Origin of the sequence: Salinivibrio sp. HTSP (assembly GCF_003390965.1) — a bacterium.
GTDB classification, from domain to species: domain Bacteria; phylum Pseudomonadota; class Gammaproteobacteria; order Enterobacterales; family Vibrionaceae; genus Salinivibrio; species Salinivibrio kushneri.
Window position 1 is genome coordinate 1 of the sequence record NZ_PXUD01000060.1, and the last position, 50,175, is coordinate 50,175.

Consider the following 50,175-nt stretch of genomic DNA (forward strand, 5'->3'; position numbering starts at 1 on the left):
AAAGCCCGTGTCTTATGGATATGTGGGGTTTATTAACCGCTTACACCCCTAACGCATCCACAATCGCCATCAGTGTCTTGAGGGATTGCCTTTTTGGCTGAGTGTGCGGTAGAGCGTTTCTCGTGAAAGACCGGTTTGCTTGGCGATATCTGCCATTCCCATGACGCGTGCGATCACATCGAGTGCATCGGCGATAAATGCAGGATCGCCCGTTTGCACCGCTTCGTCTAAGTAAGCTTGAAGTGCTTCTTGATTGTCCAAGAACTCCGCTGGATCAAAAGCGTGTAATGGAGGTTTGGGCGTTGTTGTCATAACGGTCTGTCTCCATGCGAATAAGTCAATCGGGTTGCTGATGACAGTGTAGCTTGGGCCTAGATAATCTTCTGCTCGGAAATGCTTTGGCTACGTTCACGCCTTGATTCTTTAAAAAGCAGAGTAAAAACTATCACGTTTATTACGAAGTCATAAGAAAATGTTGACATTAAGTCGCTTGGGTTTTGCTCTGAGTATTTAAAATACGGGTATAAATAAGACGCTAGGGTGATCAATACTGAGAAAACGGCGAGAAAAAGCAATTGCTTTCGAGTGAATAACGAACCCCCTTTGTAAATAGAAAACAAAGCAATTAACACAAAATAGCTAATGAACGTACCCGCAGAGTTTACCCCCTTTTCAATGAAGTCACCAATATACTGATAGCCACTTGAAATTGATAGCGCTAAGATAAGCACATAAAAAGTGATGATTGAAAGGTACTTATCTGATTTCACAATACGTCCTCATTAACTTGATTGCCGATAGAATACACGATTAATACACTGCCAGTGTAGAGAAAGAATAGGAACGCCACTCGATTCTAACCGAATGGCGTTACAGGTCGAAGTTTTATCAGTGTTTTAGCGATAGCTCATCCATGATGAACCTATATATCTAATGCTTCAGCAGGTGATCGTTTCGGCTCTTTACGCAAGAGTCCGAATACCATTAAACTAACCAGTAAGGCGATTGATCCGAGTACAACATTTGTGGCTGTAAACGCATAGTTATAGGTGAGAATCACTTCTTTTAATAGAAACTCTTGATTGACTCCAGAGGTTGCTTCAACCATCGAAACAAAGTTCCCGGATGTAATGCTATTCACCCATTCGCCGATGTTTGGTAATTCAAGTGCACGTAAGTTAACTGGAACAATCTCAGACAAAGTTGAACTGAGTAATGACCCATACAAGGCGACTGCAATGGCTTCACTTCCTAGTCTAAAGGTATTCAATAATCCTGCTGCCATACCTATTTCATTTGAATCAACACAACTTAGCGCTTCTCCATCTACAAGCCCGGCGGACATTCCCATCCCCATCCCGATTAATAATAAAGAGATAGACAAAACTGTGAGGTTAAGAGCAATATCAATGGATGATAACAGTAGTGACGTTCCTATCAACATGCTTAAAATACTTATATACATTAGAAGCTTAGAATTCACTCCTCTTGATGCCAATTTCCCGGCAATCAGAGGGAATATTAAAACCGGTGACGTTAGAAAGAGCATCATTAGTCCAGCTTTTGAGGCTGGTAGTTGCATAGGGCCTGTCAGATAGGTCGGGAAATAGGTTAACAAGGTGACGAAAGTGAAACTCGCGACGACCGGAACTAAAATAAACCCTAAAAATTTACGGTTTTTAAGTAGAATTAAATTAAGTACAGGGTTTTTGGCTAATTGAGCGCGGATAAGAAATAGAATGAACAGGATAGTACCGCTGGCTAATGTTAGCAGGCTTTCTGAGCTTTCCCATCCCCAGTCATAACCTTTTGACAGAGCAAGCATCAGCAAGAACATACTTGAAATGAAAAGTAGTGAACCCAAGAAATCTACTTGTGAAAGGCGTGCATCCTCTGCTTCATCTGAAGGTACTTTAGTACTAACCAGCAGTACAGAAAAAAGCGCGACTGCATGCATAGCGAAAATTGCTTGCCAGCTCCACATTTCTAACAATAGTCCTGAAATAGTAGGACCTAGTGTGATGCCTAACCCTGCTGTCGTCCCAAATAATGCGAATGCTTTGGTACGTTGATTTCCTTCGAATACATGTACAAAAATGGCACTACCACATGAGAAAATAGCGGCTCCTCCTACACCGGCTAAAGCTCGGAAGATATCGAGCCACAGCGCATTGCTGGCCAAAAAAGAACCAACTGATGCTAATGTATAAATCAATGCACCAGCAATAAAAGAGCGCTTTCGACCAAAAATATCAGAGAGTTTCCCCCAAATCAGTGTAAAACAAGCGAACGTCAGGTTGAAAGCATTCACCACCCATTGAAGACTTGCAAGGTCAGATTGCATATCTGCACTAATATAAGGCAGTGCAATCGCGGTACCTGAAATAGAGCTTGGTACAACAAATACAGCTAATAGTACGGAAAATAAGATAAATAAATTTGTATTTTTATTAAGTGTAGTCATAGATTATAAACCCTATAGACTTGTCATTATTGGTAGGTTGTCTGGGCGTCTTAAAATAATACCCTCCGACCATGATATAGAGCCGCCTTCCACTGAGCTGCGCTGCAGTTGATTTAACTTCGAACAAATTGTTGAACCTTTAAGGTCCATCTATACCTCTTACCTCTCTGTGCGTTACTAAAGATGTCGTAACGCTTTTACGTATTCATTTCAAAGTTTGAAAAAATGCATTCATATGAGAACATACAGTTGTTCGGGTATCATCGTACGTTCGATAATTTTCGAACCTTACATATGTATGAAAAGCATGTCAATGTGTTTGTATTTTTGAGCAGGTAGGAATGTCATGGCAAAAGTTGAAACAGGAACGCAGAACAGCGGAGATGAGCTGCTGGAGATCTTGAAGGCGCTTGCACACCCCATTAGGTTGAAAATCATTGTTGACTTAATCAATGATGAGGTTGATGCAGAAAGGCATTGCACCTCTTTTGGCCTCACGGTTACGAAAGCAACGCGGTCACATCATTTTAAAATTCTGAAAGATTCAGGCCTTATTACTCATGTTGATCGTGGCAACCGGTCGTTCGCTAAACTTCGCAGGGAGGAGTTAGAAGCGGCTTATCCGGGGTTGTTAAATATGCTAAAAAGCAGCTACTGACTGTGCATGCATGTTTTAGTAAACAATCGCTAATAATATGGACACTGCCACTCACCTACAGATAACAGTTGGTGAGCTATACGAGGAAGACGTCATCGTACCCTCAGAGATAGCTTTAGCTAAACCATTCACACCACCAGAAAGCCTGCGCTATTCAGTGCGGGCCTGGTCATTTCAGTGTGTTGAGCCTACTGGATGACCACTCCACCGCTACTTCACCGTCAAATATTCTCATCGCTGCGTTGTAAACCGTGTCGTTTTCTTGAACGAACTCCTCTTCTCACTATGTCTCTTTTTGCTGTTTTTATGTCGCCTAGTGTCAAGTTATGACTCTGTATTCCCGACACACTGTGGCCAGTTTAATCAAGCGACAAGAGGCCGAACATGAATCGCAGCGTCATTCTTACCTGCGCCGTTACCGGTGCGGGCGATACAACGGGTAAAAACCCCAATGTGCCAGTCACGCCAAAACAGATTGCTGACAACTGTATTGAGGCGGCGCGTGCTGGTGCCAGTGTCGCTCATATTCACGTGCGTGATCCTGAAACGGGCGGCATTAGCCACAATATTGATCACTTCCGTGAGGTGATGGAGCGCGTTCGCGAATCAGACGTCGATATTGTTATGAACATCACCGGCGGTGGCGGCGGTGATTGGATGCCGGACGCTCAAGATCCAAGCCGTGGTGGCCCGGGCACCGATATGCAAACCCCAGCCGAGCGTCATGCGCCAGTGGGCGAGCTATTGCCTGAGCTGTGCACCTTAGATTGCGGCAGCCTGAATTTTGGCGACATGGTGTACATTAACACCGCCGACTGGCTACGTGAGCAAGCCCGAATGGTGCAGGCCGCGGGCGTGAAAGCCGAGCTGGAGTGCTTTGACTTAGGCCATGTTTGGTTTGCCCGCCAGCTACAAAAAGAAGGTTTGCTCGAGGGCGATCCGCTGTTTCAGCTTTGCTTAGGGATTCCATGGGGCGCGGAAGCGGATACCGAAACCATGTTGGCCATGCGCAATAAGCTGCCTGAAAACGCCAACTGGGCGGCGTTTGGAATTGGTCGCCATCAGATGCCGATGGTGGCGCAAGCCATGTTGCTGGGTGGCCATGCCCGCGTGGGCTTGGAAGATAACCTCTACTTAGAAAAAGGGGTAATGGCGACCAACGGCGGCTTGGTAGAAAAGGCGAGCACCATCATTGAAAACCTTGGCGGTCGTATTATGACGCCCGCACAAACGCGCGCTGCGCTGAAACTGGTTGATCCTAAGACGGGTAAGCCGGTTGAAGGAGGTGACCAATGAGCAAGCAGTTAGCGGTCATCGGCACTGGTGTGATTGGTAATGGTTGGATTGCGCGTGCCTTGGCGCAGGGCTGGGACGTGATTGCCTATGACCCTGACCCACAAGCGCCCACTCGCACCCGTGCCTTTGTGACCAATGCCTGGCCATCGTTAGAAAAACTGGGCCTTGCCGAAGGCGCGGATCCTGCTCGGTTAACCTTTGTTGATAGCCTTGAGCAGGCGGTGAAAGAGGCCGACCTGATCCAAGAGAACGTGCCGGAGCGCATTGATATTAAGCGCGAGACCTTGGCGGCAATTGATGCTGCTGCGGCGCCAAGCGCGATTATTGGCTCATCGACCTCTGGCTTTAAACCCACCGAGCTGCAGACGGATTGCCATAACCACCCAGGGCGGGTGATGGTAGCGCATCCTTTTAATCCGGTGTATTTGTTGCCGCTGGTTGAATTAGTGGGCGGCGAGGCTACTCAATCGGATCATATTGACTGCGCCCATGCACTTTACCAAGCGCTGGCAATGCGTCCCTTGGTGGTTAAGCGCGAAATCGAGGGGCATATTGCAGACCGCTTGATGGAAGCGCTATGGCGTGAAGCCTTGCACCTGGTTAACGACGGGGTGGCCACTACTGAAGAGATTGATGCGGCAGTGGTTTATGGCTGTGGCCTGCGCTGGTCACTGATGGGCACCTTCTTAACTTTCCATCTGGCCGGTGGTGAGCAGGGCATGCGCCATATGCTAGAGCAGTTCGGTCCGGCGCTAAAACTGCCGTGGACCAAGCTGGAAGCGCCTGAGCTGACCGATGATCTGATTGATAAAGTGGTCGAAGGCTGTGAACACCAAGCCGCGGGTCGTCCTGTTTCTGAGCTAGACCGTCGCCGTGATGCGTTTTTGGTCGAGCTTTTAGACTTGGCGCAGAAGTATTGGCCCGAGGCTGAAGGTTTGGAAGGGCGCATCTAATGGCACTGTTAACGATAGACGTCGCCCCCGACTGGGTCGATTATAACGGACACATGAACGATGCCGAGTATGCGCGCGTGTTCTCGCTGGGTGTCGATGCACTAATGGCTACCATTGGCTTGGATGACGCAGGCCGCACCCAGCATGGCTATACCATTTATACCCTAGAAACCCATTTGTGTTACCGACGTGAGGCGCATCAAGGCCAGACCTTGGTGGTCGACGTGACCGTGTTAGCGCGTGATCAAAAGCGTCTGCATGTGTTTATGCAAATGCGTGATAGCCAAGGTGAGGTGCTGGCCACCAGCGAGCAGATGCTGATGGGCATCGATACGCAAACCGGTCGCCCCGCACCGTTTCCGGATGCTGTCTCCAGCCTGATTGAGCGGCTGCCTACCGCATCCGACAATGAGTGGCCCCAGCTTGCTGGGCGTCGCATCGGCCTACCCAGTAGGCAGTGAGCGCGTCGTCACCAAGATGGTGAGCCATCATGAGGTCCCGCCCAGCAGAGCCTGGGCGGATTACGGGATCGCCGGCCCGACTTCCGGCTCAAGGAGGAATCATTATCGCTACTTCAACACCCCCAAACTCACCCCAACGTGGTGACAGCCAGCAGGCTGCTACCTCGACCGATTATATGGTCACCGAGCTTGCGCAAGGTGGCTTCTTCCAAGGCATGCACCGCGGCATGACCATTTGTTCAGCCGTATTGGTACTGGCGTTTGTGCTGTTCACCGGCTTTCAATCCGAGACGGCCAGTGTCTTGTTTGGCACTACGCGCACCTGGATTGAAAGTACCTTTAGTGGCTACTACCTGGTCACCGTGATGCTGTTATTGACCGTGTGCGGTTTTATCGTTTTCAGCAAGTACGGCAACGTGCGGCTCGGCCCTGACGACAGTCGTCCAGAGTTTAGTAACTTCTCTTGGTTCTCGATGTTGTTTTCTGCCGGCATTGGTATCGGCATCCTGTTTTTTGGGGTGGCCGAACCCATCTTTTATCTCGATAACACCGGTGGATTTGGTTATCCCAACAATCCCCACGCCGACATGGCGGGCGCGGCGGCCATTGGCTATGAGCGCGCGATCGATGCGCTGCGGGTCACCGTGTTCCACTGGGGGCTGCATGGCTGGGCCATCTATGTGATTGTCGGTATGTCGCTGGCGTATTTTGCCTACCGTAAGCAACTCCCTTTGGCCCTGCGCTCGGCGCTTTACCCTTTTATCGGCGATCGTATTTTCGGCGCCTGGGGCCATCTGTTTGACATCCTTGGGGTGCTAGGTTGCGTGTTTGGTGTGGCGACGTCGCTCGGGCTTGGCGTGAGTCAAATGGCCGTGGGGCTGGAGCGCTTGATGGGTATCGCCTCTGGCTTATCGACCCAACTGGTGTTGATTGCGGTGATTTCGTTTATCTCGATTGTCTCGGCGGTCTCTGGTGTGCGCCGCGGGATCCGTATTATCTCGCAGATGAATATTTGGGTGTCGGTGTTTGTGGTTGGCGTCTTTTTAATTGGCGGCCCCACACTGTGGCTGTTCGGCGCGTTTGGTGAAACCTTACTCGACTATGCGATTAACTTTATCCCGATGGGGCTGTGGTTTGCTGATGAGCCGGGTACGGTAGATTGGCAGCAGGCTTGGACTATTTTCTATTGGGGCTGGTGGCTTGCCTGGGCACCCTTTGTTGGGTTGTTTATTGCGCGTATTTCCAAAGGGCGCACCTTGCGTGAGTTCGTGTTGGGCGTGTTATTTGTGCCCACCTTGTTGATCTTTGTCTGGTTGGTGATTTTTGGCGGCAATGCTATCTATCAAGAGCTGTATGCCAGTGGTGGTGTGGGCAGTGCCGGCATTATCGACTTGGTTAATGCCTGGGAGCTGCCAGCGGCCTTATTTGCGGCGGCCGATGGCATTGTTGGCACCGGCACGTTCGGCTGGATACTCTCGGCTCTGATGGTGTTCTTGCTGATGAGCTGGTTTGTGACCTCGTCGGACTCGGGCACCTTGGTGCTGACAACCATCTTATCTCTGGGTGACGAAGAGCCACCGCGACGTTTCCGTGTTATTTGGGGCGTGGTGATTGGCTTGGTGGCGGCAACGCTGCTGATGGCCGGAGGCCTTAAAGCGCTACAGACGGCATTGATCGCCGCCGCCTTGCCATTGAGCGTGGTGATCCTGGTAATGACCGCCGGGGTGTTAATCTCACTATTTGGTGAATCCCGCCGCTCGTTAGTGGCGGCTAAAAAAAGCTAGCCGCCAAAAATAGCGGTTTAAGGCGTCGCACCAAGACGCGCTAAACGCGAGACAAGCTGCTCATTCCGTTGCCGATTAAGGTGGCGGGGTGAGCGGCTTTTTTATCTATCTTGCCTTTCTTCTTTTACTGGCTTTGGGCTTTGCGCATCTGGCGCGGTGACACGCCGTAATGGCTGCGAAACGCGCGGGAAAAACTCGAGCTTGAGCTAAAGCCACACGCCAACCCCACGGACAACACATCGAGATCGGTTTCTTTTAGCAAGTAATGGGCACGCTCTAGCCGCAATCCCAAATACCAGCTTCGTGGTGACTGGTTCAGCTCGCTATCAAAAAGCCGTTGCAGATGGCGAAGCGAGATACCACTGCGCTGAGCCACCTCGGCCAAAGACAGGGGGGATTCTATATGGCGTTCCATCACATCCACCGCGTCGACCAGGCGGCGTCGATGGGTGCCTAAACGGCGGGCGAGTGTCATTCGCTGTTGATCGCGTCGGGTACGAATGCGCTCGTGCACTAGCTGTTCAGAGACGTCGATCGCTAACTGGGTGCCGTGGCGACGCGCAATCACATCCAGCGCCATGTCCATCGCCGCTGCGCCCCCTGCGCATGAAAAACGCCGCCGTCCCAGTTCAAACAGCTCATCTGAGGTGCTTACCTCCGGAAAGCGTTCTTGAAACGAGGGCAGGCTTTCCCAATGTAAGGTGACCCGCTCTCCCTTGAGCAAGTCGGCAGCGGCCAGCAAAAAGCAGCCGGTGTCGAGCCCGCCCAGCGCGCACCCCGCCGCATCAAGGCGGTGCAGCCAGCGCATTAAGGGGCGACTTAAATAGGCTTCAGGATCAAAGCCGCTACACACGGCCAGCGAGGGCAGGTCATGCACGGCATCAATCGCTTTATCCGCCAGCAGTGACATACCGTTAGACGCCTTCACTGGTTTGCCATCTTCACTGATCATTTGCCAATCAAATAGCTGCTTGCCACTGATCTGGTTGGCAATACGCAGTGGCTCGACGGCAGAGAAAAAGGCCATCATCGAGAAGCGGGGCAGTAAAAGAAAGCCGATGCATTCTGGCATCGGGCCTGTGTATTCAAGACGCATGACCGCAAACGAACAAAGAATGGTAGAAATAATGATGAGGGGCAGCCACTAGCCGGGTCAAGATAAGGTGAGCATTTGATTGATAAAAGTATTAAATCGTTTGGCTGCCAAACGCGTGACGGTGAGGTGTACAAAAATTAACTAGACTGTATCGATATCACCAGAATATACTCCGATTCCTCTTTCTACATAAGGCATATTTTGTGGATCCAACACGCGTCGATTGTCACTCCCCTTCACTGGTACGTTGTCACCAACAAAGGATGCAGTCATGATTGAACCTATGATTACCCTCCTGCTCGGTCTTTTCTTTATCTTGTTAATTATTGCCGCCAATGGCTACTTTGTGGCGCAAGAGTTTGCCTATATGGCGGTCGATCGCGCAAAGCTTGCGACCTTGGCCGCGACGGGCGATGCATCGGCAAAACGGGCGCTGGCGGTGACAAAACGGACGAGCTTTATGCTGTCTGGCGCGCAGCTTGGTATCACGGTCACCGGCTTGGTGTTGGGCTTTGTTGCCGAGCCGTTGGTCGGCGAGTCGATGGGCGTTTTATTGCAACAATTAGGCTTGTCGCTGGAAGCGGGGATCGCGATTGGTACCATGGCGACGCTTGCGGTGGCGATGATTGTGCAAATGATTTTGGGTGAGCTTTACCCGAAAAACTTAGCCATTGCCAATGCTGAACCCATGGCGCGTATGATGTCGCGTTCGACACTGATTTATATGTCGGTGTTTGGCTGGATCATCAGTTTCTTTGATAAATCCGCCAACCTGGTGCTGCGGATGGTGGGGATTCAACCGGTACATGATCTTGATATGAGTGCCTCAGAAGACGACTTACACCATATTATCGCCGACTCGCGAGAGAGCGGGGATTTGCCGGTGGAGTTGTCACTGATGATGGATCGGATCCTGGATTTTCCTGCGCGCGATGTTGAGCATGCGATGGTGCCGCGTTCGCAAGTTGATTGGGTGTCGCCAGAAACCAAGCTGTCCGAATTGTTGTCGCTGATGGCGCAAGCCCATACTCGTTATCCTGTGCTTGATGATAATGATGCGCCTGTGGGCGTAGTTCACCTGTCAGATGTCCTCGCGAAAACAGAGGCGGATTCAAATGATACCGTGGCGTCAGTGATGCGTCCTGCCAGTGTTCTCCCCACATTAATGCCGTTGCCAAATGCGCTAGATCAGTTGGTGCGCACGACCAATCAACTGGCGTGTGTGATTGATGAATATGGCGGCTTTGCTGGCGTATTAACTATTGAAGACTTGGCCATGGAGATCGTAGGGGAAATTACCGACGAGCATGATAGTGATCATGCCGAGGCGGTTGTCCCTGAAAGCGACAATGTCTGGTTGATGGACGGTGATGTGCACATCGACGAGGTGGAGCGTGCGATTGGCTATGATCTGCCGCGGGGTGATGTCGAAACCATTGCTGGCGTGTTGATTGCGGCGTGTGGTGCATTGCCAGCCGTAGGGGATACGGTGACCATTGCGCTGCCGATTGACCCATCCGAACTGGCGGAGAGTCAACCAATTATGCGCCATCTTGAAGTGGATGTATTAAGCATTGAACGGCACATTCCCACGTCGGTGCGGGTCACGCTTATTGAGCAGCCCATTGTGGAGGATAATCAATGACCGATCCGTTAGTGGTCAGTGTGATCACGCTGGCTTTGATTGTGTTAAGTGGCTTTTTTGTCATTATCGAGTTTGCCTTGATGGGCGCGCGCCGACATCGTTTGGAAGAAATGGCGGTAGAGAGTGGGTCGGCGCGGGCAGCGCTGCGTGGCATGAATGATTTGACCTTGATGCTGGCAGGGGCGCAATTAGGGATCACTTTTTGTACCTTTGCTCTCGGGGCGGTCACCAAACCAGCGGTGGATGTCTGGGTAGGGCCTGTCTTTCTCGCGGTTGGCTTACCCGCTTGGGCGGCTGATGCGGCGGCCTTCGGGTTTGCGCTGTTTGTGGTGACATTTTTGCACCTCGTCGTGGGTGAGATGGCACCGAAGTCTTGGTCGATTGCTCATCCAGAAAAGTCAGCCTTGGCAATCGGTGTTGTCTCGCGCGCTTATGTGTGGCCGTTACGTCCGTTACTTCGCTGGATCAATCGTATTGCCAATCGCTTGGTGAAAGCCTCAGGGGTTGAGCCTGTAGAAAGCGCCGCGGTCGGGGGACAAGATATTCAGACTATTCGTCAATTGGTTGAGCATTCTGGGCAAGTGGGAACCTTGCAACCAGCGATTCAACGGCAATTGTCGGGGTTGATCGATCTGAGTTCGATTGCAATCGAAACCTTGGTCACCCAGGGGCAGGTGATGGCACATGTTGATAAACATGCAACGGTGGCAGAGGTGCGTGCTGTCGCCGTGGCGTCAGGGCATCTGCGTATTTTAATGACTGGCAACGAGGGACTTAAGCCGTTGGTGGTGCACGTGCGGGATACGCTACTCGAACCGGCAGACCGACTCGCACGCGATGTCGCTCGCAATGCGTATGTGTTAGATGCCAACACCCCCATCTACGAAGCGCTAGCGCGCATGCGTGAAGCCAGCGTTCAGCTTGCGGTGGTCAGTAAAGAGGGGGAAATGATTGGCGTGGTGACGCTGGCGGATATTTTAAAACGCGTGCTTCCGGTCACGGCAGCAAGTTAACCCGCTATTTGCCAAGGTTAAAAAACGCCACAGTCACTTCACCAGTCACTGTGGCATTTTGTTTAGCTATCGATACTCGTTAGCGTCGCTGCGTTCGTCTGAGCGAACATATTGTGACGCTAGCTTACCAGCCTTTTACCACCGCGCCGTCAAAGACTTCCATTGCGGCGTTATAAACCGCGTCAGTTTGGTAGGCTTTAACAAAGGTTTTCACGTTTTCAGCGTCTACGTTGTCTTTGCGCGCCACAATCAGGTTCACGTAGGGTGATTCTTTGTCTTCAACAAAGATACCGTCTTTGCTTGGCGTTAGGCCCACGCCGGCGGCAAAGGTGTTGTTGATGATAGCCAAGTCTACGTCTTCCAATGAGCGAGGCAGTTGTGGGGTTTCTAGCTCGATAATTTCTACGTTTTTCGGGTTCTCAACGATATCCAGCTTAGTGGCGTTGATGCCTGCGCCTTCTTTAAGCTTGATGATGCCTTGTTGCTCAAGCAATACCAGTGAACGGCCTAGGTTCGATGGGTTGTTTGGCACGGCAATTTTACCGCCTTCTGGTAGATCCTCGACGCTATCTAGCTTGTAAGAGTAGGCCGCAATCGGATACACAAAGGTGTTGCCAGCAATCGCGAACTCATAGCCACGGTCTTTGATTTGTGCATCCAAGTAAGGTTTGTGTTGGAAAGCATTCACGTCGACTGAACCATCGTCCAGTGCCGCGTTTGGCGAGACGTAATCGGTAAAGGTGATTAGCTCTACATCAAGGCCGAGCTTTTTCGCTTCTTTCACCGCGTGTTCAGCCACTTGTGCTTCTTCACCGGCCATCACGCCCACGGTGATGCTGTTGGTATCGGTCGCGGCTTGTTCTTTCTCGCCGCAGCCAGTCAGCACCAAGGTAGAGGCAAGGCCAAGGGTGGCAAGTAGTGTTTTGATCGTGGTTTTCATTGTCTGTCTCCCTGTTTGCAACATATTCGTCATTATTGTGTTTGATTTAGCGGTGATCGGCGCGTCGCACCAAGTAATCACCAAAAGATTGAATCGCTTGCACTAAGACTACCAGCATTACAACGGTGATCAGCATGACGGTGGTGTCAAAGCGCTGATAGCCATAGCGGATGCCCACATCCCCAAGGCCGCCGCCACCGACGGCACCGGCCATGGCCGAGTAGCTCACCAAGGTGACCAAGGTAATGGTGGCGCCATTGATGATGCCTGGCAGTGCCTCTGGTATCAGCACTTTATAAATAATCTGGAACGGGTTCGCGCCCATCGCTTTGGCCGCTTCTTCTAGCCCTGCTGGTAGTTCCAGTAACGCCCCCTCAACCAAGCGGGCAATAAATGGAATCGCGCCGACGGTCAGTGGCACAATCGCCGCCGCGGTACCGATCGAGGTGCCAACCACCATGCGGGTAAAGGGAATAATCGCCACCAGCAAGATAATAAAGGGGATGGAGCGGCCAATGTTCACGACTGCGCCAAGCACCTGGTTAACTTGTGGTTGACCCAGCAAACCACCGGGTTTGGTCACATGCAGTAACACGCCTAGTGGGATGCCAATCACAAACCCCATGATGCCGGAGGCAAACACCATATACAGGGTTTGGCCGGTAGCCTCGAGGAGCAAGTTGATAAGGGCGCTGTTTTCATTAACCCATTGGGTGAGTTGATCAATCAACATAGCCAAGTACCTCCGTGTTGACATGGTGCTTGTTGAGGTAAGTAATGGCGTTTTCAACCGCCTCTTTGGGGCCCATGATCTCCGCGAGGAGTAGGCCGAATTTCACGCCACCGGCATAGTCGATATCTGAGCTTAAAATGCTGATGTCGATATCAAATAGGCGCGAGATCTGGCTGATTAATGGGTCATCGACCGTCGCACCGGTAAACTCAAGGCGCACTAACGGGTAGCTGCCTTCGAAGTATTCTTGTTGTAAGCGCTGGGCAAAATCATGCGGCACTGACAAGTCGAGGGTTGAGCGAATAAATTGTTTGGCCAAGTCGGATTTGGGGTGCGCAAAAATCTCGCCCACCGGGCCGGATTCAACCAGCTCCCCATCGCCAATGATGGCGACGTCGTCACAGATACGCTTGACCACGTCCATTTCGTGGGTGATCAGCAAAATGGTGAGGTTGAGCTTTTGGTTGATGGTTTGCAGCAACGACAAAATCGATTGGGTGGTGGCCGGATCCAGTGCGCTGGTGGCTTCATCACAAAGCAGAACGTTGGGGCTTGGCGCCAGTGCGCGGGCAATGGCGACACGCTGTTTTTGTCCGCCACTGAGGCTGGCAGGATACACATCACGCTTATCGGCCAAGCCGACCAGATCGAGCAGTTCGCTTACGCGGGTTTCTATCTCATCGCGGCTCGAGCCACTTAGCTCAAGCGGTAGGGCGATATTGTCGAAAACGGTGCGTGACGAAAGCAGATTAAAGTGTTGGAAAATCATCCCGATTTTACGGCGCGCTTGGGTCAACTGGCGGTTGGGTAGCGCGGTGAGGTTCGTCCCCCCCACTTTGACTGAGCCGCTGGTTGGGCGCTCGAGCAGGTTAACCATCCGGATCAGGGTACTTTTCCCAGCACCGGAGGCACCGATCACACCAAATACTTTCCCCTTGGGAATAAATAAGTTGATGTCATTAAGGGCATGAATTCGGCGCTCCCCGAGTTCGAATACCTTGTTGAGGTTGGTTATCTCAATCATCACATGTCCTTGGCGAATAATTTGATCACAGCAGACTCACTCAGCGGCTTGTGCCACATTCTTGCTGTCGCTCTGGTTATTGATGCTATGAGTTAGTCAAAATTAAGTCAATGGATATTTTTACTTCTGGACGTCTAAATGGCAATAAGTCCAATCGCTTGGTTATAAACTCAACAGTCAGCTTGATCTCAAACGATAAAGGGCGTTTACTAGAGGCCCCTGTAGTGCTTTGTTCTGATTACGCTTTATGCCAACTGCTTTGATTGATACCACCATGCTTTCCTTGTTTATCCCGACCTTTTTCCTCGTCTCGGTGACGCCTGGGATGTGTATGACCCTCTCGATGACGCTGGGAATGACCATCGGGGTTAAGCGTAGCCTGCATATGATGTGGGGCGAGTTAATTGGCGTGGGGCTGGTGGCGATTGCCTCGGTGATTGGAGTGGCGGCGATGATGCTTAATTATCCGTCTATCTTTCAGGTTTTCAAATACGTCGGTGGTGCCTATCTGGCGTTTATCGGGGTGCAAATGTGGCGATCTCGCGGGAAAATGGCCATTCCTGAGGAGGATGACGCTAGCCCCAGTGAAGCGTCTGCGTGGTCCTTGGCGGCCCAAGGGTTTGTCACCGCGATTGCTAACCCGAAAGGCTGGGCGTTTATGATCTCACTGTTGCCCCCGTTTATTAATCCTAAATTAGCGCTGCCTAGCCAGTTAAGTGTGCTGGTGTTGATTATTCTGCTGACCGAGTTTAGCTGTTTGATGCTGTATGCCAGTGGCGGTCGCACGTTGCGCCAATTTCTGCAGCAAAGAGGCAACGTGCAATTACTCAACCGTGTCGCCGGCACCTTGATGGTGGGTGTTGGCGTTTGGCTGGCGCTGGGGTAGGGCGTGATTAGCCTGTGATGCAGCCGTGATGCTCAGCGACCAACGCGGTAAAGAGCGCTTTGGCGGTGGGGAGAATCGCATCTGGAAAATCATAATCAGGGTTGTGCAGCTGTGGATGATGCTCACCACTGCCAATGCCAAACAACGCCCCTGGCCAGCGAGCAAGAAATTCGGCCACATCCTCCGACCAACGCATGGGCTCGGTGAGCCTGTGAACGGCTAACCCTAACGACTGCGCGGCATTGACCACATGCTGCGTATGGTGCGTGCTGTTCTCGGCCGCGATAAAGGGCTCATGCCAGCTAACACTGACCGTTAATCCTGCCCGAGCCGCCAGCGTGTTCACTTTGTCGATTAAGTCGGCCTTCATGGCGTGAAAGCAGGCGTTGTCATCACTGCGCAACGTGGCCATCACGGTCGCCTGGCCGGGGGCGACGCCGTAGGCAGGCTCTCCTAACTGGGCGTGAGTCAAGGTGACGAGGCTGTTGGCGTCAGGGTAGGCGTCGGGCAGTTGTGTCAGGGTATGCATCACGCCTGTCATCGCACTGGCAGGGCTGATCCCACGCTCTGGGTAGGCGGCATGAGAAGTTTTTCCGTACAGCTCAATAGCGACTCCGGTCGAGGCACAGGCAAAGGTACCGGGGCGTACCACGATTTGATGCTGACTAAAGCCGGGGAGATTGTGAAAGGCGTAGACGTTATCAATCTGCGCGTTGGTAAGTGCGGGGGACTCGCACATACGCGCTGCGCCTTCGCCGGTTTCTTCGGCAGGCTGAAAGGCGAGCAGTACAGTGCCACGAGCGGGTGGCGTGTGGCGAAGCTCGGCGGCGACGGCCAGCAACGCCGCGGTATGACCATCGTGGCCACAGGCATGCATCACGCCTGAGTGCTGGGAGCAATAAGCCAGTGATCCACGCTCTTCAATCGGCAGCGCATCGAAATCGGCACGTAGTAAGGTGGTGGGCCCTGGTGCCGCGCCTTGAATGGTGACCAGGATCCCGTGACCGCCGACATCAGTGGCAGGGTGAAAGCCAAATTGCCGCAACTGGGCAGCGATAGTGCGGGCGGTGAGGGCTTCGTAGTTAGACAGCTCAGGGGTTTGGTGCAGGGTATGCCGTAGTGTGACGGGATCGAATTCGTTAGCCATCTTCGACTCCAAAACCAGAATGGATACGCCATGCTAGATCGCGTTTGCATGTCACGTTGTGAACGCAAACGCAAAAAAGCCAGCAACGGGTGCTGGCTTTTGTTTTATCTCGACAGGGCGTGGTGCAAATTACACTTGGCCGTTGTCTTCCGCTTGTTTCGCTTGGATAGCGGTCAGTGCCACTGTGTATACAATGTCGTCTACCAGTGCGCCACGAGACAGGTCGTTCACCGGCTTGCGCATGCCTTGCAGCATTGGACCGATAGACACCAGCTCAGCAGAACGTTGTACTGCTTTGTAGGTGGTGTTACCTGTGTTCAAGTCTGGGAAGACGAACACGGTCGCTTTACCGGCAACCGGTGAATCCGGTGCTTTCGACTTAGCCACATTTTCCATGATGGCCGCGTCGTACTGCAGTGGGCCGTCAATCACTAGATCAGGGCGCTTCTCTTTGGCAAGACGGGTGGCTTCGCGAACTTTATCCACGTCAGCCCCTTTGCCTGAGCTACCGGTCGAGTAAGAGATCATTGCCACGCGCGGCTCAATACCGAATGCGGCGGCAGAATCGGCTGATTGAATTGCGATTTCAGCCAGTTGTTCTGCGTTTGGATCCGGGTTAATCGCACAGTCACCGTAAACCAGCACTTGCTCAGGCAGCAGCATGAAGAAGACCGACGACACCAAAGAGGCGTTCGGCGCTGTCTTGATGATCTGCAGCGGTGGGCGAATGGTGTTAGCCGTCGTGTGCACGGCACCGGAAACCAGACCGTCGACTTCGTTGGCTTCTAGCATCATGGTACCCAGTACGACTGTGTCTTCCAGATGCTCTTGCGCAATCACTTCGGTGATGCCTTTGCTCTTACGCAGCTCAACCAAGCGGGCCACATATTTGTCACGCGCTTTTACTGGGTCAATGATTTCAACGCCTGCGCCCAGGGTGACGCCTTGCTGATCGGCAACACGTTTAATTTCTTCTGGGTTACCTAAAAGCACACACTCAGCAATTTTACGCTCGGCACAGATAGCGGCGGCCTTGATGGTGCGTGGCTCGTCACCTTCCGGCAGCACAATGCGCTTGGCGGCTTTACGCGCAAACTCGGTGAGCTGATAACGGAAGGCCGGTGGGCTAAGGCGACGCTCGCGGTTAGAGCCAGAGCTTAGTGACTCAATCCAGTTACCATCAATGTGGCTGGCTACATGGTCGTTCACAAACTCAACACGCTCTTTGTCGTCAGCCGGGACTTCGAGGCTGAAGCTTTGCAGGTTGAGCGAGGTTTGCCAGGTGTTCCCTGCGGTGGTGAACACCGGTAGGCCCGTTTCAAAGGCACGATCACACAGTGCTTTGAGCTGGTCAGGGATGGCATAACCACCTGTCAGCAACAAGGCACCGATTTCTACGCCGTTCATCGCAGCTAGACACGCGGCGACGATCACGTCAGGGCGGTCAGCCGAAGTCACGAGCAAGGAGCCTGGGCGGAAGTGTTCAACCATATTAGGGATTGAACGCGCACAGAAGGTAATGCTCTTGATGCGACGTGAGTGAATTTCGCCTTCGTTGATAATGGTGGCGTTCAAGTGCTTGGCCATATCGCTAGCACGAGTGGCGATCAGGTCGATTTTCCATGGCACACAACCCAGTACACGGATTGGGCTGGAGTTGAAAATCTGCATCACTTCAACGTTGGTTGGACGTGCGCCGTCCGCTTCGTCAAAGATTTCTGACAGGTCAGGGCGCGTGCGACCAGCATCATCCACAGGCGCATTGAGCTTGTTGATGATCACGCCAGAGATATTGCCGTTTTTGCTGCCGCCAAAGTTGGTGCAAGCAAACTCGATACGCTCTTTTAGCTGGGCTGGGTTGTCGGTACCTGGTGTGGTCACAAAGACAATTTCTGCATCCAGCGTCTTGGCAATCTCGTAATTGATTTGGTTGGCAAACGGATGGTTACGCGTGGTAACTAAGCCTTCAACCAATGCCACTTCGGTGTTTTGGGTGGCGTGTGTGAAGCGTGCAAGTACTTCTTCAAGCAACACGTCTTCTTGATCAGAGCGCAGCAGATTTTCGGCCTGGTTCATCGACATTGACTCGGCGACTTTCATATCACTGTTGGCGTGAATGATTTCCGTCGTCAGGTCTGTTACATCGGTGTCGCTACCGTGATGTGGCTGGGCAATGGGTTTAAAAAATGAGACGCGAACGCCTTTACGCTCCATCGCTCGCATGACGCCGAGGCTGACACTGGTCAGGCCGACGCCGGAGCCGATTGGGATTAGCATAATAGTACGGGACACGTTGACTTCCTCTTACTATCTGATTGGCGTGCCGGACAGGCCGGCACAAATATAAAAACGGCTGAGTGGAATCAGCCGTTGGGAATGGTCTTACAGGCCAGTTAGGCGCGCAGTGTCTTGCGCAATGACCAACTCTTCGTTGGTTGAAATCACCATCGCAGGTACACGGCTTTCGTCTGTGGTGATCACGCCTTCGCCACCAAAGCGGGCTTTCAGGTTGCGCGCTTTGTCGACATCAACACCCAGTAGCGACAAGCGCTCAAGTACCAGTTCACGGATTGGACCTGAGTTCTCACCGATACCGCCAGTGAAGACAATCGCATCAAGACGGCCGTCTAGGGTCGCGGTGTAGCTGGCTACGTATTTGGCAAGACGGTGACAGAATACATTCATTGCGCGAGTGGCTTCTTCTTTCTCGCCGTAGTTGTCTTCGACAAAGCGGCAGTCAGAGGTCACTTCGGTCAAGCCTTGCAGGCCAGACTCTTTGGTCAGCATGGTGTTGATTTGCTCAACGCTGTAACCCAGTGCATCGTGCAGATGGAAGATAATCGCAGGATCTAGGTCACCAGAGCGGGTGCCCATGACCAGACCTTCCAATGGAGTCATGCCCATTGAGGTGTCGACGGATTTGCCGTTTTTAATCGCACATACTGACGCGCCGTTACCGAGGTGGCAGTTAATGATGTTCACTTCATCAACAGGCTTGCCAAGCTGCTCAGCGGCGGCGTTAGCGATAAAGTAGTGCGAGGTACCATGCATGCCATAGCGACGGATGCCGTGCTCTTTATAAAGGTTATAAGGCAGCGCATACAAGTAGGCTTCTTCTGGCATGGTTTGATGGTATGCCGTATCGAATACCGCCACGTTTTTCAGCGCTGGGAAGGCTTTTTTCGCCGCTTCGATACCTACGATATGGGCTGGGTTGTGCAGCGGTGCAAAGCTGGCTGCATCGTGGATCCCTTTCAGTACATCGTCCGTAATTAATGCTGACTGAGTAAAGTGCTCTCCACCGTGAACAACGCGGTGGCCGATGGCACCTAGGTTCTCGGCAAGCTCAGGCTTAGAGGCAAGAATGGTATCAACAATGAAGTTCAGTGCTTCATTGTGTGCGGCACCTTCGCCGAGTTGGGCTTCATGCTTACCGTCCATTTTCCACTTAATGCGGGCTTCTGGGAGGTGAAGGCATTCGGCTAGACCGGTAAGATGCTCATCGCCTGATTGAGCGTCGACAATGGCGAACTTCAAAGAGGAGCTTCCGCAATTGAGTACGAGAACCAGCTTGGACATGTATGACTACCTATGTTTCGTAAGACAGAGTGTATTGAACAAAAAGGATAGTGGACAAACAGAGACACTACCTTTTTAAAAAAAGAATTATCTCATGCGTTGTCGCGGGGAAGAACCATCTTTATCCGTCCTGGATAAATGAACGCTCCGTCGAATACAACCAGATTAGGTTGCGAGACAATCGAATCCGAGCAACAATGATAAAGTGCGCTAAGGATAGCGGGACTTGATACAGATAACAAAAATTTTTTGAGCAATACTGGTTAATTTTGAAAGTTTTTAAACAGTTTGTTTAATTTTTATTGTAAAAGTTGAGTGACAGCGAGTCGAGTCACACTGAGTAAGTGAGGTAGGTATGACAACGAATAAGTCAATCTGGCGCTGCCTGCAAGACGGTCAGAAGTACATGCAGGAATGGCCAATGAGAAAGGAGTTGGCACCGGTTTTTCCCGAAAATCGAGTGATCACCATGACTCGTTTCGCGATTAAAGTCATGCCTGCCGTGGCGGCAATCAGTGTATTGCTGCAGATGTCGGCCAATAATGTGCAAGGGCTACCGCAAGCGGTGATTGTAGCCTTATTCGCGTTAAGCCTGCCGGTGCAAGGTTTGTGGTGGTTGGGTAAGCGTCGTGATACGCCTCTGCCGCCGGCGCTTGCGGGTTGGTATCGCGAACTGCATCAAAAGATCACCAGCGAAGGCCATGCGATGCAGCCGATTAAAAGCCAACCTAAGTATAAAGAGCTTGCACATGCGTTAAGCCGCGCGTTTAAAGTTGATCGCGCCGCGTTGGAGCGCTGGTTCTAACAGACACGCGGCGTCGTCGCGATCGAATAGCTATCGACTAGGTATAGAGAAGAAATGACAAAAACGCCGACCAGTTGGTCGGCGTTTTTTATCTGTGGGAAAGCGTGAGCACTGAGCTATTTGTTTGCGCGCTTGCACTGGGCGTCACCTTGCCCCTGCATTTGGCTCACCGCTTGACGCATTTCATCCATCGACAGCCAACGCTGTGGCATGGGCAGTACGTGCAAGCGCAAGTCTGGCGCGTCGTCGCTCAGCATGGCTTGGTCGCTTACCGCGGTGATCAGTGCAATGCGCAGTTCAGGGTTGCGGGCGTGAATTTGTGCGGCGGTTCCCAACCCCTCAGCCACGTGAAAACGCCCGGCGACATGCACAATTTGGCTGTTGGGGTGAGCGGCATGATACGCGACGATGCTTTCGGCCATGGTGGCATCCCACGCAAGCTGGGCGGCATATTGCGCGTCTGTTTGGCTGGCGCTGCCATGGTGCATATTGGCCTTAAACTTGCGCTTATAGGCTGAATCTTGGGTATCTATGGTGTCAGCAAACCAGCTACGCTGTTGCTCGGACAGACTATCCAGGTAGGACAAACCTTGTTGACCAATACAGCGCACCAGTCGCTTGGGTGCGTTGGCAGCAATTACCTCGATTTGACGTTGCTTGGCCAGCTCAATCAAGGGGCGGTAGCTGCCGTCATAGTTATCCCAGGCATTGGCCTGTCGTTTTAACGTGTCTTCGCCTATCTCGCCAGCAAGATATTGGTCAAGGACTGGCTGTGCATCGCGACTGAACTGCTCCATCGACAGGGCCACCGAATGCTCTGAGGCGAGCTGACTGAGTAGTTCAGTTTGAAAGCGGTGTACACCAGGATGGCCGTGCCACTCGCCAATAAGCACCACATCGGCATCCGCGACTTGAGCGGTCACTTGGGTCAGGCGCAATGGCTCGCCGTCTGCGTGGGTGACTTGGTAGTCAAATAAGGTGGCAAGCGCATCGGTTTTCGCATGGAGCGCTGAGCTAGTGAATGCGATGCAGGCTGCGGCGAGCAAGGTATTGATGAGACGAACCGATACACGACCTTGTTTCATGGCTTTTCTCCTTGGCTATGATTGCTCTGCGGCGTGATGACGATATACGCGCAGTGTGAAGTCGGCGTCGCATTCAAAGGCCTCGCTGTTGGCTAAGGTGTCACGCCACTCATCTGATGCGCGCCAAGCAAAGGGCGTCATCTGCAGTAGCGTGAGGGCTTGCTCGCCGGCTAATGTCATCGGGTAATGTAGTGAGTGCTCACTTTCCAGCAGGAAGCCTGACAATGACTCCGGTGGCGTTTCGTGTAAGCGCACTTCTTGATAGATACCGGCTTTTAGCTGAAATAGATGACGTGGACCTGGCGTGACCGTCACTACCACGCCGCCAGGCTTAATCACGCGATCTAACTCTTCACCGTTACAGGGCGCATAAATGCGTACCACACCATCAAGACTGTTGTCGGCAAACGGCAAGCGTTGGGAAGAGGCGACCGAGAACTGACACTGTGGATACCATTTGGCCGCATAACGTACCGCCACTTTGGCAATATCTAATCCGTGTACCGACCATTGTTGCGCTGCGGTTTGATCGGCAATTGCGTGGGTGTAATAGCCTTCGCCACAGCCCACGTCTAATATGGTTTTGTGCTCGCCATCGAGCGCCTGGGTGAGGGCGTCAATCATCGCTTGGCGCATCGGCGCATAATGACCGGCATTTAAAAACGCCCGACGGGCTTGGGTCATGGCTTTATTATCGCCCGGATCTTTAGAGCGCTTAAATTGTACCGGAAGCAGATTGAGGTAGCCTTCTTTGGCGCGGTCAAATTGGTGATTGTTAGCGCAATAGGCGCCACGTGACCTAGCTTGCAGGGGCTGTTGGCACAGCGGGCATCGATAAATCATGGTTGTTCGGTGTGTTAGCGTGAATGGGCTTAAGGGTACGGGCTTGCGAGGCGTTCGACAAGCGCGGCGCGAGAAAATTAAACAGCCGCCTGGTGGGCGGCTGGCAATAAAGAGGGTTGCTTGCTCTGGTTTAGGCGGCGAGGATCTGCTCAATCTCGGTTAAGCTTAAGTGGAATTGGCGCGGGCACTCACGCCATAAAGCCAGCATGCGACGGTACTTTTCCAGCATGGGCATTTGGCTGTTAAAGCGGTGCTCGCCTTGATCAAATTGCGGATAGAGCCCCTCTGTATCGACAAGAAAGCGGACATAATGCACTAAAGCACCTTCAGTGGCGGCGTCAAAGCCCCAGAACTGCACGCGACGTGGTGATAAGGCGGCTTGGTTGGCGTCGTCCAGAAGGTTGTAAGAGGCCTGTATCGCATGGTGCATTTCCATGATATCGATGATCTCACGGCATTGGGTTTCACATAACGCCTCGAACTGGCTGATCACTTCCGCCATTTGCAAGCCGTAACCGCGCTCAATAATGGTTTGTAAGCGGCGATACTTTTCGCTATTAGAGGGATCGAGGTGGCACATTAATTGGTATTGATTAGATAAAATCAGACGTTGTGCAGGGGTCATATCCATCGCGGTTGGCCTCTTAACTTTCAAAGGTACAATAGTCGTTCATCAATTGATGAGGGAATAAATAAAGACTACCACCTCTATGAGGGGGAAATCTTGATCTGAGCTATGTCCGTAGCACGTTTATCACCCGCTAGTGGTTGTGTCAGTCAAAGGTATAAAAGGTCAGTGACTAGGGATTGAATATGTTTGAGTTCGCCGAAATGAGCGGTTGGCAATGGGGCGGCTGGTTATTGTGGGCAGCGGTGCTGTATCGGACCTACCCACCAGAGTTTTTCGCTAAGCTGCGCCAGGAAACCGGGTATCAGCATTTGGCGTTTTCCTCCGCGGTGGTGTTGTTTGCGCTGTGGGCGCTCCAAGCGGGGATCAAAGAAGGCCTGGATATCCACTTTTTAGGCGTGACCACCTTAGCCTTGTGTCACGGCTGGCGCATTGCCATTTGGATTGCCACTGTGCCATTGGCGTTGATGGCGGTGTTTGGTTTTGTTCCCGTTGCTGATGTGGGCATGACCGCATTGACCACGGCCGTGCTACCTATCACCTTCAGTTATGGCATTTTCGCGCTCAGTTACCACTATTTAACCCGGCATTTGTTTATTTACATCTTTATCGCTGCATTTATCGGCGCGGCGCTCACGATAGTGTTCCAGCTGTCAGTGACCTCGTTGTGGTATTGGTTAGCCGATAGGCACAGCTGGCAAGACATTGTGCATAACTACCTGCAAATTGCGCTACTGATGTGGTTCCCTGAGGCGCTATTAAACGGTATGGCAGTAACGGTGATGGCGGTATATCGGCCTCATTGGTTGCGCACCTTTTATGACAGAGAGTATTTATCGCCAGAGCGTTGATGGCAAAGCCTTAGACGTTTACAGGGTATATCGATTAAATTTTCTTATTGAGACGAACAAAAAAGTTCGCTGTATTTAATCTGGATAATGGTACATATTTGCGGCCCCGGCCGTCCGTGCCACTTATCTGAGAATTGAACAAACTGTCATGAACAATCTATCCTCTGCACAAAATGGCAGCGGCGTAGCCCTGTCTGTGTTTCCATGGGTGCCACTAGTGAGCTTATCGGCATTTGCGGTCGCGAGTGGTTACTTGATGAGTTTGATTCCATTGGCGTTAATGCCGCTTGGAATGCCAGCGGAATTGGCCGCTTGGCTGGCGAGCGCCTTTTATGCGGGACTATTGTTCGGTGCTTTGTGGAGCGCCCGTATCGTTGCGCGTATGGGGCATCGTCAGGCATTAGTTTTGTTTATGAGTGTGGTGTTGCTGTCTATTGCCGCGATGGCAACGATCAAAGCACAGGGCGTATGGCTAGTGTCACGATTTGTGGCCGGTATCGCGGTCGCAGGCGTGTTTGTCACCATTGAGTCATGGTTACTGATCGCGGATTCTGATCGTCAGCGCGCCAAGCGTTTAGGCTTTTACATGGCAGCCTTATATGGCGGTAATGCCTTGGGTCAGTTGGGCGTCGGTTATGTCGGTGTGACAGGGGCCCAGCCTTATTGGTTGATTGGTAGCTTGGTCACGGCAGCGATTATCGTGCCCTTATTTATGCGTCATGGTGAGCCATCGCAGGCGATGATGGGCGCTGTTGAACACTCGGGCACCTTGGGAGCCATTCGTAAAGCTGCCTATATTGCCTGTATCGTGTCGGGGCTCACGTTAGGCGCGATCTATGGGTTATTACCCCTTTATATTGCTGAACGTGTCGACGATCACCAACAGATTGGGGCAATGATGGCGTTAGTCATTATGGGCGGCATGGGTGTTCAGCCGTTATTGGGTGCCATCTCGACGAGAGTCAATCGAGTCCTGTTGATGTTCTATTTCTGTGTGGTGGGATTGCTTGCCGTGGCCACCATTACACTTGCTAACAGCAACGTGTGGCTTGGTGTTGGACTTGTGATGCTTGGTAGTGCGGTGTTTGCCATTTATCCTACCGCGATTGCTTATGCGTGTGCCACGTTGGCACCGGGGAAAATTGTCGCGGCCACTGAGGCGCTTCTCCTCGCGTACAGTGTTGGATCCGTCAGTGGTCCGGTATTCGCGCAGCAAGCATTTTCGGGTGAGCAAGGATTGATGATGTACTTGGCCAGTTGTTTGCTCAGTACGGCGGTGTATATGTGGGTCGCTTACTTAAGAGGACGCCGGCAGATGACTAACTGGAGTGCTGCCTGACAACGGCGAGTGCGAAAAACAACACGCCTCAGAACTGCGCTGAGGCGTGCTTTTGCGTTTGATTAGGCGCTAACAAGTCCCTCTTTAGCATCGGCAGGGAGAATATCCATGGCGTTGCCGTATAACGGTGCCAAAGCCCGAACCACATCTGAGCGACTTATCACCCCTACCAAGCGCTCATCTCTCATCACCGGATAAATATAAGGGCGTGATAAGGTTTGCGTTTTAGCGCGTTCTAATGCCGACTGGGTGGTAAAGCGCGTAGCAATGCCCGCATCACTGACAGGGTACAGTACTTGGTTGTCAATGCTCATATACTGCGCCAGTTCAATCACCGATTGGTCTGCCTCAACGGTTTGTACCTCAGTGCGCATTAAGTCTTCGACTTTGGTGTCCATATCGGGTTGGTAATCATTCCACCATAAATCGACGAATACATCTTGCACCGAGAAAAAGCCGACTAATTCATTTTGCTTGTCGACCACCGGTGCGCCTTGTAACTGATAGCGGTTGAGTTGCTCTAATGCATCGGCCACAAACTGGTGGCTTTGTATGGCGCATTGAACAGGCTTCATGTTTTTTTCAATGGTTAAGGTTTCTTGGGTCATAGTAGGTCTCTCAGAATAATTTGCAGACGGGAGCGTCAATGCAGAAATGTGTGCGGTTTTGTGTTCTCTTTCTGGATTAATAATTAGCCAGTACCCCATGCCGACAAGGCCTGCGCCGCCGACAATATTGCCGAGGGTGACAGGGATTAAATTGGCACTGATAAACTGGATCAGGTTTACGTCACTAAAGGCTGCGGGGGAGCTGCCCACCGCTTGCCAAAAGCTGTCTGGTGCGAAGGTGGCGATGCTCATGCCCAATGGCACCATGAACATATTGGCCACACTGTGTTCAAAACCGGTGCTGACAAACATGGCGACAGGCAAAATCACCATCACGGCTTTGGTCAGCGGATTTTGCGAGGTGAATGTCATCCAAATCGCCAAACAAACCAACAAGTTACAAAGCACACCAAGAGAGAATGCTTGCAGCCAGCTGTGATGCAGTTTGTGCTGAGCCACATGAAGAGCGTTGAGCCCCCACTGCCCATCATCAAGCTGGTATAAACCCGCCGCCATCACGATCAGCACCAACAAGAGCGCGCCACATAAGTTGCCGATATACACCCTTGCCCAGGTATAAAGCAGGTTGCGTGTACTGATTTTGCCGTTGGCGCGCGCGAGCATGGAGAGCACGGTACTGGTAAACAATTCCGCGCCGCCCAGTACCACAAGAATTAATCCCATGCTAAAGGCCAACCCGCCCATCAAGCGGGTGAGCCCCCAACCGGCTGTGCTCCCCGTGGTCACCGTGAGGTAAAACACGAACGCCAACCCGATAAATAGACCAGCCATCATCGCCAACCCGACGGCCATACGAGTCGATTTGCGCGGTTTACTCTCAGCGTATTGCTCGGCTTGCACCAGCAGTGCAGCGGGGCCGTCAGTGTGGATAGGGGTTACCATCGGCTGCCTCCTCTTTTGGCAATGCGTGCCCGACCTTGAAGACAAAAAAACATACTGGTTGTACTCCTTTTTAGACTGAATGTGAATAAATCCAGCCTATTCGCCTGGTTATCAGGAGTAAAATTGATATTGCTTAGGGTAATAATCACAAAAATTGATAGTCTGATGTCATCAAAGTCAGACAGTAAGGATCCTAGATGCGCTACTCACTCAAGCAGCTCGCTGTGTTTGAGGCGATTGCCGCGATGGGCAGTGTGAGCCGTGCTGCCGACCATTTAGCGTTAACGCAGTCGGCGACCAGCATGGCGCTTTCACAGCTCGAAAAGCTACTTGGTAGGCCGCTCTTTGAGCGCCAAGGCAAGCAAATGCAGCTCACCTATTGGGGAGCATGGTTGCGACCCAAAGCACGACAACTGCTGTTTGATGCGCAACAAATTGAAGCAGGATTTGATGGACAGCACATTATTAGTGGTGATATTGCCTTAATTGCCAGTCAGACCGCCGCAGAGCACCTGATCCCAGACCTTATCAGTATTATTGATAGTGATTTTCCCGAGTTGAGAATCGACTTTACGGTGAAAAATACGCAAAAGGTGATTGATAGTGTGCGCCGCTATCAACACGATTTAGGGATCATTGAAGGCCGTTGTGATGACAGCCGCTTGAAACAACAGGTGTGGTGCCATGATCATTTGGTGGTGGTGGCAGCCAAGCATCACCCTTACGCGCAGCGCGATCAAGTAAGTTTGGCGCAACTTGAGCAAGCGCAGTGGGTATTGCGAGAGCCGGGGGCCGGGACACGGCATAGTTTTGATAGTGCCATTCATGGCGTTATCGAAGATCTTGATGTGCGGCGAGAATATGAGCAGGTGCCGGTATTACGTACCTTGGTGGCCAATTCCAACTACCTCAGCTGCTTACCCTATCTTGATGTCGAGAAGTGGATAGAACGCGAAGAGCTGGTGGCGCTGAATGTGCCGGAGCTAAATATGCGCCGGACACTGTCGTTTATCTGGCGAGCAGACGCGGCGGATAACCCGTTGCGTGACTGTATTATCCGTGAAGCCATTCGGATGACCAAAGCCCGCCGTCGAGAGATGTAAGTATCAAGGCGCGAAAAACAAGGATAAAAAAAGCCGGCCACGAGGTGACCGGCTGATGGGGGCTGAGGGGCGTCAGGTTAATACATGACGTTATGACCATAACTGGCAATAATTGCTTTGACGTTATCCATCACTTCTTTTGATGGGGGCGAGACGTCTTGCAGTTCGTAATCATGGCCCAGTGCTTCCCATTTGTGTGCACCGAGCTGGTGGTAGGGAAGTAACTCGACTTTTTCGATATTATCCATGTCTTGGATAAATTGGCCGAGACGATGGGCAGAGTCATCATCATCGGTATAACCGGGGACAACCACGTAACGAATCCAGGTTTTTTGCCCAATTTTGTGCAGGTATTTGGCAAAGTCGAGCGTTCGTCGGTTTGATACACCGACTAAATCTTCATGAACCTCATCATTGAGCTGTTTGAGATCCAGCATCACCAAGTCGGTCGCATCAAGGACTTCATCAATCACCGGGGTGTGTTTGCGAATATAGCCGTTGGTATCTAAACAGGTGTGGATCCCTTCCGCGTTAGCGGCTTGGAAAAAATCACGCACAAACTCAGGTTGCAACATGGCCTCACCGCCAGATGCTGTCACCCCGCCACCAGAGGCGGTAATAAAATGGCGATAGGCACGCACATCTTTCATTATTTCATCCACGGTGACTTCTTTGCCGCCATGCGTGTCCCATGTATCACGGTTATGACAGTATTTGCACCGCATCAAGCAGCCTTGCATAAAGACAATAAAGCGGATGCCAGGGCCATCTACGGTGCCACAGGACTCAAATGAATGGATGCGACCAATTGTCGACATAGCTGTCTCCAGACTGCGAATGGCTATGCCGTCATTTTATTACAAACCCAGTGTGAAGATAAGGGAATTCCCGGCTTTTTCGCACTTCTCGCCTTGTATTACCCCCTCATTACACGCCTGACTCAAACTTGATCACAGTTCCAATTTTTTATTGCCCAATGAGTGAGACGTTAACCAGATAAATTCCATACAGATTTTGTGACTTTTCCCTTTTTTGTCCAAACTGACGTGCGACACGTCGCCAAAGCGATACATGCTTATGCCAGGTTGCATGCAAGCAGGGATATGCTTGGTGTCAGGCTAGGATCAAAGCAAATGCTAGGACTTATAATGAAAAGAATCAGTGATCTGAGAGTGAAAAATAAGCTTGTTGCACTAATGCTAGTTGCCGTTGTGTTGCTGGCAGGGATCAGCGCGTACACCATCAACAAAGAGCGGGAGCAATCCTATGCTGAGCGGACGGCCTCGTTGCGCGCCAATATTGAGGTGGCACAAAGTGTGGTGGCCTATTACCGACAGCAGGCACCACAAATTGGCGAACAAGAAGCCAAAGAACAAGCGATCGCGCAGCTTAATAAACTGCGTTATGACGGTAATAACTATTTTTGGGTGCTTAAACCTGATCTCACCATTGTTAACCACCCGATTAAGCCTAAGCTAAACGGCACTAGTGCGGATGGGCTGACCGATGGTGAAGGGAAGCATCACTGGCGGGAGATGGTGGAAGTCAGTCAAGGTGCACAGGGTGGTGTGCTTGATTATACCTGGCGCTCACCTGAGGGCGAGATGAAGCCGAAAATCTCCTACGTTAAAAGGGTTGATGGCTGGAATTGGATTATTGGCTCAGGCGTGCATGTCAGTGATATTGAAGCACGGGTGATACAATCTGCGTGGCAAATCGGTGGTTTAACCCTGTTATCTGGCGCTATCTTGCTGGTAGCCGGTGGGTTTGTCAGCCGCGATATCGTGGTGCCATTGGATGAGCTGGTAGAAAAATTCGATCGCATTGCGGGTGGCGATCTTCGGATAGAGTGTGGTTATACCCGCCACGACGAAATAGGCAAGCTCGCTCGACGGATGGATACTGCGATGAGCAGTGTACGAGAGGCGTTGCGTGTTGCGCATGACGAAGCCAAACAATCGTCGACCATGGCGTCTTCAATAGCGTCGGCCAGTGAGGAAAGTGCACAAAGTATTCAATCTCAACGTGCGCAACTTGAGCAGTTGGCCACGGCGATGAACGAAATGACGGCCACCGTGGCCGATGTTGCCGATCACGCCGAACAAACCGCGCAAGCCACCAATGACATTTCCTCAATGGCGGACGATGGCAACCATAAGCTAGACAGCACGGTGGCCAGTATTCGTGAGGTGGCTGAGCGTATTGCCGCGGCGGATAAACTGGTGAATCAAGTGAAACAAGGCGTGATGGAGATCAGTGATGTGGCGACGGTGATCCAAGGCATCTCTGAACAAACCAATCTCTTGGCGCTTAACGCCGCCATTGAAGCGGCCCGCGCCGGTGAGCAAGGCCGAGGCTTCGCGGTGGTCGCTGACGAAGTGCGCTCGCTTGCACAAGGCACGCAAAAATCGACCACCCAAATTCAAGGCACCATAGAATCACTGACCAACAACGCGATTGAAGCGGCAGAGGCGATGACATCAAGCCATCAATCCAGTGAAGACAGTGTCAATACGGCGCTAGAAACCCAAGAGCAATTGAAAGCCATGGTGAGTGCCTTGCATGGCTCGAATGACCGCGTGGTACAAATTGCCGCCGCGGCAGAAGAGCAGGGGACGGTGTCAGAAGAAATGAACCAAAACGTGAGCAACATTCACAACTCAGCCAACGAGATTAGCGGTGCCGCCTCGCACCTTGCTGAGCAAAGCCAACTGCTTGCTGATTCAGCCCGTGAGTTGGACAGTAAGTTGGATCGCTTTGAAGTGGTGTAATCGCTGATTATCCCTGGCGGGTGTGTTGACTCGCCGTTAGCCAAGGCCGACGTGCTGGCGGCAAGTCTGGATAAATCGGGAAACAGAGCGATAAATAGGCCGATAAACAAAAACCGCCAGCATTGCCGGCGGTTTTTTCTTTGAGCGTTAACCCTGCTTTATCGCTTACAGTGAAGAGGTAAAGGTACGGGTAATCACGTCTTGTTGCTGCTCTTTGGTCAGCGAGTTAAAACGTACCGCATAACCTGATACGCGGATGGTCAGTTGAGGGTAGTTCTCAGGGTGATCCATCGCGTCCAGCAACATTTCACGGTTCATCACGTTAACGTTCAAGTGCTGGCCACCTTCTTGGCCGCTTTCGTGGTGGAAGTAACCATCCATCAAGCCTGCCAAGTTAGCGCGTTGTGCGTTTTCGTCTTTACCCAGTGCATTTGGCACGATAGAGAAGGTATAAGAAATACCGTCTTTGGCGTGGGCAAATGGCAGTTTACCAACAGATGTCAGTGACGCGACGGCGCCTTTTTCATCACGGCCGTGCATGGGGTTAGCACCTGGGCCAAACGGCATACCGGCTTGACGACCGTCAGGAGTGTTACCCGTTTTCTTACCGTAAACCACGTTTGAGGTGATGGTCAGGATAGATTGAGTTGGAACCGCATCACGATACGTTCTCAGTGAACGGATCTTGTTCATGAAGCGCTCGACCAAGTCACAGGCAATCGCATCAACGCGCTCGTCGTTGTTACCAAATGCTGGGTATTCGCCTTCGATATCAAAGTCGATAGCAATACCGTCTTCGTCACGAACTGGCTTCACTTTGGCGTATTTAATCGCAGCCAATGAGTCAGCAGCAACCGACAGACCCGCAATACCGCATGCCATGGTGCGATGTACATCACGGTCGTGGAAGGCCATCAGCGCCGCTTCATAGCTGTATTTGTCGTGCATGAAGTGGATGCTGTTCAGCGCAGTCACGTATTGTTTTGCTAACCAATCCATCAGGTGATCCATGCGGTCCATGACCTTGTCATAGTCCAACACTTCATCGGTCATCGGCGCGTGCTCAGGGGCAACTTGGATTTTCAGCTTCTCGTCAATACCACCGTTGATGGTATAAAGCAGCGTTTTCGCCAAGTTGGCACGGGCACCGAAGAATTGCATCTGCTTACCAACAATCATTGGCGAGACGCAACATGCAATCGCATAGTCGTCATTATCAAAGTCAGTGCGCATCAGATCGTCGTTCTCGTACTGGATAGACGAGGTGTCGATCGAGACCTTGGCACAGAACTTTTTGAAGCCTTCCGGCAACTGCTCAGACCAAAGCACTGTGATGTTTGGCTCTGGGCTTGGTCCCATGGTGTATAGGCTGTTTAGGAAACGGAAGCTGGTACGTGAAACCAGTGGACGCCCGTCAACACCCATACCGGCAACAGATTCCGTTGCCCAGATAGGGTCACCAGAGAAGAGATCATCATACTCAGGCGTACGCAGGAAGCGCACCATACGCAGCTTCATCACGAAGTGATCGATCAGCTCTTGCGCTTGCTCTTCAGTCAGTTTACCCGCTGCGATATCGCGCTCTAGATAGATATCGAGGAAGGTAGAGGTACGGCCAAGCGACATGGCGGCACCGTTTTGGGTTTTCACTGCACCCAAATAACCGAAGTATGTCCACTGAATGGCTTCTTGCGCGGTTTCGGCTGGGCGAGAAATGTCACAGCCGTATTTTGCGGCCATTTCTTTCAATTGACCCAGTGCGCGATGCTGCTCTGCAATTTCTTCACGCAGCTGCATGGTCATTTGCAGATCTTCGCCGTTTTCGAATTTCTCTTGCAACGAATCGAATTGGGCTTTCTTGTCTTTCATCAAGAAGTCAATACCGTACAGCGCAACGCGACGGTAGTCACCGATGATACGGCCACGGCCATACGCATCAGGCAAACCGGTCAACACGCCAGATTTACGGCACTTCAGGATTTCTGGGGTATAAATATCGAAAACACCTTGGTTATGGGTTTTACGATATTCCGTGAAGGTTTTCTTCACTTGTGGATCGAGTTCGCGGCCATATGCGTCGCATGACCCTTGAACCATGCGGATACCACCATATGGGAGCATCGCGCGTTTTAGCGGCGCGTCAGTCTGCAGACCAACAATCTGTTCCAGATCTTTCTCGATGTAGCCGGCGTCGTGAGACGTCAGGGTAGAAACCACAGACGTATCAAAATCAACCGGTGCATGCGTCGCGTTCTCTTGCTTGATGCCTTCCATCACGCGCGCCCACAGTTTGCGAGTGGCGTCAGTTGGCTCAGAAACTAGGAATGATTCGTCGCCCTCGTAAGGGGTATAGTTTTTCTGGATGAAGTCGCGAACATCAACTTCTTTGCTCCAGTTACCTTCAACAAATCCTTCCCATGCATTGGAAACGTGCTCAGACATGTTGCACCTACCTGTACTCTTTTCAAAAAGATATGTATTGGGACCAGGTTCAGTCATCGTATTTGTCAGTATGGCTGACGCCTGCGACCCATCGATTTATCCGGATACCCCGCCCGAAAGCGGGGCAATGTTATTACAACAAAGATGGAATGCCGGGAATCATTCCGACTGCCAACATGGCAGCAATACAAATGATCACTGTGGCGGTTGGAATCACCAGACGGTCAACGGTAGAGAGCGTTGTCGGGCGCTCTTTATCACCGATAAGGCCGTTGTTGTCCAAGAGCATAGTGACTGCCCAACCAAAGACTGGATTAACAGCCATGGAGGCGAAAATACAAATACCCGCTGCTTGGCTCGACTTGGCGTCTTTCACCATCTGCATGCCTGCTTCAAGCAAGGGCAGGAACACACCCGATAGCAGCGCGATAGTCATCACGGGTGGCCAAGTGGCGACATCCATAGGGTAGCCAATCAAGGCAACGGCAATACATAACAGACCCAGTACAATGGCACCGCCAGGAATAGGTCGACGCGCAATCGCCGCCGGAATCATGTAGGTTCCCCACGATGAGGTGATGTTACCGCCACCCACAGAGGCCCCGACCATTTGACGAATAGAACAACCTGTCATGGTGTCATCCACGTCCATCAATACTTTTTCGGCTTTCTTAGGATAATTTAGTTCCTGGAAGATACGGTGACCAAGAAAGTCCGGTGACCACATCGCTACGGCCAGCAGTGCAAACGGCAAAGAAGCAAGAAAGTGCGACAGGTTTGGAAGACCGAGTTGCCAGCCTTGCTCGGTTGAGCCCCACCAGTAAACCGGATTCAGGTTAGGTACACCCGGTTGAGTAACAAATTCTAGTGACGAGCCTGCACCCAGGGCGGTAGCAATTAATCCACCGGTGACCGCACAGACGGGAATCGCGAGCCAGCGTTTACCGATGCGCGCCAAGAAGGCATAGATCACAATCGACACGGCGAGAATCAAAATGGAGATATAGCCCATATCAATGGCCGCACCCCAGGCGAGCAGGCTCTCAATTTGGCCTTTGGCACCCCCAAAGCCCAAGAATATCAGCAAACCACCAGCCACCCCCTGGCTCGTTAAGTTCACTAATTTAGAGCCGCCTTTGAGATAACTGAGTATCAGGCCAAAGGCACCGATTAGGATCCCTAAGGCGAGAGGATGTGCGCCGGCGAGCGCGATGGTCCCGACAAGCGGGATCATTGGCCCATGGTTACCGGCCAGGTTAGCGCGTGGATTGATAAATCCGCATAAAAGGACACAAAAAAGGAGTGCGGGGATAAGCATTTCTACCCGCGCCACTTCGACGGCAAACGCTTTACCCAAGGTGATGTGATCCCACGCGGCGGTTAAACCATCTGCCCAAGACATCATCACGGCGGAGTACATGGCGATAATGCCGATAGTACCCGCTAGAGCAGGAACAAGGTCTTCGATTTCAAAACGGAAGTCACGGCCAGGCAGGTTCAAACCCCAACGGCGCGGACGCATAATTTGTAGTTCGTGATTCAGGTAGTCAGCGCGGGAGGCAAATGAAGAAGCCGGCTTGTGCTTCTTTTGATATTCGCTCTTTTCTTCGTGACTCACACTGCGGTCTTGAGCATGTGTTGCCATAATTTCCTCGTCGTACAGAAAGCAAACGCTTTCGAAACAGTGGCTTAGCCAGTCTTTATGTGTTTTTAACGCTGGCCTTATGGCCGTGTTCTGTTTCGTTATCAGCATGCTAACAACAGGGTGAGCGTAGAATGTTGACTTAGATCATTACCGTGTAATTTTTTTACGTGCTACGCCCACTTATGCCAAGGTTTTTACCGCTTTATTGGCCTTCTTTTGCCATCAAATCAGTCTTTGTGTAATTTAGTTACTAATCGAGGCGCCAAATATGTGCTACAAAACAGCAAGATAAACGCGCCCGATGTAAAGCGGGCGTGGTGGCATCTTGAATCTGGGTCAATAAATAAAGACAGTCCCTGCGTGCTCGCTGTAGTGAATAAAAAAGATAGGTTATAGTCGATATATTGTCCTCTAAAAATGGATCCTTATGGTGCGCCGATTGTTCCGCCTTGTTGTTTGTCCTCGCATGCTGATGCCTACGTGGCGTCGTTTGAGCTTGGGCGCGTTATTGCTTTGCCCTGTCATGGTCGTGCAGGCGGCGGGGATAGACACGGTGAGCGCCGCCATTCAAAACGGCGATTATCAAGATGCGCTTACCCAGGCGGACACCTTGCTGACCCCATCGGAGCAGCAGGCGTTAGTACCCTCTGAGCGTGCAGAGTTACAACGTTTGCAAGCCATCGCCCACCTTTACCTTGATCAGCGTGCAGAAGCGTATCGCGCGTATCGTCAGGCGTTGACACTGAACGGACTGAGTAAAGCGAGTGAAGCGGATGCGTTGACGGCGGTGATTAGCTTGGCGTTTCGGGTTGAGCAATATGAAGAAGTATTGAACTATGCCCGCCAGCTCCGCGATAAGCACACACTGCAGCCGACCTCTGCTCGCTTCGCGATGCAGGCTGCTTATGCCCTGTCTCGTTTCGACGTGGCGATTGAGTATGCGCGCCAGCTGAAAAAGCTCGGCGCGGAGGATGCATTTATCCTGCAAACCAAAGGGCTCAGTGAAGTGGCGCTATCACGCTTTAAGGCGGCGGCAGCGACATTCGATAAGTTGGTCAATCAACCCGATGTGGCCCCTCGTTGGTTAGAGCAGGCCGCACGCGCCCACGCTAAAGCGGGCTCGCACCAAGCGGCACGCCAGTATTTAGCGCGTGCCAATGCTGACATTGCCCTTTACCGGACTCTCTCCACCGGCCAAATGGAGCTGGGGGCCTCACAGCAGGCATTGCTATATTGGCAACAGGGATTACAGCAATTGACCCGGCTACCCACGCGTGATGAGCAGTTATTTCTGGTGCAGTGTTTGATTAAAACAGACCAGCGCGTGGCGGCGTTAAACCGGATCAGTGAAGTGAATTTGAGCGAGCCAGACAAGCAAACGCTCAAACTACAGGTGATGTTAGCGTATCAGCTTAATCATTGGCAGGAAGTGATTGATACCGCGCAAGTGGCGCTCTCTTATGGCCTGAAAGATGATCGTATGCTGTGGCAGTGGTTATCCATCAGTGCGATTAAAGCTGGGGACTATGCACTAGCAGACTATGCGCTAGAACAGTGGGAGGCGCGTGATCCTACCGGCCTTGCCGAGCGCTGGCGTGACACCTTAGAGCTACTTAAAGCGAAGCGAGCGAAACGTCGCGACGCGCGGCTGTCATAAGGTGAGAGGCTGCCTACTTTAAAAGCGCCACTGTCTTTTTTAGTAGGCGTTTAACTATGGTGTTCACAGTTTTGTTACGCACCGCTGATCGCATTGAAATGAAATAAATTGCACGTCTATCCCCTCCAACGCTAATTTTTGTCAGCTTTCACGATAAAAATAACCAGCTTTCTTCAAGTTAACTTCTATACTTACCTCGGTTAAAGCCGGTTTAGTACGGCTAATGGCTGACAAAGCAATTGTTGGTTTTTTCAGCAGTAAATTTTACGATTGACTTTTTATGCAGTAATAGTGACTATAATGAATGCACTTTAAAGGTTAACAAAATGTTGCTCATTGCGTTGAGGGGTGATATTTTCAATCCATACTCAGTGCATTTGGTGCGCTTTAACCACAAACACAACAGATTTCACGGATGACAGGAGTTAGCGCATGACGGATGCTGTGGCGCTACAGGTAAAATCACTTAAAAAAAGCTTTGGGCAGCATCAAGTGCTCAAAGGTATTTCCCTCGACGCCCACCGGGGCGACGTGATTTCCATTATCGGCTCTTCCGGTTCCGGCAAGAGCACCTTTCTTCGCTGTATCAATCTGCTGGAAACCCCCACGGGCGGTGAAATTTGGGTCAACGGTGAGTTGATCAAAATGAAAAACAATCGTGCCGGTGAGCCCATCCCCGTCAGTGACAAGCAAGTGCAACGCATTCGTTCGCGGCTGGCGATGGTGTTTCAAGGGTTCAATCTTTGGTCGCATATGACGGTGCTGCAAAATGTTATCGAAGCGCCCGTGCATGTGCTAGGTGTGCCTAAGGCACAAGCGATTGAAGAAGCAGAAGCGTTATTGCACCGCGTAGGGCTTTATGAGCGCCGCGATTACTACCCAGGTCATTTATCTGGTGGTCAGCAACAACGTGCAGCGATTGCGCGCGCACTCGCGGTAGAGCCAGAAGTCTTGCTGTTTGATGAGCCAACCTCCGCGCTGGATCCTGAATTAGTAGGAGAAGTGTTGGGTGTGATGCGCTCACTGGCTGAGGAAGGACGCACCATGCTGGTGGTTACCCATGAAATGAGCTTCGCGCGCGATGTCTCTAACCATGTGATGTTCCTGCACCAAGGGTTAGTAGAAGAGCAAGGCAACCCGAAAGAGTTGTTTGATTCGCCAGAATCAGAGCGTTTGCAGCAGTTTATCTCATCGATTTACTAATCTATTTATTAAAAATATCAATAGCATAACCATGCAATAGGGCAATGCCCTGACAACATCGTAAAAACGACAGGAGACAGGAAGATGAAAAAATGGCTAGTTGCCGCCGCTGTAATGGCCGCGGTTGGGTCAACCTCCGTAGCAGCCAAGGATTGGAAGGTCGTACGTTTCGGTATCGAAGGGGCCTATCCTCCATTTAGTTGGACCACTAACGAAGGCGAGCTGAAAGGCTTTGATGTCGATATGGCCAATGCACTCTGCGAAGAGATGCAGGCAAAGTGTAAGATTGTGGCGCAGGATTGGGATGGCATTATTCCATCGCTGCTGGCACGTAAATACGATGCCATTATCGCGGCGATGTCGATTACCGAAGAGCGGAAGCGAAAAGTTGACTTCACCAACAAATACGCGCTGATCCCTAATAAATTTGTGGCCGAAAAAGGCACGGATCTGACCTTTACCAAAGAGGGCTTAGAGGGCGTTAAAATTGGTGTACAACGTGCGACGACGCACGATAAATACCTGACTGATAACTATGGCGACGCGGTCGATATCGTTCGTTACGGCACCTTTGACGAAGCCTATCTGGACCTAAAAGCAGGCCGTATTGAGTCAATCCTTGGCGATGCGTCGGCACTCCAACAAGGGCTGCTCGACAAAGAGGGGGGTGACGAGTTTGCATTCATTGGCCCGTCACTCACTGACCCTGAGTGGTTTGGTGAAGGCTTTGGGATTGCGACACGTAAGCAAGACAAAGAACTGACCAAGAAGCTCAACCAAGCGATCGATTCGTTGCGTGAAAAAGGCGTGTATGACGAGATTGCTGCCAAGTACTTTGACTACGACGTTTACGGCGAGTAATAGGCAGGCGGGCAGCATGAAAGTGCTGCCCGATTCATATGATTGATTTGAAAGGTTACGAGTGGTCCCTGCTCGAAGGCGCATGGGTGACCCTTCAGGTTGCGCTGCTCTCGTTAGGTCTTGCCATGCTACTGGGTATGCTGGGTGCACTGGCGAAACTCTCCAAATTTGGCTGGCTGCGTGGGATAGCGACCGTCTATACCACAGTGATACGCGGGATCCCTGATCTGGTGCTGATGATGCTGATTTTTTACGGCGGGCAAATGCTGCTGAATAACAGCTTGTATGGCATCAATGAGTGGCTTAACGAATACATGGCCGGTCAAGATCCCAACCACGACTGGACATCTTATTTGCCCGATTACATCGATGTGAGCCCATTTATTGCCGGGATCCTAACCATCGGGTTTATCTTTGGTGCTTACATGGCGGAAACTTTCCGTGGCGCGATTATGGCGGTGGATTCAGGAGAGATGGAAGCCGCACGTGCCTATGGCATGAGCAGCAGTTTGGCATTCCGCCGTATTCTGCTGCCGCAGATGATCCGACATGCGCTGCCAGGCTTTGGTAACAATTGGTTGGTGCTGCTCAAAACCACCGCGCTGGTATCAATCATTGGCCTTGATGACATGGTGCGAAAAGGGGCGCTGGCGGCCGGCTCAACCCAGATGCCCTTTACGTTTTACTTTACCGTTGCCCTGATTTTCTTGCTCTTTACCAGCATCTCGACCACGGGACTGCGCTGGATGGAGCGCCGTTTTAGCATTCACACGCGGTAGGTGACCATGGATTTTTCTCTTGTACTCGAAACCTGGCCGATATACTTAGACGGCCTTTGGACCACCGTGTGGTTGGTGGCTTCTGCGTTGGTGATTGGCTTAGTGGTGGCGGTGCCGGTGGCGGTGGCGCGTAATGCGCAATTTCCTTTATGGCGCTATCCCGCATGGGCGTTTATTTACTTTTTCCGTGGCACGCCGCTGTTGATTCAACTGTATTTGATTTACTACGGCTTAAGTCAGGTAGTGAATGTTGAAGATACCTTGTGGCAACATGCTTGGTTCTGTGCCTTGGTAGCCTTTGTGCTCAACACAGCCGCTTATACCGCTGAAATCATCCGTGGCGCCATCAATGGCCTTCCTAAAGGGGAAGTCGAGGCGGCGATTGCTTATGGCATGAGCCCCTACAAAGCTTTTTCGCGCATTGTGTTGCCGAGCGCGATGCGACGTGCGTTGCCCGCGTACAGTAACGAAGTGGTGTTTATGCTCCACGGCTCAGCGGTGGCAGGGATTATCACCATTGTCGATTTAACCGGTGCGGCTCGGATTGTGAACTCGCGCTATTATGCGCCGTTCGAGTCGTTTTTGACTGCGGGTGTGTTCTATATGGCGCTGACATTTAGCATCCTTTGGATGTTCCGCTTAGCGGAGCGCCGCTTCCTGCGCCATTTAAAGCCGCTGAGCTAATTGGCTCAATCTCAAATGAGAAACGCCGCAGTGATCACCTGATCATCTGCGGCGTTTTTTATCCAACGCGTGCGCCTTGGGGCTTACTTAAAGGTCGCCCAAATCGGTGCGTGATCTGACGGTTTTTCAATCGCACGGAGTTCGTAGTCAATCCCCGCTCCAATACAGCGGCTGGCCAGATCTTGGGTGGCTAACACCACATCAATACGCAGGCCGCGATTATCGTCAAAGCCGCGAGAGCGGTAGTCAAACCACGAGAACTGATCGTTCACGCTAGGATGCAGGGCACGGAAGGTGTCAACAAACCCCCAATCCATCAGAGTGCTCAGCCACTCACGCTCTTCGGGCAAGAATGAGCACTTGCCGGTGCGTAGCCAGCGTTTAGCATTTTGCTCGCCAATGCCGATGTCATCGTCTTGCGGGCTGATATTGATATCGCCCATCACCACTAGCTGCTCACTTGGGTCACGGCTAGCTAAATAGGTCATGAGGTCTTGATAAAACTTCCGCTTGGCGGGGAATTTAGTTTCGTGGCTGCGGTTTTCCCCTTGTGGGAAGTAACCATTGAGCACAGTGATCGGCTTGCCGTGTTCGTCTTCAAAGGTCGCCATGATCATCCGGCGTTGAGCGTCCTCGTCATCAGTGGCAAAGCCTTTTTGCACGCTGATAGGGGACTTCTTACACAGCATTGCCACGCCATAATGCGCTTTTTGGCCATGGAAGTGCACCTCATAACCCATGGCTTCGACATCTGCGAGCGGGAAGGCGTCGTCATGAACTTTGGTTTCTTGTAACCCGATCACGTCAGGTTGATGCTTTTCAATCAAGGCTTGCAATTGATGCAAACGAGCACGAATACCATTGATATTGAATGAAATGATTTTCACGTGTGAGGCTGCCTTTGTTGTCTTGTTAATAGCAAGACACTTTACCAGCTTCGTTCAATGAACGGAAAGGCGGCCTCTATTTCTACCGGTTATGGAAACGCGCGATATGCGCTAAGCGTTAGTGCGCGAGAGAAAACTCACCCAAGCATTCGCCTTGGCTAAAAATAGTGCCAAGCTCGGTGCTGGGATCAAACTGCAGCGTCGGTTGGGATAATGTCGGTAGGCGATGTAGCAAGTGCTTGAGGATAATATCCCCATTAAATTGATGAATCGCGACCTGCCAATTGGCAAGATTAGGGAGTGAAAAATTCACTATCAATGGCGTTCCTTACTGTTTTGTTTGTGTTGTTAGCGGTTTTCGTTTGTGTTTGCGTACGGCGTAAATGATACCAGTGACGCAGTCTGCCGTTAGTCGCGGCCATATTTTATCTCCATGAGTTAAACGATTATTGCTCTACACCCTCAGTGGTTATCGATCATGAGCCGCGCAAATGCGCCGGTCCCTTTGGAATGAGCGATCACCATCAATACAGTGATACCCACCAATGAGTGATAGCAAAAGGGTTGTTAACGGGTTATCAATCTAGGAAAAAAGCGAAAGTGGATTACTGCAGAGAGTCTATGCGGGAAATAGCGTGGTCTGTCTCGACTTTGACTTGATGTCTTTTGATGCTCCGTATCTAGAGCTTTAGCCACACTACAGTATTTCTTACGGATGTAAAGAGCTTTTTGAACAGCAATACGATCGCGATAGTGCTGTGTTTTTCCTCTGTGCGTAATTTGATATATGGTATTTCATATATATGATTTATCGTATATATTGAAAAGAGAAAATGCAGATGTGTCACACACTCACTTTTTACAAAGCCTTATCCGAGCCCACTCGGCTGACCTCTCTATTGCTGCTCTCACAGCATGGTGAGTTATGTGTATGTGATCTGATGGAGGCGTTAGCCCTGAGTCAACCCAAGGTTTCTCGACATTTGGCGGAGCTACGTAAACATGATTTTGTGATAGGAGAGCGTCGCGGTAAGTGGGTCTATTACCGGTTGCATCCAGCTTTACCGGAGTGGATGCGCGGTATTTTACTGACCACGGTAAAACACAATCCTGCCATGTTGCCGGCTTTCGAACCAACGGCCTTAAACCAGACTTGTTGTGAGGTAAAACAATAATATGAATGATAACGAACTCCCAAATATCACGGCCGATGCGTTTGATATTCCGTCGGCTGATAAGTTTGCGGTGCAGCGATCGACCCACCGCCCTCGTATCTTACTGCTATATGGTTCCTTGCGGGCGCGTTCATACAGTCGACTGGTAATAGAAGAGGCTGCGCGTCTGCTGACTGCGATGGGGGCTGAAGCGCGCATTTATGATCCTAGCGGATTACCCGCGCCCGATAGTGTTGATCCTTCACATGAGAAAGTAGCGGAATTGCGCGAGTTGATGATGTGGTCTGAAGGGCAGGTTTGGTGTTCGCCCGAACGCCATGGCTCGATCACCAGTATCATGAAAAGCCAAATCGACTGGGTGCCTCTAAGTCTTGGGGCCGTGAGGCCAACCCAAGGTAAAGTGCTCGCGGTGATGCAAGTATGTGGGGGCTCTCAATCATTCAATACCGTTAATCAGCTCCGCGTTCTCGGCCGCTGGATGCGTATGTTTACCATTCCGAACCAATCATCGGTGCCCAAAGCCTATTTAGAGTTTGATGAACAAGGCCGGATGCTGCCATCGCCTTTTTATCAACGCATTGTTGATGTGGTGGAAGAGCTAATGAAATTTACGCTCTTACTTCGTGACAACAAAGACTATCTCGTTGATCGCTACTCTGAGCGCGTTGAGAGTGCCGATGAGCTATCAGCACGTGTCAATCAACGTCAGATATAAAAAGGAAATATCGCGATGACTCAATCTGAAACCTGTGCACCGTCGGCCGCGCAAAGAATGGGATGGCTCGATCGGTATTTAACCGTGTGGATTTTTCTCGCTATGGCCATTGGGGTCAGTATAGGGTGGATTTATCCAGAAGTGGCGAACCTCAGTGAGCGCTTATCGGTCGGGAGCACCAATGTACCGCTGGCGGTTGGCTTGATCTTAATGATGTACCCGCGACTGGCAAAAGTAAATTATCGCTTACTGGGCTCGGTCACGCGCGATAAAAAAGCCATTACGCTGTCGCTGATCATGAACTGGGTGGTGGGTCCTATTCTGATGTTCACACTGGCGGTGCTGTTTTTACGTGATGAGCCAGGTTACATGGCGGGAGTGATATTGATTGGTCTTGCCCGTTGTATTGCTATGGTCTTGGTGTGGAACGACATCAGTGGCGGTAATAAAGAGTATGGCGCGGCATTGGTGGCCCTAAATAGCTTATTTCAGATCCTGACCTACAGTGTGATGGCATGGCTATTTATCACCGTTTTACCCCCCATGCTGGGTCTACAAAGTTTTGTGGTGGATGTGACCATGGGGGACATCGCGCAAAGTGTGCTGATTTACTTGGGTATCCCTTTTTTGGCGGGCTATCTATCACGTACCGTGCTGGTCGCTAAAAAAGGTGAACAATGGTACGAAGACGTCTTTTTGCCACGTATCTCCCCGATGACGTTAATCGCGTTGTTGGCGACCATTGTGTTGATGTTTAGCCTAAAAGGGGAGGCAATTGTTGCGTTGCCGCTTGATGTGTTGCGTATCGCTGTGCCGCTGGTGACCTACTTTGTGCTGATGTTCTTTATTAGCTTCTTTGTGGGCAAAAAACTGGGGATCCCGTATGACCGCAACGCGTCAATTGCGTTTACTTCATCCGGCAATAACTTTGAATTAGCCATTGCGGTGGCGATTGCGGTATTTGGCATTCACTCTGATCAAGCCTTTGCAGGAGTGATTGGGCCGCTGGTGGAAGTGCCGGTGTTGATTGCCTTGGTGAATGTTGCGCTAAGGATGAAGCGGTGCTATGACTAGTCAGTTGTCTTCAACGTCCACGACGCCATGCTTGCTTGAAGCATGGCGTGATTATGAATCGTTGCTCTATCGCTGGCTGATTAAACAAACGCATGATCACGTGTTGAGTGCGGATGTATTACAGGAAACCTTCCTCAAGGCATTGCAACAAAATGAGCAATTTTGCGCGGTGCAACAGCCGCGCGCCTGGTTGTATCGCACCGCCCATCATCTCTTGATCGACAGATATAGAAAACAAAGTAAAACATTACTTGTTGCGGATCCTGAACCACTTCCCGAGAGCTACGATGCGCCGCCAGCTATTACTGGACTCATGGCGTGTTTACCCAAAGCGTTGCGGCGCTTACCAGACGATCAACGTGATGTGATAGAGCAATGTGATCTCGGCGGCGTCACTCAGCGTGATTATGCCGATGCTCATCAACTTTCACTGCCAGCTGTTAAATCACGTATTCAGCGTGCGCGACAGCACTTACGTGAGATACTGCTGGTACAGTGTAATATTCAGTTTGATGATCACAATCGGGTATGTTGCCACTTGCGAGATTCAGACTGATTTTTTTTGCATCCTTTTTAGCCCTTGTCCGTCTTATCCATAACGAGCGCTGATGACCTTCAAACCACCAGCGCGCTAACAAGCGATAAGAGGACGCATTATGTTTGAAGTCTTTACCTATTTTGCCGATTGGCTCGTTTATCAACTCATTGGGCTATCACCAGATACTCGACTGGGTGAGGCGATTCACTTTTTTATTGAAGACACCACCAAAATCCTCGCTCTATTGATCGTGATGATTTATCTCATTGCGCTTTTGCGCGCGTCGCTTAATGTTGAGCGCGTCCGTGACTATTTAGCCGGTAAAAAGCGTTTCTTCGGTTATGCCTCGGGAAGCTTTTTCGGCGCCATAACACCCTTTTGTTCATGTTCGAGCATTCCTGTTTTTCTTGGCTTTACCTCCGCAGGGATCCCGCTTGGCATCACTATGGCCTTTTTAATTACTTCACCATTAATTAACGAAGTGGCCATCTTGCTTTTATTTAGTCTTCTGGGATGGGAGTTTACGCTTGCATATGTCGCATTGGGGATCACTATTGGCATCGTTAGTGGCTGTTTTTTAGATGCCATCGGCGCGCAGCGCTGGTTACAGCCATTTGCGGCTAATGCGATGGAAAAGGCGCAAGCAAAACCTGACACTTCGACGCATACTCAGCCCTCTAACACATCGGAGATAACGCTGAATGCTCGCCATCAATTTGCTAAGCAAGAAATGAAAGGTATTGTTAGCCGCATTTGGAAATGGGTGTTTATTGGTGTGGGCATTGGTGCCGCATTGCATGGCTTTGTGCCTGATGGCTGGATCGAATCCCATTTAGGGGCCGGACAATGGTGGTCGGTACCTGCCTCTGTCTTTATCGGGATCCCACTGTACTCGAATGCGACAGGGGTTATCCCAATCATGGAAAGCTTACTACGCAACGGCTTGCCGCTGGGAACGACCCTGGCGTTTTGTATGAGCACTGTTGCGGCCAGTGTCCCTGAGTTTGTGATGTTAAAGCAGGTGATGCAGTGGCGCTTACTCGCGATCCTGTTTGCTCTTTTACTGACCGGGTTCACGGTTACAGGATGGGTATTTAATTTACCTTTTTGGCAATTTTAGGAGAAAACAATGAAACAATTTAAAGTTCTTGGATCAGGCTGTGCCAATTGCACCCATACAGCGGAAAAGATCGAAGCGATTGCGGCAGACCAGAGCGTCGACGTTTCAGTTGAAAAAATCACCGATCTTGAAACCATGATGGCTTATAGCGTGATGTCGACACCGGCGGTAGTGATGGATGAGCAAGTCATACACGCAGGTGGTGTACCCAGTGACGATACCATTAAACAATGGCTTATCTAGTCAATGGAAGACTAACGCGTTTTAAGGTACTCAAGCAGTCTAATGGGCTGCTTTTTATTGATCCACAAAAACTGTGAAGTTTTTATGACAGCTTTCCTCGGTGCTTGCATTTCTGCGCGTGAACCATAACATACGCATATCCATATATGCATTTAGTAAGGCGTCATGAGAGAGCCTATGTTGCCTCACCAGTTTTTCAAATTGTTGGCCGATGAAACGCGCGTGCGATGTTTGTTGCTCATTGCTCGTGAAGGGCAGTTATGCGTGTGCGAACTTACTGAAGCGCTAGATACCTCGCAGCCGAAGATCTCACGCCATTTGGCGCAACTGCGGGCCAGTGGTGTGTTGGTTGATACGCGCCAAGGGCAATGGGTGTTTTATCGCTTAGCCGCTGACTTACCCGGCTGGATGCGCAAACAAATTCAGGGGTTAGTTGATTCCAACTGCCTAAAAGACACTTATCAAGAAGATATCACGCGGCTTGCCAAGATGGCGTCTCGCCCTACCTGCTGCGTGTAAAGGAGAGAGCAATGACAATTAAAGTCGGGGTTAATGGGTTTGGCCGTATCGGTCGTTTGGCATTACGGGCAGCATTTGATTGGCCAGAGCTCGAGTTTGTGCATATTAACGATGTGGCGGGAGATACCGAAACGCTGGCGCATCTGCTGGAGTTTGATTCGGTGCAAGGGCGCTGGCACCACGCAGTGAGTGCGGAAGGCAATCGCGTGCAGATTAACGGCCAAACATTAACGACAAGCCAAGAGAAAGCGATTGATGCAGTCGATTGGTCAGGTTGTGATGTGGTGATTGAGGCAACCGGAAAACACCGTGACGGGGATTTGCTACAACAATACTTGGACCAAGGCGTGAAGCGCGTAGTGGTCTCTGCACCGGTCAAAGATGAGCGTGTGGCGAATATCGTGGTGGGGGTTAATGACGCGATTTTTGATCCGAGCAAACATCGAATTGTTACTGCGGCGTCGTGCACCACGAACTGCCTGGCACCGATTGTGAAAGTGATCCATGAAAAACTGGGAATTGCGCAGTCAACCTTCACCACCATTCATGATTTAACCAATACCCAAACGATTTTAGATGCGCCGCACAAAGACTTACGTCGCGCCCGTGCGTGTGGCATGAGCTTGATCCCGACCACCACAGGTTCGGCGACCGCTATCGTAGAAATTTTCCCGGATCTAAAAGGCAAGATTAATGGCCATGCGGTGCGTGTCCCCCTTGCCAATGCGTCACTGACGGATGTGATTTTTGATGTGGAAACCGATACCACCGCCGAAGAGGTGAATGCACTGTTGCAAGAGGCCGCGGACGGCGAGCTTAAAGGCATTCTTGGCTTTGAGGCGCGTCCTTTAGTCTCGATTGATTACCGTGGCGATCAGCGCTCTACTATTGTCGATGGTTTATCCACCATGGTAGTGGGCAAGCGTATGGTCAAAATCTATGCGTGGTATGACAACGAAATGGGTTATGCCACGCGTACCGCTGAGCTGGTGCGCAACGTCGGTCTTGTCGATCAGTAAGTGATACTTTGTAACGCTGGCGGTGCATGCAGTGCATCGCCTTTATTTACCGCTTTTATCAAACCTAAATAGACGGCCACTATGTTTGCTCAATTAAGCCAATCTGTGCGCCAGTACATGCTGGTTACCTTTAACTATTGGAACTTCACTATCACCGACGGAGCCCTGCGCATGTTGGTGGTGCTGTACTTTTATGACTTAGGCTACGGCACCTTAGAAATTGCCTCGCTATTTTTGTTTTACGAATTCTTTGGGGTAGTGACCAATCTTGTCGGCGGCTGGTTAGGGGCTCGATTAGGGCTTAACCGCACCATGAATATTGGCCTAGGCATGCAAATTGTGGCGCTTACTATGCTGGCGGTCCCCGCGGCGTGGCTCACCATCCCCTGGGTGATGGCGGCACAAGCGCTATCTGGGATTGCGAAAGATCTCAATAAAATGAGTGCGAAAAGTGCGATCAAAACCCTGGTGCCCGATAATGCACAGGGGGCGCTTTTTAAGTGGATTGCGATCCTCACCGGCTCTAAGAACGCGCTCAAAGGGGCAGGCTTTTTTGTCGGTGGCGCACTGCTGTCTTTCATTGGCTTTCAATACGCGGTGGCAGCCATGGCCGGTGTGCTGACTGTGGTCTTTATTGGCAGTGTGGTGTCACTAAAAGCGGATTTAGGTAAAGCTAAAAGTAAGCCTAAGTTTTCAGAAATATTTTCCAAGTCGCGCAGCGTCAATATCCTCTCAGCGGCACGCATGTTTCTCTTTGGTGCGCGAGACGTGTGGTTTGTCGTCGCCCTTCCGATTTATTTGGGCAACACATTCGGCTGGAGCCATAGTATGGTCGGTGGCTTTCTTGCGCTATGGGTGATTGCTTACGGCGTGGTGCAAGGGATTGCCCCGAAAATGACTGGGCGCCAAGCTGGCCATTCGCCGGGTGGTAAAGCGGCATTAGGTTGGGCAGGTTTATTGGCCGTGGTGACGGGCATCATTGCTTATGCAATTGGCGAACAGTGGTATCCGCAAGGGGTGATTATCGTTGGACTCATGGTGTTTGGGGCGATATTTGCGATTAACTCTTCACTGCATTCCTACCTGATCGTCAGCTACGCCAAAGGTGACGGTGTGTCACTGGATGTGGGGTTCTATTATATGGCGAACGCCATGGGACGCTTAATTGGCACCGTGTTATCCGGTTGGATTTTCCAAGTGTGGGGGCTAGCAGCCTGTTTGTGGGTCTCTTTCGCCTTCTTGTTCATCACGACGGTGATTTCGCTGTGGTTACCCAAAACGCCAGCCGTGATAGCCCACACTTAAACCAATAGGGGCAAGCATGCATATGCTTACCCCTGTTTCAAACTACGGCTACTCATTGAGCATATTGCTAATTTTCTTCTGCAGCTCTTTATCTTCACGTGCTTGACGAAAAACAGCGTTATATTCTTCTATCGTCAGGCCCGTTGCTTCAATCGCTTGCGCCATTTCTTTTTGCGTCTGTGCCATTAGCGCTTTCGCTTTTTCTTCACTACGAATGCTCTCGAGCTTACTTTGATAGTCTTTAGACATTGAAACAACCTGTTCAGCGGCCTCTGCATAGCTGCTTATCACTTGGTCGGTCAGCTGATCCGCTGACAGTTCGTTTGTTTCGTTGGCAGCAAAACTTGGCAGACTGGCTGCAACAACAAACGCAAAAGATAGGGTCGCTAATAAACGTTTCATTAATACTCTCCTTTTATTCATCACGGTCACCCTAAAAGAGATGGAGAGTGACGGTCAAACGCGAATAAGCAATCAGACAAATTCTCACAAGATCATGACATTGTTGATGCTGTAAGGATTGCTCAGTTTTTTCGAATAACTCCAACAAGTTGCTCTGCCGACTTTCCCTCGCGCTCTCCTTATACTGTATAGCGTAGAGAAAGGAGGACGTATGGGAAAACTGATAGACGGTATTTGGCATGATGTGTGGTATGACACCAAGTCTTCGGGAGGGCGATTTGTCCGTGAAGACGCGGGTTTTCGTCATTGGGTGACCGCTGATGGCCAAGCTGGACCCAGTGGCGATGCGGGCTTTAACGCTGAATCAGGCCGCTATCATCTGTATGTGTCTCTTGCTTGTCCGTGGGCGCATCGGACTCTGATTATGCGTCATTTAAAAGGGCTTGAGCCTCATATTGATGTCACAGTGGTGGCACCTGAAATGTTAGAGCATGGCTGGACGTTTTCTGAGCCCGAGCCATTGTATGGGTTCCATTATGCTCATCAGCTCTATACCCACGCGAAGCCGGATTACACGGGGCGAGTCACCGTGCCGATTTTATGGGATAAGCAGACCCAGACCATTGTCAGTAATGAATCAGCCGATATCATTCGGATGTTTAATTCGGCGTTTAATGATATTACGGGTAATCATGACGATTATTACCCAGACAACCTGCGTGCAGCGGTTGATCAGTGGAATGAATTTGTTTACCCCAACGTGAACAACGGCGTGTATAAATGTGGCTTTGCCACCGAACAAGCGGCTTATGAAGACGCCTTTGATCAGTTATTCACTGCATTGACGGTGTTAGATGATCATTTAAGTCGTAATCGTTATCTTGCCGGCAATCAGATCACAGAAGCCGATTGGCGTTTGTTCACCACCCTGATTCGTTTTGATCCTGTCTACGTGGGCCACTTTAAATGTAATAAGCAACGTATTGCCGATTACTGCAACTTGTTCTGCTACATGAAAGAGTTGTTCCAAGTACCAGGCGTAGCAGAGACGGTCGATATGCATCATATCAAAACCCATTATTATTACAGCCACGGCAACATAAACCCGACGCGCATTGTACCGAAAGGGCCAGAGCAAGACCTGTGGTCGCCGCATGGGCGTGCCTCAGTTAGCGCTCGCGGTAAGTGATTGAGCAGTTGACGAAAAAACAACGAAAAAGGGCCAGCAGATGCTGGCCCTTAAAGATGGTGGTGGAGGAAGGATTCGAACCTTCGAAGGCTGAGCCGTCAGA

The 50,175-nt window shown here is 51.1% G+C and carries 48 protein-coding genes; 28 read left to right on the forward strand and 20 right to left on the reverse strand.

Annotated features, from left to right (window positions below; genetic code table 11):
• Positions 1-69: 69 nt before the first annotated feature.
• The 3 genes from C7A19_RS11345 to C7A19_RS11355 form a co-directional block, all read right to left on the reverse strand.
• Positions 70-312 (reverse strand): addiction module antidote protein, encoded by a 243-nt coding sequence (locus C7A19_RS11345; protein WP_235614295.1) that lies wholly within the window; start codon positions 310-312, stop codon positions 70-72.
• 59 nt (positions 313-371) lie between these two features.
• Positions 372-770 carry a hypothetical protein gene (locus tag C7A19_RS11350; protein WP_116644922.1) on the reverse strand — a complete coding sequence of 133 codons (399 nt, stop codon included), beginning with the start codon at positions 768-770 and terminating at the stop codon, positions 372-374.
• A gap of 152 nt (positions 771-922) precedes the next feature.
• On the reverse strand, positions 923-2,464 hold the full coding sequence (locus C7A19_RS11355; RefSeq protein WP_116644923.1) for an MFS transporter: 1,542 nt from the start codon (positions 2,462-2,464) through the stop codon (positions 923-925).
• A 346-nt stretch (positions 2,465-2,810) separates the two neighbouring features.
• Between C7A19_RS11355 and C7A19_RS11360 the strand changes: the two genes are divergently transcribed.
• The 5 genes from C7A19_RS11360 (at position 2,811) to C7A19_RS11380 (ending at position 7,616) form a co-directional block, all read left to right on the forward strand.
• The gene (locus C7A19_RS11360) at positions 2,811-3,122 is read left to right on the forward strand and encodes a helix-turn-helix domain-containing protein (protein ID WP_116644924.1); all 312 of its coding nucleotides are present in this window, start codon (positions 2,811-2,813) and stop codon (positions 3,120-3,122) included.
• Between the two features lie 384 nt (positions 3,123-3,506).
• Positions 3,507-4,418 carry a 3-keto-5-aminohexanoate cleavage protein gene (locus C7A19_RS11365; protein ID WP_077658828.1) on the forward strand — a complete coding sequence of 304 codons (912 nt, stop codon included), beginning with the start codon at positions 3,507-3,509 and terminating at the stop codon, positions 4,416-4,418.
• Positions 4,415-5,371, forward strand: a complete 957-nt coding sequence (locus C7A19_RS11370; protein WP_077658829.1) for an L-carnitine dehydrogenase — start codon at positions 4,415-4,417, stop codon at positions 5,369-5,371. The genes C7A19_RS11365 and C7A19_RS11370 overlap by 4 nt, the downstream gene beginning before the upstream one ends.
• Positions 5,371-5,832 carry a thioesterase family protein gene (locus C7A19_RS11375; RefSeq protein WP_077649095.1) on the forward strand — a complete coding sequence of 154 codons (462 nt, stop codon included), beginning with the start codon at positions 5,371-5,373 and terminating at the stop codon, positions 5,830-5,832. Before C7A19_RS11370 ends, C7A19_RS11375 begins: the two co-directional genes overlap by 1 nt.
• Before the next feature lie 29 nt (positions 5,833-5,861).
• Complete coding sequence (locus C7A19_RS11380; RefSeq protein ID WP_235614296.1) at positions 5,862-7,616, forward strand: BCCT family transporter; 1,755 nt, start codon at positions 5,862-5,864, stop codon at positions 7,614-7,616.
• 124 nt (positions 7,617-7,740) lie between these two features.
• On the opposite strand, the gene C7A19_RS11385 is transcribed toward C7A19_RS11380, so the two are convergent.
• Complete coding sequence (locus C7A19_RS11385) at positions 7,741-8,688, reverse strand: GlxA family transcriptional regulator (RefSeq protein ID WP_198535256.1); 948 nt, start codon at positions 8,686-8,688, stop codon at positions 7,741-7,743.
• Positions 8,689-8,983: 295 nt separating this feature from the next.
• Between C7A19_RS11385 and C7A19_RS11390 the strand changes: the two genes are divergently transcribed.
• Positions 8,984-10,357 (forward strand): hemolysin family protein, encoded by a 1,374-nt coding sequence (locus C7A19_RS11390; protein ID WP_116644925.1) that lies wholly within the window; start codon positions 8,984-8,986, stop codon positions 10,355-10,357.
• Positions 10,354-11,370: a CNNM domain-containing protein gene (locus tag C7A19_RS11395; protein WP_116644926.1), complete on the forward strand. Its 1,017-nt coding sequence runs from the start codon at positions 10,354-10,356 to the stop codon at positions 11,368-11,370. Before C7A19_RS11390 ends, C7A19_RS11395 begins: the two co-directional genes overlap by 4 nt.
• Before the next feature lie 124 nt (positions 11,371-11,494).
• Here the strand turns inward: C7A19_RS11395 and metQ are convergent, their stop codons facing one another.
• Genes metQ through metN form a run of 3 tightly spaced genes read right to left on the reverse strand, consistent with a single transcriptional unit; the run spans position 11,495 to position 14,067 of the window.
• The gene (metQ, locus tag C7A19_RS11400) at positions 11,495-12,310 is read right to left on the reverse strand and encodes a methionine ABC transporter substrate-binding lipoprotein MetQ (protein ID WP_077650863.1); all 816 of its coding nucleotides are present in this window, start codon (positions 12,308-12,310) and stop codon (positions 11,495-11,497) included.
• 46 nt (positions 12,311-12,356) lie between these two features.
• Complete coding sequence (locus C7A19_RS11405) at positions 12,357-13,043, reverse strand: methionine ABC transporter permease (RefSeq protein ID WP_069361055.1); 687 nt, start codon at positions 13,041-13,043, stop codon at positions 12,357-12,359.
• Positions 13,033-14,067, reverse strand: coding sequence for a methionine ABC transporter ATP-binding protein MetN (gene metN, locus C7A19_RS11410; RefSeq protein WP_077456719.1), 1,035 nt, complete (start codon positions 14,065-14,067; stop codon positions 13,033-13,035). Before metN ends, C7A19_RS11405 begins: the two co-directional genes overlap by 11 nt.
• Before the next feature lie 247 nt (positions 14,068-14,314).
• On the opposite strand from metN, the gene C7A19_RS11415 reads away from it, so the two are divergent.
• Positions 14,315-14,953 (forward strand): LysE family translocator, encoded by a 639-nt coding sequence (locus C7A19_RS11415; RefSeq protein ID WP_077456717.1) that lies wholly within the window; start codon positions 14,315-14,317, stop codon positions 14,951-14,953.
• A 7-nt stretch (positions 14,954-14,960) separates the two neighbouring features.
• Here C7A19_RS11415 and C7A19_RS11420 read toward each other — a convergent pair whose 3' ends face one another.
• The 3 genes from C7A19_RS11420 to C7A19_RS11430 form a co-directional block, all read right to left on the reverse strand.
• Entirely contained in the window at positions 14,961-16,100 is a 1,140-nt protein-coding gene (locus tag C7A19_RS11420) for an amidohydrolase (RefSeq protein WP_116644927.1), read from the reverse strand.
• A gap of 129 nt (positions 16,101-16,229) precedes the next feature.
• Entirely contained in the window at positions 16,230-18,377 is a 2,148-nt protein-coding gene (gene pta / locus C7A19_RS11425) for a phosphate acetyltransferase (RefSeq protein WP_077600122.1), read from the reverse strand.
• Positions 18,378-18,482: 105 nt separating this feature from the next.
• Positions 18,483-19,679, reverse strand: coding sequence for an acetate kinase (locus tag C7A19_RS11430; protein ID WP_069361050.1), 1,197 nt, complete (start codon positions 19,677-19,679; stop codon positions 18,483-18,485).
• A gap of 355 nt (positions 19,680-20,034) precedes the next feature.
• Between C7A19_RS11430 and yfbV the strand changes: the two genes are divergently transcribed.
• Positions 20,035-20,484 carry a terminus macrodomain insulation protein YfbV gene (yfbV, locus tag C7A19_RS11435; protein ID WP_046073658.1) on the forward strand — a complete coding sequence of 150 codons (450 nt, stop codon included), beginning with the start codon at positions 20,035-20,037 and terminating at the stop codon, positions 20,482-20,484.
• Between the two features lie 116 nt (positions 20,485-20,600).
• Here yfbV and C7A19_RS11440 read toward each other — a convergent pair whose 3' ends face one another.
• From C7A19_RS11440 to C7A19_RS11450, 3 genes are all read right to left on the reverse strand, one after another.
• Complete coding sequence (locus C7A19_RS11440) at positions 20,601-21,569, reverse strand: ChaN family lipoprotein (protein ID WP_116644928.1); 969 nt, start codon at positions 21,567-21,569, stop codon at positions 20,601-20,603.
• A 15-nt stretch (positions 21,570-21,584) separates the two neighbouring features.
• Positions 21,585-22,412 carry a 23S rRNA (guanine(745)-N(1))-methyltransferase gene (rlmA, locus tag C7A19_RS11445; RefSeq protein WP_116644929.1) on the reverse strand — a complete coding sequence of 276 codons (828 nt, stop codon included), beginning with the start codon at positions 22,410-22,412 and terminating at the stop codon, positions 21,585-21,587.
• Between the two features lie 130 nt (positions 22,413-22,542).
• Complete coding sequence (locus tag C7A19_RS11450; protein ID WP_069361047.1) at positions 22,543-23,043, reverse strand: YfbU family protein; 501 nt, start codon at positions 23,041-23,043, stop codon at positions 22,543-22,545.
• A 182-nt stretch (positions 23,044-23,225) separates the two neighbouring features.
• On the opposite strand from C7A19_RS11450, the gene C7A19_RS11455 reads away from it, so the two are divergent.
• A complete protein-coding gene (locus C7A19_RS11455) occupies positions 23,226-23,891 on the forward strand; it encodes an energy-coupling factor ABC transporter permease (protein WP_235614297.1) in 666 nt (221 codons plus the stop codon).
• 148 nt (positions 23,892-24,039) lie between these two features.
• Positions 24,040-25,230: an MFS transporter gene (locus C7A19_RS11460; RefSeq protein ID WP_116644930.1), complete on the forward strand. Its 1,191-nt coding sequence runs from the start codon at positions 24,040-24,042 to the stop codon at positions 25,228-25,230.
• Between the two features lie 62 nt (positions 25,231-25,292).
• On the opposite strand, the gene focA is transcribed toward C7A19_RS11460, so the two are convergent.
• Entirely contained in the window at positions 25,293-26,741 is a 1,449-nt protein-coding gene (gene focA, locus C7A19_RS11465; protein WP_116644931.1) for a formate transporter FocA, read from the reverse strand.
• Positions 26,742-26,938: 197 nt separating this feature from the next.
• Here focA and C7A19_RS11470 point away from each other — a divergent pair, with 197 nt between their 5' ends.
• Positions 26,939-27,844, forward strand: coding sequence for a LysR substrate-binding domain-containing protein (locus tag C7A19_RS11470; protein ID WP_046073653.1), 906 nt, complete (start codon positions 26,939-26,941; stop codon positions 27,842-27,844).
• A 77-nt stretch (positions 27,845-27,921) separates the two neighbouring features.
• On the opposite strand, the gene pflA is transcribed toward C7A19_RS11470, so the two are convergent.
• Entirely contained in the window at positions 27,922-28,662 is a 741-nt protein-coding gene (gene pflA, locus C7A19_RS11475; RefSeq protein ID WP_069361043.1) for a pyruvate formate lyase 1-activating protein, read from the reverse strand.
• Positions 28,663-28,992: 330 nt separating this feature from the next.
• On the opposite strand from pflA, the gene C7A19_RS11480 reads away from it, so the two are divergent.
• A complete protein-coding gene (locus tag C7A19_RS11480; RefSeq protein WP_162300268.1) occupies positions 28,993-30,615 on the forward strand; it encodes a methyl-accepting chemotaxis protein in 1,623 nt (540 codons plus the stop codon).
• A gap of 165 nt (positions 30,616-30,780) precedes the next feature.
• Here C7A19_RS11480 and pflB read toward each other — a convergent pair whose 3' ends face one another.
• Both pflB and C7A19_RS11490 read right to left on the reverse strand, forming a co-directional pair.
• Positions 30,781-33,057: a formate C-acetyltransferase gene (gene pflB, locus C7A19_RS11485; RefSeq protein WP_069361041.1), complete on the reverse strand. Its 2,277-nt coding sequence runs from the start codon at positions 33,055-33,057 to the stop codon at positions 30,781-30,783.
• Between the two features lie 133 nt (positions 33,058-33,190).
• Complete coding sequence (locus C7A19_RS11490; protein ID WP_046073649.1) at positions 33,191-34,702, reverse strand: DUF3360 family protein; 1,512 nt, start codon at positions 34,700-34,702, stop codon at positions 33,191-33,193.
• 427 nt (positions 34,703-35,129) lie between these two features.
• On the opposite strand from C7A19_RS11490, the gene C7A19_RS11495 reads away from it, so the two are divergent.
• The 5 genes from C7A19_RS11495 to C7A19_RS11515 all read left to right on the forward strand — a co-directional run bounded on the left by C7A19_RS11495 (position 35,130) and on the right by C7A19_RS11515 (position 39,886).
• Positions 35,130-36,359, forward strand: a complete 1,230-nt coding sequence (locus tag C7A19_RS11495) for a hypothetical protein (RefSeq protein WP_116644933.1) — start codon at positions 35,130-35,132, stop codon at positions 36,357-36,359.
• A gap of 432 nt (positions 36,360-36,791) precedes the next feature.
• The gene (locus tag C7A19_RS11500) at positions 36,792-37,562 is read left to right on the forward strand and encodes an ATP-binding cassette domain-containing protein (protein WP_046073647.1); all 771 of its coding nucleotides are present in this window, start codon (positions 36,792-36,794) and stop codon (positions 37,560-37,562) included.
• 84 nt (positions 37,563-37,646) lie between these two features.
• Complete coding sequence (locus C7A19_RS11505; RefSeq protein ID WP_116644934.1) at positions 37,647-38,423, forward strand: ABC transporter substrate-binding protein; 777 nt, start codon at positions 37,647-37,649, stop codon at positions 38,421-38,423.
• Between the two features lie 38 nt (positions 38,424-38,461).
• Positions 38,462-39,202, forward strand: a complete 741-nt coding sequence (locus C7A19_RS11510) for an ABC transporter permease (protein WP_069361036.1) — start codon at positions 38,462-38,464, stop codon at positions 39,200-39,202.
• Positions 39,203-39,208: 6 nt separating this feature from the next.
• Positions 39,209-39,886 (forward strand): ABC transporter permease, encoded by a 678-nt coding sequence (locus tag C7A19_RS11515; RefSeq protein ID WP_069361035.1) that lies wholly within the window; start codon positions 39,209-39,211, stop codon positions 39,884-39,886.
• 83 nt (positions 39,887-39,969) lie between these two features.
• Here C7A19_RS11515 and xthA read toward each other — a convergent pair whose 3' ends face one another.
• Together xthA and C7A19_RS11525 are read right to left on the reverse strand one after the other, a co-directional pair.
• A complete protein-coding gene (xthA, locus tag C7A19_RS11520) occupies positions 39,970-40,773 on the reverse strand; it encodes an exodeoxyribonuclease III (protein ID WP_116644935.1) in 804 nt (267 codons plus the stop codon).
• A gap of 118 nt (positions 40,774-40,891) precedes the next feature.
• Complete coding sequence (locus C7A19_RS11525) at positions 40,892-41,086, reverse strand: hypothetical protein (RefSeq protein WP_116644936.1); 195 nt, start codon at positions 41,084-41,086, stop codon at positions 40,892-40,894.
• Between the two features lie 526 nt (positions 41,087-41,612).
• Between C7A19_RS11525 and C7A19_RS11530 the strand changes: the two genes are divergently transcribed.
• The 9 genes from C7A19_RS11530 to arsJ all read left to right on the forward strand — a co-directional run bounded on the left by C7A19_RS11530 (position 41,613) and on the right by arsJ (position 48,481).
• Positions 41,613-41,948 carry a metalloregulator ArsR/SmtB family transcription factor gene (locus tag C7A19_RS11530; protein ID WP_116644937.1) on the forward strand — a complete coding sequence of 112 codons (336 nt, stop codon included), beginning with the start codon at positions 41,613-41,615 and terminating at the stop codon, positions 41,946-41,948.
• A gap of 1 nt (position 41,949) precedes the next feature.
• Positions 41,950-42,663 carry an arsenical resistance protein ArsH gene (arsH, locus tag C7A19_RS11535; RefSeq protein WP_116644938.1) on the forward strand — a complete coding sequence of 238 codons (714 nt, stop codon included), beginning with the start codon at positions 41,950-41,952 and terminating at the stop codon, positions 42,661-42,663.
• 15 nt (positions 42,664-42,678) lie between these two features.
• Positions 42,679-43,737: an ACR3 family arsenite efflux transporter gene (gene arsB / locus C7A19_RS11540; RefSeq protein ID WP_116644939.1), complete on the forward strand. Its 1,059-nt coding sequence runs from the start codon at positions 42,679-42,681 to the stop codon at positions 43,735-43,737.
• Positions 43,730-44,293 carry a sigma-70 family RNA polymerase sigma factor gene (locus C7A19_RS11545; RefSeq protein ID WP_116644940.1) on the forward strand — a complete coding sequence of 188 codons (564 nt, stop codon included), beginning with the start codon at positions 43,730-43,732 and terminating at the stop codon, positions 44,291-44,293. Before arsB ends, C7A19_RS11545 begins: the two co-directional genes overlap by 8 nt.
• A gap of 100 nt (positions 44,294-44,393) precedes the next feature.
• Complete coding sequence (locus C7A19_RS11550; protein WP_077660916.1) at positions 44,394-45,395, forward strand: permease; 1,002 nt, start codon at positions 44,394-44,396, stop codon at positions 45,393-45,395.
• 9 nt (positions 45,396-45,404) lie between these two features.
• Complete coding sequence (locus C7A19_RS11555) at positions 45,405-45,638, forward strand: thioredoxin family protein (protein WP_077660917.1); 234 nt, start codon at positions 45,405-45,407, stop codon at positions 45,636-45,638.
• A gap of 177 nt (positions 45,639-45,815) precedes the next feature.
• Positions 45,816-46,157 carry a metalloregulator ArsR/SmtB family transcription factor gene (locus tag C7A19_RS11560; RefSeq protein ID WP_021024015.1) on the forward strand — a complete coding sequence of 114 codons (342 nt, stop codon included), beginning with the start codon at positions 45,816-45,818 and terminating at the stop codon, positions 46,155-46,157.
• Between the two features lie 11 nt (positions 46,158-46,168).
• Entirely contained in the window at positions 46,169-47,176 is a 1,008-nt protein-coding gene (locus C7A19_RS11565) for an ArsJ-associated glyceraldehyde-3-phosphate dehydrogenase (RefSeq protein WP_116644941.1), read from the forward strand.
• Between the two features lie 81 nt (positions 47,177-47,257).
• Positions 47,258-48,481, forward strand: coding sequence for an organoarsenical effux MFS transporter ArsJ (gene arsJ / locus C7A19_RS11570; RefSeq protein ID WP_069361030.1), 1,224 nt, complete (start codon positions 47,258-47,260; stop codon positions 48,479-48,481).
• A gap of 48 nt (positions 48,482-48,529) precedes the next feature.
• Here arsJ and C7A19_RS11575 read toward each other — a convergent pair whose 3' ends face one another.
• Positions 48,530-48,883: a DUF4168 domain-containing protein gene (locus C7A19_RS11575; protein WP_069361029.1), complete on the reverse strand. Its 354-nt coding sequence runs from the start codon at positions 48,881-48,883 to the stop codon at positions 48,530-48,532.
• 211 nt (positions 48,884-49,094) lie between these two features.
• Between C7A19_RS11575 and C7A19_RS11580 the strand changes: the two genes are divergently transcribed.
• On the forward strand, positions 49,095-50,072 hold the full coding sequence (locus C7A19_RS11580; protein WP_116644942.1) for a glutathione S-transferase family protein: 978 nt from the start codon (positions 49,095-49,097) through the stop codon (positions 50,070-50,072).
• Positions 50,073-50,175 lie beyond the last annotated feature (103 nt).

Coding starts and splice junctions, on each gene's coding strand:
- arsB (WP_116644939.1), top strand. CDS start 42,679: ATGACTCAATCTGAAACCTGTGCACCGTCGGCCGCGCAAAGAATGGGA.
- C7A19_RS11365 (WP_077658828.1), top strand. CDS start 3,507: ATGAATCGCAGCGTCATTCTTACCTGCGCCGTTACCGGTGCGGGCGAT.
- C7A19_RS11375 (WP_077649095.1), top strand. CDS start 5,371: ATGGCACTGTTAACGATAGACGTCGCCCCCGACTGGGTCGATTATAAC.
- C7A19_RS11515 (WP_069361035.1), top strand. CDS start 39,209: ATGGATTTTTCTCTTGTACTCGAAACCTGGCCGATATACTTAGACGGC.
- C7A19_RS11430 (WP_069361050.1), bottom strand. CDS start 19,679: ATGTCCAAGCTGGTTCTCGTACTCAATTGCGGAAGCTCCTCTTTGAAG.
- C7A19_RS11490 (WP_046073649.1), bottom strand. CDS start 34,702: ATGGCAACACATGCTCAAGACCGCAGTGTGAGTCACGAAGAAAAGAGC.
- pflA (WP_069361043.1), bottom strand. CDS start 28,662: ATGTCGACAATTGGTCGCATCCATTCATTTGAGTCCTGTGGCACCGTA.
- C7A19_RS11560 (WP_021024015.1), top strand. CDS start 45,816: ATGTTGCCTCACCAGTTTTTCAAATTGTTGGCCGATGAAACGCGCGTG.
- C7A19_RS11395 (WP_116644926.1), top strand. CDS start 10,354: ATGACCGATCCGTTAGTGGTCAGTGTGATCACGCTGGCTTTGATTGTG.
- C7A19_RS11390 (WP_116644925.1), top strand. CDS start 8,984: ATGATTGAACCTATGATTACCCTCCTGCTCGGTCTTTTCTTTATCTTG.
- arsJ (WP_069361030.1), top strand. CDS start 47,258: ATGTTTGCTCAATTAAGCCAATCTGTGCGCCAGTACATGCTGGTTACC.
- rlmA (WP_116644929.1), bottom strand. CDS start 22,412: ATGATTTATCGATGCCCGCTGTGCCAACAGCCCCTGCAAGCTAGGTCA.
- C7A19_RS11440 (WP_116644928.1), bottom strand. CDS start 21,569: ATGAAACAAGGTCGTGTATCGGTTCGTCTCATCAATACCTTGCTCGCC.
- C7A19_RS11565 (WP_116644941.1), top strand. CDS start 46,169: ATGACAATTAAAGTCGGGGTTAATGGGTTTGGCCGTATCGGTCGTTTG.
- C7A19_RS11580 (WP_116644942.1), top strand. CDS start 49,095: ATGGGAAAACTGATAGACGGTATTTGGCATGATGTGTGGTATGACACC.
- C7A19_RS11450 (WP_069361047.1), bottom strand. CDS start 23,043: ATGGATATGACCCCTGCACAACGTCTGATTTTATCTAATCAATACCAA.
- C7A19_RS11380 (WP_235614296.1), top strand. CDS start 5,862: ATGAGGTCCCGCCCAGCAGAGCCTGGGCGGATTACGGGATCGCCGGCC.
- C7A19_RS11385 (WP_198535256.1), bottom strand. CDS start 8,688: ATGCCAGAATGCATCGGCTTTCTTTTACTGCCCCGCTTCTCGATGATG.
- C7A19_RS11495 (WP_116644933.1), top strand. CDS start 35,130: ATGGTGCGCCGATTGTTCCGCCTTGTTGTTTGTCCTCGCATGCTGATG.
- C7A19_RS11505 (WP_116644934.1), top strand. CDS start 37,647: ATGAAAAAATGGCTAGTTGCCGCCGCTGTAATGGCCGCGGTTGGGTCA.
- C7A19_RS11360 (WP_116644924.1), top strand. CDS start 2,811: ATGGCAAAAGTTGAAACAGGAACGCAGAACAGCGGAGATGAGCTGCTG.
- C7A19_RS11455 (WP_235614297.1), top strand. CDS start 23,226: ATGTTTGAGTTCGCCGAAATGAGCGGTTGGCAATGGGGCGGCTGGTTA.
- C7A19_RS11460 (WP_116644930.1), top strand. CDS start 24,040: ATGAACAATCTATCCTCTGCACAAAATGGCAGCGGCGTAGCCCTGTCT.
- C7A19_RS11420 (WP_116644927.1), bottom strand. CDS start 16,100: ATGGCTAACGAATTCGATCCCGTCACACTACGGCATACCCTGCACCAA.
- C7A19_RS11550 (WP_077660916.1), top strand. CDS start 44,394: ATGTTTGAAGTCTTTACCTATTTTGCCGATTGGCTCGTTTATCAACTC.
- C7A19_RS11470 (WP_046073653.1), top strand. CDS start 26,939: ATGCGCTACTCACTCAAGCAGCTCGCTGTGTTTGAGGCGATTGCCGCG.
- focA (WP_116644931.1), bottom strand. CDS start 26,741: ATGGTAACCCCTATCCACACTGACGGCCCCGCTGCACTGCTGGTGCAA.
- C7A19_RS11555 (WP_077660917.1), top strand. CDS start 45,405: ATGAAACAATTTAAAGTTCTTGGATCAGGCTGTGCCAATTGCACCCAT.
- arsH (WP_116644938.1), top strand. CDS start 41,950: ATGAATGATAACGAACTCCCAAATATCACGGCCGATGCGTTTGATATT.
- C7A19_RS11510 (WP_069361036.1), top strand. CDS start 38,462: ATGATTGATTTGAAAGGTTACGAGTGGTCCCTGCTCGAAGGCGCATGG.
- C7A19_RS11575 (WP_069361029.1), bottom strand. CDS start 48,883: ATGAAACGTTTATTAGCGACCCTATCTTTTGCGTTTGTTGTTGCAGCC.
- C7A19_RS11415 (WP_077456717.1), top strand. CDS start 14,315: ATGCCAACTGCTTTGATTGATACCACCATGCTTTCCTTGTTTATCCCG.
- metN (WP_077456719.1), bottom strand. CDS start 14,067: ATGATTGAGATAACCAACCTCAACAAGGTATTCGAACTCGGGGAGCGC.
- metQ (WP_077650863.1), bottom strand. CDS start 12,310: ATGAAAACCACGATCAAAACACTACTTGCCACCCTTGGCCTTGCCTCT.
- C7A19_RS11345 (WP_235614295.1), bottom strand. CDS start 312: ATGACAACAACGCCCAAACCTCCATTACACGCTTTTGATCCAGCGGAG.
- C7A19_RS11530 (WP_116644937.1), top strand. CDS start 41,613: ATGTGTCACACACTCACTTTTTACAAAGCCTTATCCGAGCCCACTCGG.
- C7A19_RS11545 (WP_116644940.1), top strand. CDS start 43,730: ATGACTAGTCAGTTGTCTTCAACGTCCACGACGCCATGCTTGCTTGAA.
- C7A19_RS11500 (WP_046073647.1), top strand. CDS start 36,792: ATGACGGATGCTGTGGCGCTACAGGTAAAATCACTTAAAAAAAGCTTT.
- C7A19_RS11355 (WP_116644923.1), bottom strand. CDS start 2,464: ATGACTACACTTAATAAAAATACAAATTTATTTATCTTATTTTCCGTA.
- C7A19_RS11370 (WP_077658829.1), top strand. CDS start 4,415: ATGAGCAAGCAGTTAGCGGTCATCGGCACTGGTGTGATTGGTAATGGT.
- C7A19_RS11480 (WP_162300268.1), top strand. CDS start 28,993: ATGAAAAGAATCAGTGATCTGAGAGTGAAAAATAAGCTTGTTGCACTA.
- yfbV (WP_046073658.1), top strand. CDS start 20,035: ATGACAACGAATAAGTCAATCTGGCGCTGCCTGCAAGACGGTCAGAAG.
- pta (WP_077600122.1), bottom strand. CDS start 18,377: ATGCTAATCCCAATCGGCTCCGGCGTCGGCCTGACCAGTGTCAGCCTC.
- C7A19_RS11405 (WP_069361055.1), bottom strand. CDS start 13,043: ATGTTGATTGATCAACTCACCCAATGGGTTAATGAAAACAGCGCCCTT.
- pflB (WP_069361041.1), bottom strand. CDS start 33,057: ATGTCTGAGCACGTTTCCAATGCATGGGAAGGATTTGTTGAAGGTAAC.